The organism is Achromobacter arsenitoxydans SY8, from assembly GCF_000236785.1.
Lineage (GTDB): Bacteria > Pseudomonadota > Gammaproteobacteria > Burkholderiales > Burkholderiaceae_B > Achromobacter > Achromobacter arsenitoxydans.
In genome coordinates this window covers 114,070-171,539 of sequence record NZ_AGUF01000087.1, presented here as the reverse complement: position 1 = coordinate 171,539, position 57,470 = coordinate 114,070, and the positions used below count along the sequence as shown (strand labels likewise).

Annotated in this window: 49 protein-coding genes (2 of these 49 only partly in view); 15 read left to right on the top strand and 34 right to left on the bottom strand. The window is 66.7% G+C overall.

Annotated elements, in window-relative coordinates:
* Positions 1-206, top strand: the end of a protein-coding gene (locus KYC_RS26815; protein WP_008168460.1) for a class I adenylate-forming enzyme family protein. It extends 1,288 nt beyond the left edge of the window; the window shows 206 of its 1,494 coding nt (coding positions 1,289-1,494); the start codon falls outside the window, past its left edge; the stop codon is at positions 204-206.
* A gap of 34 nt (positions 207-240) precedes the next feature.
* Here KYC_RS26815 and KYC_RS26810 read toward each other — a convergent pair whose 3' ends face one another.
* Positions 241-1,128 carry a LysR family transcriptional regulator gene (locus KYC_RS26810; RefSeq protein WP_167310282.1) on the bottom strand — a complete coding sequence of 296 codons (888 nt, stop codon included), beginning with the start codon at positions 1,126-1,128 and terminating at the stop codon, positions 241-243.
* 197 nt (positions 1,129-1,325) lie between these two features.
* Between KYC_RS26810 and KYC_RS26805 the strand changes: the two genes are divergently transcribed.
* Genes KYC_RS26805 through KYC_RS26795 form a run of 3 tightly spaced genes read left to right on the top strand, consistent with a single transcriptional unit; the run spans position 1,326 to position 3,085 of the window.
* Complete coding sequence (locus KYC_RS26805; protein WP_008168456.1) at positions 1,326-1,805, top strand: carboxymuconolactone decarboxylase family protein; 480 nt, start codon at positions 1,326-1,328, stop codon at positions 1,803-1,805.
* A gap of 9 nt (positions 1,806-1,814) precedes the next feature.
* Complete coding sequence (locus KYC_RS26800) at positions 1,815-2,570, top strand: SDR family oxidoreductase (RefSeq protein WP_008168454.1); 756 nt, start codon at positions 1,815-1,817, stop codon at positions 2,568-2,570.
* 20 nt (positions 2,571-2,590) lie between these two features.
* Entirely contained in the window at positions 2,591-3,085 is a 495-nt protein-coding gene (locus KYC_RS26795) for an Ohr family peroxiredoxin (RefSeq protein WP_008168452.1), read from the top strand.
* Positions 3,086-3,091: 6 nt separating this feature from the next.
* On the opposite strand, the gene KYC_RS26790 is transcribed toward KYC_RS26795, so the two are convergent.
* From KYC_RS26790 to KYC_RS26770, 5 genes are all read right to left on the bottom strand, one after another.
* Positions 3,092-4,087 (bottom strand): LysR family transcriptional regulator, encoded by a 996-nt coding sequence (locus tag KYC_RS26790; RefSeq protein ID WP_043519348.1) that lies wholly within the window; start codon positions 4,085-4,087, stop codon positions 3,092-3,094.
* A gap of 144 nt (positions 4,088-4,231) precedes the next feature.
* Complete coding sequence (locus KYC_RS26785) at positions 4,232-4,666, bottom strand: cupin domain-containing protein (RefSeq protein ID WP_008168449.1); 435 nt, start codon at positions 4,664-4,666, stop codon at positions 4,232-4,234.
* Between the two features lie 122 nt (positions 4,667-4,788).
* The gene (locus KYC_RS26780; protein WP_008168448.1) at positions 4,789-5,667 is read right to left on the bottom strand and encodes an RNA polymerase sigma-70 factor; all 879 of its coding nucleotides are present in this window, start codon (positions 5,665-5,667) and stop codon (positions 4,789-4,791) included.
* A gap of 119 nt (positions 5,668-5,786) precedes the next feature.
* Positions 5,787-6,788 carry a bestrophin family protein gene (locus tag KYC_RS26775; protein ID WP_008168447.1) on the bottom strand — a complete coding sequence of 334 codons (1,002 nt, stop codon included), beginning with the start codon at positions 6,786-6,788 and terminating at the stop codon, positions 5,787-5,789.
* A 144-nt stretch (positions 6,789-6,932) separates the two neighbouring features.
* On the bottom strand, positions 6,933-7,973 hold the full coding sequence (locus KYC_RS26770; protein WP_043519347.1) for a LacI family DNA-binding transcriptional regulator: 1,041 nt from the start codon (positions 7,971-7,973) through the stop codon (positions 6,933-6,935).
* 203 nt (positions 7,974-8,176) lie between these two features.
* Here KYC_RS26770 and KYC_RS26765 point away from each other — a divergent pair, with 203 nt between their 5' ends.
* Complete coding sequence (locus KYC_RS26765; protein WP_008168445.1) at positions 8,177-9,148, top strand: Bug family tripartite tricarboxylate transporter substrate binding protein; 972 nt, start codon at positions 8,177-8,179, stop codon at positions 9,146-9,148.
* Positions 9,149-9,194: 46 nt separating this feature from the next.
* Complete coding sequence (gudD, locus tag KYC_RS26760) at positions 9,195-10,544, top strand: glucarate dehydratase (RefSeq protein ID WP_008168444.1); 1,350 nt, start codon at positions 9,195-9,197, stop codon at positions 10,542-10,544.
* A 48-nt stretch (positions 10,545-10,592) separates the two neighbouring features.
* On the opposite strand, the gene KYC_RS26755 is transcribed toward gudD, so the two are convergent.
* The 15 genes from KYC_RS26755 to KYC_RS26685 form a co-directional block, all read right to left on the bottom strand.
* Entirely contained in the window at positions 10,593-11,486 is an 894-nt protein-coding gene (locus tag KYC_RS26755; protein ID WP_008168443.1) for a GntR family transcriptional regulator, read from the bottom strand.
* A 7-nt stretch (positions 11,487-11,493) separates the two neighbouring features.
* Positions 11,494-12,546, bottom strand: a complete 1,053-nt coding sequence (pdxA, locus tag KYC_RS26750) for a 4-hydroxythreonine-4-phosphate dehydrogenase PdxA (RefSeq protein ID WP_008168441.1) — start codon at positions 12,544-12,546, stop codon at positions 11,494-11,496.
* Positions 12,543-13,760 carry a D-threonate kinase gene (gene dtnK, locus KYC_RS26745; RefSeq protein WP_008168438.1) on the bottom strand — a complete coding sequence of 406 codons (1,218 nt, stop codon included), beginning with the start codon at positions 13,758-13,760 and terminating at the stop codon, positions 12,543-12,545. The genes pdxA and dtnK overlap by 4 nt, the downstream gene beginning before the upstream one ends.
* On the bottom strand, positions 13,757-14,782 hold the full coding sequence (locus KYC_RS26740) for a 2-keto-3-deoxygluconate permease (RefSeq protein WP_043519344.1): 1,026 nt from the start codon (positions 14,780-14,782) through the stop codon (positions 13,757-13,759). The genes dtnK and KYC_RS26740 overlap by 4 nt, the downstream gene beginning before the upstream one ends.
* A gap of 154 nt (positions 14,783-14,936) precedes the next feature.
* The gene (locus KYC_RS26735; RefSeq protein ID WP_420796130.1) at positions 14,937-17,054 is read right to left on the bottom strand and encodes a TonB-dependent siderophore receptor; all 2,118 of its coding nucleotides are present in this window, start codon (positions 17,052-17,054) and stop codon (positions 14,937-14,939) included.
* A gap of 281 nt (positions 17,055-17,335) precedes the next feature.
* Positions 17,336-19,045: a long-chain-fatty-acid--CoA ligase gene (locus KYC_RS26730; RefSeq protein ID WP_008168433.1), complete on the bottom strand. Its 1,710-nt coding sequence runs from the start codon at positions 19,043-19,045 to the stop codon at positions 17,336-17,338.
* 49 nt (positions 19,046-19,094) lie between these two features.
* Positions 19,095-19,685 carry a chalcone isomerase family protein gene (locus tag KYC_RS26725; protein ID WP_008168431.1) on the bottom strand — a complete coding sequence of 197 codons (591 nt, stop codon included), beginning with the start codon at positions 19,683-19,685 and terminating at the stop codon, positions 19,095-19,097.
* Positions 19,649-20,194, bottom strand: coding sequence for a DUF4442 domain-containing protein (locus KYC_RS26720; protein WP_008168429.1), 546 nt, complete (start codon positions 20,192-20,194; stop codon positions 19,649-19,651). The genes KYC_RS26725 and KYC_RS26720 overlap by 37 nt, the downstream gene beginning before the upstream one ends.
* A 17-nt stretch (positions 20,195-20,211) precedes the next feature.
* On the bottom strand, positions 20,212-21,411 hold the full coding sequence (locus KYC_RS26715) for an acetyl-CoA C-acyltransferase (RefSeq protein WP_008168425.1): 1,200 nt from the start codon (positions 21,409-21,411) through the stop codon (positions 20,212-20,214).
* Between the two features lie 9 nt (positions 21,412-21,420).
* Positions 21,421-23,811 (bottom strand): 3-hydroxyacyl-CoA dehydrogenase/enoyl-CoA hydratase family protein, encoded by a 2,391-nt coding sequence (locus KYC_RS26710; protein WP_008168423.1) that lies wholly within the window; start codon positions 23,809-23,811, stop codon positions 21,421-21,423.
* 55 nt (positions 23,812-23,866) lie between these two features.
* Complete coding sequence (locus tag KYC_RS26705; RefSeq protein WP_043519342.1) at positions 23,867-25,189, bottom strand: OmpP1/FadL family transporter; 1,323 nt, start codon at positions 25,187-25,189, stop codon at positions 23,867-23,869.
* A 60-nt stretch (positions 25,190-25,249) separates the two neighbouring features.
* Positions 25,250-27,217, bottom strand: coding sequence for a 3-hydroxyacyl-CoA dehydrogenase NAD-binding domain-containing protein (locus tag KYC_RS26700; protein ID WP_043519341.1), 1,968 nt, complete (start codon positions 27,215-27,217; stop codon positions 25,250-25,252).
* Complete coding sequence (locus tag KYC_RS26695) at positions 27,214-28,506, bottom strand: acetyl-CoA C-acetyltransferase (protein WP_008168417.1); 1,293 nt, start codon at positions 28,504-28,506, stop codon at positions 27,214-27,216. Before KYC_RS26695 ends, KYC_RS26700 begins: the two co-directional genes overlap by 4 nt.
* A 12-nt stretch (positions 28,507-28,518) precedes the next feature.
* Positions 28,519-30,867, bottom strand: a complete 2,349-nt coding sequence (locus KYC_RS26690; protein WP_008168415.1) for an acyl-CoA dehydrogenase — start codon at positions 30,865-30,867, stop codon at positions 28,519-28,521.
* Positions 30,868-30,917: 50 nt separating this feature from the next.
* Positions 30,918-31,589 (bottom strand): TetR/AcrR family transcriptional regulator, encoded by a 672-nt coding sequence (locus tag KYC_RS26685; RefSeq protein WP_008168412.1) that lies wholly within the window; start codon positions 31,587-31,589, stop codon positions 30,918-30,920.
* Between the two features lie 376 nt (positions 31,590-31,965).
* Here KYC_RS26685 and KYC_RS26680 point away from each other — a divergent pair, with 376 nt between their 5' ends.
* The 3 genes from KYC_RS26680 (at position 31,966) to KYC_RS26670 (ending at position 35,895) form a co-directional block, all read left to right on the top strand.
* Positions 31,966-33,570 (top strand): glucosamine inositolphosphorylceramide transferase family protein, encoded by a 1,605-nt coding sequence (locus KYC_RS26680; protein WP_008168411.1) that lies wholly within the window; start codon positions 31,966-31,968, stop codon positions 33,568-33,570.
* Between the two features lie 562 nt (positions 33,571-34,132).
* Positions 34,133-34,882, top strand: coding sequence for a response regulator transcription factor (locus KYC_RS26675; protein ID WP_008168409.1), 750 nt, complete (start codon positions 34,133-34,135; stop codon positions 34,880-34,882).
* 350 nt (positions 34,883-35,232) lie between these two features.
* Positions 35,233-35,895 carry a response regulator transcription factor gene (locus KYC_RS26670; protein ID WP_043519339.1) on the top strand — a complete coding sequence of 221 codons (663 nt, stop codon included), beginning with the start codon at positions 35,233-35,235 and terminating at the stop codon, positions 35,893-35,895.
* 97 nt (positions 35,896-35,992) lie between these two features.
* Here KYC_RS26670 and KYC_RS26665 read toward each other — a convergent pair whose 3' ends face one another.
* The 13 genes from KYC_RS26665 to KYC_RS26605 are packed head-to-tail and all read right to left on the bottom strand — an operon-like array spanning position 35,993 to position 49,257.
* Complete coding sequence (locus tag KYC_RS26665; protein WP_008168402.1) at positions 35,993-37,267, bottom strand: glycosyltransferase WbuB; 1,275 nt, start codon at positions 37,265-37,267, stop codon at positions 35,993-35,995.
* Positions 37,264-37,824 (bottom strand): putative colanic acid biosynthesis acetyltransferase, encoded by a 561-nt coding sequence (locus KYC_RS26660; RefSeq protein WP_008168400.1) that lies wholly within the window; start codon positions 37,822-37,824, stop codon positions 37,264-37,266. The genes KYC_RS26665 and KYC_RS26660 overlap by 4 nt, the downstream gene beginning before the upstream one ends.
* Positions 37,821-38,708, bottom strand: coding sequence for a glycosyltransferase family 2 protein (locus KYC_RS26655; RefSeq protein ID WP_008168398.1), 888 nt, complete (start codon positions 38,706-38,708; stop codon positions 37,821-37,823). Before KYC_RS26655 ends, KYC_RS26660 begins: the two co-directional genes overlap by 4 nt.
* A gap of 13 nt (positions 38,709-38,721) precedes the next feature.
* The gene (locus KYC_RS26650; protein ID WP_008168397.1) at positions 38,722-39,852 is read right to left on the bottom strand and encodes a glycosyltransferase; all 1,131 of its coding nucleotides are present in this window, start codon (positions 39,850-39,852) and stop codon (positions 38,722-38,724) included.
* On the bottom strand, positions 39,845-41,137 hold the full coding sequence (locus KYC_RS26645) for an O-antigen ligase family protein (RefSeq protein WP_008168394.1): 1,293 nt from the start codon (positions 41,135-41,137) through the stop codon (positions 39,845-39,847). Before KYC_RS26645 ends, KYC_RS26650 begins: the two co-directional genes overlap by 8 nt.
* A 26-nt stretch (positions 41,138-41,163) precedes the next feature.
* Positions 41,164-42,066, bottom strand: a complete 903-nt coding sequence (locus KYC_RS26640) for a glycosyltransferase family 2 protein (RefSeq protein ID WP_008168391.1) — start codon at positions 42,064-42,066, stop codon at positions 41,164-41,166.
* A 20-nt stretch (positions 42,067-42,086) separates the two neighbouring features.
* Positions 42,087-43,403 carry a lipopolysaccharide biosynthesis protein gene (locus tag KYC_RS26635; protein ID WP_008168388.1) on the bottom strand — a complete coding sequence of 439 codons (1,317 nt, stop codon included), beginning with the start codon at positions 43,401-43,403 and terminating at the stop codon, positions 42,087-42,089.
* Between the two features lie 32 nt (positions 43,404-43,435).
* Positions 43,436-44,389 carry a GDP-L-fucose synthase family protein gene (locus KYC_RS26630; protein ID WP_008168386.1) on the bottom strand — a complete coding sequence of 318 codons (954 nt, stop codon included), beginning with the start codon at positions 44,387-44,389 and terminating at the stop codon, positions 43,436-43,438.
* Positions 44,390-44,395: 6 nt separating this feature from the next.
* On the bottom strand, positions 44,396-45,505 hold the full coding sequence (gmd, locus tag KYC_RS26625; protein WP_008168383.1) for a GDP-mannose 4,6-dehydratase: 1,110 nt from the start codon (positions 45,503-45,505) through the stop codon (positions 44,396-44,398).
* A gap of 10 nt (positions 45,506-45,515) precedes the next feature.
* Positions 45,516-45,920: a VanZ family protein gene (locus KYC_RS26620; protein ID WP_008168381.1), complete on the bottom strand. Its 405-nt coding sequence runs from the start codon at positions 45,918-45,920 to the stop codon at positions 45,516-45,518.
* Entirely contained in the window at positions 45,913-47,343 is a 1,431-nt protein-coding gene (locus KYC_RS26615; RefSeq protein ID WP_008168379.1) for a mannose-1-phosphate guanylyltransferase/mannose-6-phosphate isomerase, read from the bottom strand. The genes KYC_RS26620 and KYC_RS26615 overlap by 8 nt, the downstream gene beginning before the upstream one ends.
* Before the next feature lie 5 nt (positions 47,344-47,348).
* Positions 47,349-47,858, bottom strand: coding sequence for a GDP-mannose mannosyl hydrolase (locus KYC_RS26610; RefSeq protein WP_043519337.1), 510 nt, complete (start codon positions 47,856-47,858; stop codon positions 47,349-47,351).
* Positions 47,848-49,257, bottom strand: a complete 1,410-nt coding sequence (locus KYC_RS26605) for an undecaprenyl-phosphate glucose phosphotransferase (RefSeq protein ID WP_008168375.1) — start codon at positions 49,255-49,257, stop codon at positions 47,848-47,850. The genes KYC_RS26610 and KYC_RS26605 overlap by 11 nt, the downstream gene beginning before the upstream one ends.
* 242 nt (positions 49,258-49,499) lie before the next feature.
* Here KYC_RS26605 and KYC_RS26600 point away from each other — a divergent pair, with 242 nt between their 5' ends.
* The 6 genes from KYC_RS26600 to epsC form a co-directional block, all read left to right on the top strand.
* Positions 49,500-50,636: a polysaccharide biosynthesis/export family protein gene (locus KYC_RS26600; RefSeq protein WP_008168373.1), complete on the top strand. Its 1,137-nt coding sequence runs from the start codon at positions 49,500-49,502 to the stop codon at positions 50,634-50,636.
* Positions 50,637-50,701: 65 nt separating this feature from the next.
* Entirely contained in the window at positions 50,702-52,963 is a 2,262-nt protein-coding gene (locus tag KYC_RS26595) for a GNVR domain-containing protein (protein ID WP_008168370.1), read from the top strand.
* Positions 52,964-52,984: 21 nt separating this feature from the next.
* Positions 52,985-54,388 (top strand): phosphomannomutase/phosphoglucomutase, encoded by a 1,404-nt coding sequence (locus tag KYC_RS26590; RefSeq protein WP_008168368.1) that lies wholly within the window; start codon positions 52,985-52,987, stop codon positions 54,386-54,388.
* Between the two features lie 13 nt (positions 54,389-54,401).
* Entirely contained in the window at positions 54,402-56,069 is a 1,668-nt protein-coding gene (gene pgi, locus KYC_RS26585; protein ID WP_043519335.1) for a glucose-6-phosphate isomerase, read from the top strand.
* Positions 56,070-56,081: 12 nt separating this feature from the next.
* A complete protein-coding gene (galE, locus tag KYC_RS26580) occupies positions 56,082-57,134 on the top strand; it encodes a UDP-glucose 4-epimerase GalE (RefSeq protein ID WP_008168364.1) in 1,053 nt (350 codons plus the stop codon).
* A gap of 182 nt (positions 57,135-57,316) precedes the next feature.
* A protein-coding gene (gene epsC, locus KYC_RS26575) for a serine O-acetyltransferase EpsC (RefSeq protein WP_008168363.1) crosses the window boundary here: on the top strand, positions 57,317-57,470 show its 5' end (the start). Its footprint extends 794 nt past the window's final position; 154 of the gene's 948 nt are visible here — the first part of the coding sequence; its start codon is at positions 57,317-57,319; its stop codon lies off the right edge, out of view.

Here is a 57,470-nt window from a genome sequence, read left to right as displayed (position 1 = left end):
GCGAGACGCCGGTGATCTTCGTTCAGCGCAACGGCGACGCCGGCGCGGCTGCGCCGGACATCCGCGCCGAGGTGCTGGCGCGGCTGGGCCGGATCTATGTGCCGCGCGAGGTCCGTTGGATCGACCGCCTGCCGGAGAACGCGGTGGGCAAGGTCGACCGCAAGGCGCTGGCGCGGCTGGCGGCGGCTGGCGAAACCGTGCAGTGAAGGGCAGGCGGGGGGCGCCAGCCGGGCGCGCGTGTCAGACTGCCAGCAGGTGCCTTTGCAGGGCATCCAGGAAAACCTTGGCCCGTGCGGGCGTGACGCGGTTGTCCGACAGGGCGTAGAGGGTGGCCGGCGGAAGCTTCCAATCGGGCAGAATCTGCTCCAGGGCCAGCGCCCGCAGGGTCTGCGGCAGCGCTTGATGACTGGGCATCCAGGCGATGCCGAGACCCGCAGTGGCAAGCTGCACGCCCAGGGCGGAACTGTTGGTGCCGATGTGCGCGGGGCCGTCCACGTAGAGCAGGCTGTCGCCTGTGCCCAGCGCCCAGTTGTGCAGGTCGCCCGTGATGATGCGTTCGTGCAGGCCCAGATCTTCGGGGCAGGTCGGACGGCCGAACCGGTCCAGGTAGCTGCTGGCGGCCACCAGGATCCATTGCACCTGCGCCACGTGCTTCTGGATCAGGGCGGAATCTTCCAGTTCCCCAGTCCGCAGCATGATGTCGAACTGGTGGCCGTTGCGCGCAATGTCGCCCGTGCCCAGTTCGACTTCGAATGAAATCTGCGGGTATTCCTGGCGCAGCTCCTTGAGCACTGCGGGCAGGACCGCGGTCAGTCCCGGCAGCACCGATACCCGCAATGTGCCCGCCAGGTGGTTCAGGCTGGATTGGATGACCTCGTGCGCGGCCAGGGCGCATTCGACGTGCGACGCGCAGGCGTCGAAATACTGCTGGCCGATCGCCGTCAGGCTGATCTTGCGGGTGGTCCGATTGAGCAGCTTATAGCCCAGCGCCAGCTCAAGCTGGGAAAGGCGCCGGGACAGGGTGGCGACCGGAATGCCCAGATCAGCGGCGGTGGCGGACAGCTTGCCGCGCTTGGCCACTTCGACGAAGTAGTGGATGTCCTGCATCGAAATATCGTTTCTGTTCATGATGTATTCCGGGCGCGAGCCGTGGGTGCAGCGTATTTTGTATCGGTTGGCGCCGGGCGATTGTTGCCATTGCGGCAACACCATGGTCCCTGGTCCGGGTCTACTGCCGCCGCGCGCGCCGGCCTACGATTTGGGCGTCGTTCAAGCATGCGCAGCACCCGATTCGTCGGGCAGCGCCAACCCACCCAGGAGCCACCATGAGCCAACGTATTAACGCTTTTGCCCAATCGCCCGAACTGTTCAAGAAGTTTGTCGAATTCGGCATGCTCGCGAAGTCCGGCACGATCGAAAAGTCGATCCTGAACCTCGTCGACATCCGCGCGTCCCAGATCAACGGCTGCGGCTTCTGCCTGGACATGCATATCAAGCAGGCCAAGATCGCGGGCGAACGCGAATTGCGCCTGCATCATCTGGCGATCTGGCGCGAATCCAATGAGTTCTCGTCGCGCGAGCGCGCCTGCCTGGCATGGACCGAAGCGCTGACCACGCTGGGCGTCCATGGCGTGCCCACCGAGGTGTACGAGCGCGTGCGCGGCGAACTGTCGGAGAAGGAAATTTCGGACCTGAGCTTCGCGATCATGGCCATCAATGGCTGGAACCGCCTGAACGTCGGCTTCCAGACCGTGCCCGGCTCCGCGGACAAGGCCTATGGCCTGGACAAGGCCCAATTCAACTAAGGAACGATCATGAAAATCCTCGTCATCGGCGGCACGGGCCTGATCGGCTCCAAGCTCGTCAAACTGCTTACCGAGCGCGGCCATGAGGCCATTGCCGCATCCCCCGCCACCGGCGTGAACACGATTACGGGTGAAGGCCTGGACGCCGCGCTGGCCGGCGTGGACATCGTGGTCGACGTCGCCAATTCGCCGTCTTTCGAAGACAAGGCCGTCCTGGAGTTTTTCCAGACCTCGGGGCGAAACCTGCTGGCCGCCGAGGCCCGCGCCGGCGTGCGCCACCACGTCGCGCTGTCGGTGGTAGGTACACGCCGCCTGGCCGAAAGCGGATACTTCCGCGGCAAGATCGCGCAGGAAGACCTGATTGAAGCGGGCGGCATTCCTTACACCATCGTCCATAGCACGCAGTTTTTCGAGTTTCTGGGCGGCATCGTGCAGTCGGGCGCGCAGGGCGACGGGGTGCGGCTGCCGGCCGCCTATGTCCAGCCCATCGCGTCGGACGACGTGGCCCTGGCCATGGCCGACGCCACGCTGGGCGCGCCGGTCAACGGCATCGTGGAAATCGCGGGCCCGGAAAAGGTCCGGCTTGCCGAACTGGTCCAACGCTACATGGGTAAAATCGGCGACACCCGCGCCGTGCAGGCTGACGCCGGCGCGCGCTATTTCGGCGCGCTGCTGGACGACGACACGCTGGTGCCAGGATCCGGTCCGCGCCTGGGCAAGATCGACTTCGAAACCTGGTACAGCCGTTCGGGCGCAAGAAAGTAGCGGCGCGCACAAGGACCTTCATGAGCAAATTGCGGCCTCCTCCCCAAACCCTCCTGGACAAGTACCGGGGCGGGGATTTCCACCCCCTGTACACGACCAGCGTCACGGTGCGCGGCGGGGAGGCTGCGCACGGACGCGCGTCCGGCATCGCCATCTCGGACGACGGCGAACTGCTCGTGGAACTGCGGCTGCCGGTCGAACTGGGCGGCACGGGCGGCGGCACCAACCCGGAACAGTTGTTTGCCGCCGGCTATGCGGCGTGCTTTCACGGCGCGCTGAGCATGCTGGCCGGGCGCGCCGGCCTGTCGATCCCCGAAGCCTCCGTCACGGCCACCGTGTCGTTCGGCCGCGACCCCGTGGACGGCCTGTTTTCCCTGAAGGCGGACATCAACATCCACCTGCCCGGCCTGGACAAGGCCGTGGCCGAGGAACTGGTGCGCAACACAGAGCGCCTGTGTCCCTATTCCAAGATGGCCCAGGGCGGCATCGAAAGCGTGGTGGCGCTGACCCAGTAGGGGGTCTCAGTCCTGCCGCGCCAGCAGGCTGTCCAGTATCTGCAGGTCCTGCGCGCGGATGCCTTCGGTCATGTAGTCGATGAAGGCGCGCATGCGCGTCGGCAGGTGCTGGCGGCTGAGAAAGCACAGGTAATGACCGCGGTCGTCGGGCGCGTGCTGCGGCAGGCAGGCGACCAGCGTGCCCGCGCGAAGGTGGTCGCAGACCTGATAGGCGGCCATCTGAGCAAGACCGTGGCCGTCCAGCACTGCCTGCAGCACCAGATCGGCATCATTGAACGTCAGCATCGCGGGCGGAGCCACCTTGCGCAGGCGTCCCTCTACCTTGAATTCCCATTCGTACACGCGCCCGGACGCCAGCAGGAAGTTCACGCAGCGGTGGTCCGGGATCTCGTCGACCGTGCCCGGCAGGCCGTGCCTGGCGGCATAGGCGGGCGAGGCGCACAGCATCATCTGCATGGGAATGATTTTCTTGGCGATCACCTGGCTGTCTTCCATGCGGCCATTGCGGAACGACACGTCGACGCGATCCGTCGTGAAGTCGGTGGGGCCGTCGTCCAGCAGCAGCTCTACCGAGACGCCCGGATTGGCCTCGCGGAATCCCTGGATCAGGGGCGCGACCACCTTGCGGCCGAAGCCCACCGTGGAGCACACGCGCAATTGCCCGGAAGGCGGGCCTTCGCGCAGTTCGCGCATGTCGTCCAGGGCCTGGATGATTTTTTCCACGCCCGGATGGCATTGTTCGTAGAAGCGCTGGCCCTCGGGCGTCAGCGAAGTGCTGCGCGTGGTGCGCACGAACAGCCGGGTGCCAAGTTGGTCTTCCAGTTTCTGCACGCTGCGGCTGACGGCCGAACGGCCGATCCCCAGGCGGTCGCCTGCCTTGGCGAAGTTGCCTTCGGCGGCGACGGCGATGAATGCCATGACGCCGGCGTAGCTGGTGGCAAAGCTGTCGGCCAGGGAGTCTGGCCCGTTCGGAGACGGGGTGGCTGGATAGGGTGTCGACATGGTGGCGGCGCCGCAAGTTGGTTGATCCTACCGCTAAGACGGCGCGCCGGGCAATCTTGTGACATTGAACGCAAAAAAAACCGGCCTTCCCCGTAGGAAGGCCGGCATCGGTCCGTAGCGGCGGGCCGGGGGGTAATCTGTCCCTTATTTGATGGGAATCAGCGCGGGCGCACCCTGTTTCTTGATCAGCACAACCAGGAACTTGGCCGGTTGCGTCTGGCTGGCGTTGCGGCCCACGGTATGGATGTCGTCCGGGCCTTCATAGTAGGTCTGGCCGGGCGTCAGCGTGACCTCCTTGCCGCCCTTGACCTGCATGACGATGCTGCCTTCCAGCACATAGACGAAGCCGTAGGCGTCGTGGCGGTGGACGGGGTCGGCTCCACCGGGGGGATAGTCGACGATGAGCATCAGGGCGTCCTTGCCGGGAATGTCCGGCAGGTCCTTGGTCATCAATTCCGTGACGATGGGCTCGGCCGGCGTAGCGACGCCCGGGGCGTGATGGGACGCGGCCCAGGCAGGCTGGCTGAGCAGCGCCGCGGCGGCGATGAAGGGCAATCCGAACTTCGTGGTCTTCGACATGGCCTGTCCTTGGCAGATTGGAGACAGGTCCATCGTAGGAGCAGGGGAGGCGCGCCGGTAGATCCGCACAGGGGATCACCGTGTTGCCCGCCAGGCACCAAACGGCGGGGCGGATGCCGGCTTCAGCCTGGCGCCAGCGCGGCCGCGATGCGCGCCAACTTGTCCGGGTTGCGCTGCACCAGCACCCGGGTCAGGCGCTTGCCGTCGGTTTCGTAGGACTGCACGGATTCGAGCACCCCATCAATGAAACGCAGCAGGGTCCATTGCCCGTTCACCTGCACCACCTCGACGCGCAGCGAATCGCGGAAGCGGCGCTTGCCGGCGTAGAACAGCTGGGCCAGGCGCTTGCCTCCCACCAGGCTGGCGAAGGCGGAGACCTTGTCGCCGCCGTCGCCGATGAGCTCGGCGTCATCGCTCAAGAGCGCGTGCAGGCCGTTGAAATCGCTGCGCTGCATCGCGTCGGCGAAGGCCAGCAGCAGGCGCCGCAGCGTTGCGCGGGGCACGGCCTGGCGCGGCGTTCCCTGGCGCAGTTGCCGCTTGGCGCGCATCACCAGCTGGCGGCACGCGGCCTGGGTCTTTTCAAGCGTGAAAGCGATGTCCTCGTAGTCGGCGTCGAAGACCTCGCGCATCAGGAAGGCCGCGCGGGCGTCGGGCGACAGGCTCTCAAGCATGAACAGGAACGCCACCGAGACATCGTCGGCCATCTCGTGGATCTGTTCCGGCGTGGACGGCGCGGCCATCAGCATCGGTTCGGGCAGCCAGACGCCCACGTAGCCGGCCCGTTCGGCCTTGGCGGCGCGCAGCCGGTCGATGGCCAGGCGCGTGGTGGCGGTGACCAGCCAGGCCTCGGCGTTCTGGATCGCGGCGCGGTCGGCGCCGTGCCAGCGCAGCCAGGCTTCCTGCACCACGTCTTCGGCCTCGGCGACCGCGCCCAGCATGCGATAGGCGATCGCGTAGAGACGAGGACGATGCTGGTCGAACACGAGGACGGAGTCGGTCATGGGAAGGGCCAACGCCGGGAGGAAGGGGGCGCAAGGGCAGGGTATTTTGCCGCAGCGGCATGACGTCGACAAGCGCGGCGCGGCCAGTCCCCCGTGCGAGCGATCCATGGCCTGCCGGCCTACAGCGCAATGACCTGGACGGGCAGGTCCGGCAGGTCGGCGCGGCCCTGCGCCTGCCTAAGCTCCCGTTCTATCAATGCGCTCAGGCGGCTGATCGGCACATCGTTGGCGCTGCCCTCGAAAGGGTTCTCGGTGCTTTCGCCCACCTGCTCCAGCGAGGTGTAGATCCAGGAGATGATCACGCTGAACGGCACGGCCAGCCAGACCATGTGGTGCTGCATGAAGCCGCCGACGCCCTGACCGATCTGGTCGAACTGCGCCGTCAGGCCAAACGGCAGGGCCACGCAGAATGACCGCACGAAAAGGGTGTTGATGATGGCGTACTGGCGCGGATACGGAAAGTTCTTGATGCGCTCGGCCTGCCCCTGCAGATCCAGCAGGTCGCGGATGCGGCTGTTGAGTTCGGCATACTCCGCCGCGCTGATGGCGCCGTCATCGAGCAGGTCCCGGGCTGCGCGTCCCTGCATGGCCAGGATCTTCGTAGCCTTGCCGTCGGCCTGCATCAGCGCCGGCAGTTCGTGTGGCGGCAGATAGCGGCACAGCGCGGATTCCAGGGACTCGCCGCGTTCGGGGATCACGTAGCGCTTCTGGTATTCCGCATTCGGCCGGCTGGTGGCGTTTTCCCAGACGCGGGCCTCGCGCAGCTGGTAGCGCAGCGCCGTCAGCCAGGCCAGGTGCAGGTTCACCAGCGCGGCGCTGCGGGCGGCGTCGCCGACATAGGTTCTGCTGATCATGCCCCAATAGCGGCTGGCGCTGACGATGCTCATCCATATCTTCTGCGCTTCGACCGTGCGCGCGTAGGTCTGCACGTTCTTGAAGCCGACCACGAAGGTGGTGGCGGTGCCTAGCAGCGACACGACCGACAGGGGCAGCGTCAGCCATTTCATGCCCGCAACCTGGTACAGCAGCACGGGGAAGAGGCTGAGCGCAATGAGGCCGTAGATGTTTCTGCGGGTCCATACGATGAATTCGCGCAGGCGATAGGATTTGCCCAGATGCATGGTGTCCGTCCTCCGCCGTCAGGCGACTGGCCATTACGCGGCGCGTTTACCTGCGGCGCACGCTGTCAGGACAAATCGTAAAGACGCCGCTTTCTAGGCGGTAGGCCTGCGCGAGGATGCACGGTGTTGTGCGTGCGGCAACAATCACGCGCTTTCGCGCGTCACGATGCGAAAGCCGATCTCTACTACCGGCTGCGCCGGCCGTTGGCCGTTGGCGCGCAGGGCGATCATGTCGGCGGCCTGCGCGCCGATGGCCGCGCCATCCACGTGCACCGATGTGATCGAAGGCGACATGGAGGCGGCGATGTCCATGTCGCCGAAGCCCATCACCGCCAGTTGCCGCGGCACGTCCAGGCCCTGCGCGGCGGCCTCGGTGAGGACGCCGGCCGCCATCAGGTCCGAGCTGCAGAATACGGCGTCGATGCCCTGGCCCGAGCGCTGCAAGGCGCGCAGGCCTTCGCGTCCCTGCGCGTGCGTGGTCGGCGCCGGCATGTAGTGCACCAGCGGTTCGGGCAGGCCTGCCTGGACGGCGGCGCGCACCAGGCTTTCGGCCCGCAGGCGGGCGCGGTGGTCATCGCCGCTGAGCACGGCCTGCCGGGTCTTGCCTGCCGCCTGGAGGTATTGGCTGACCGCTGCGCCGATCGCGTCGTGCGACAGGCTGAGCAGCATGTCGACGGGCGCGTCGGTCGTGTCCCAGGTCTCGACGATGGGGATGCCGGACGCCTTGAGCAACTGGCGGCCCTGCGGCGAGTGCATGACGCCGGTCACCACGATGCCGTCGGGGCGGCGTCCGATGATGGCGCGCAGCAGCGCGTCTTCGCGCGGGGAGTCGTAGCCGCTCTGGCCGACCATGAGCTGAAAGCCCTTGGCTTCGAGCGAACGCGTCAGTTCGGTGATCATGCCGCCGAACAGCGAGCCGGCGATCGAGGGCACCAGCACCATCACCAGATTGCTGCGCGACAGGCGCAGGCTGCCGGCCATCAGGTTGGGCACATAGCCCAGCGCCCGGATGGCGGCGGTGACCTTGTCCAGCGTGGCCGGCGATACCTGCTGCGGGGTATTGATGGCGCGCGACACCGTGATCATGGAGACGCCGGCCGCCTGGGCCACCTCGCGCACGGTGACGCTGGCCCGTTCGGTAGAGCGGGCAGGGGAGTCGGAAGACGGGAGGGAAGACGCGCGCATCGGTAATAAAACAGGTTGTACAGGCAGGGGGCAATTATCAAGCCTAACCTCTGGCCCCGGTTTTGAGTGGGGACGCAGATGAGGGTTTCTCCGGATAGCGCCTGTGCCGAACCTCGAAATACGCTAGAAAAACTGAAATGTTAACGTTAACAATAAAAATGGTAACGTTAACGTCAAAAATAGAACCTAAACCGGAGACAGTAATGACGAGCAATGCGCGCAAGTGGATTCTGGGATTGAGCCTGATGGCGGCGGCTGGCGTGGCGAACGCCTGGCCGGACAAGGCCGTCACCGTCGTGGTGCCGTTCCCGCCGGGCGGGGCCACCGATTCGGTCGCGCGTGCGCTGGCCAACAAGCTGGGCGAGCAGCTCAAGCAGTCCTTTGTCGTGGAGAACAAGGCAGGCGCCACCGGCACGATCGGCGCATCCCAGGTTGCCCGCGCCGCGCCGGACGGCTACACCCTGATGGTCACGTCCCTGGCCCCGCTGGTGGTGGCGCCCCATTTGATGAAGGGCATCACCTATGACCCGGCCAAGGATTTCACGTACCTGACGGTGGCCGTGCAGACGCCCAACGTCCTGGTGGTCAGTCCGCAGTTGGCGTCCAAGGTCAACAACGTCCAGGATGTGCTGGCCCTGCTGAAGTCCAAGCCTGGCGCAATCAGCTTCGCGACGTCGGGCGCGGGCTCATCCGATCACCTGACCGCCGAGCTGTTCTGGCAGAAGACCGGCACCAAGGGTTTGCACGTGCCCTATAAGGGCGGCGCGCCGGCCATCTCGGACCTGCTGGGCAACCAGGTGGACATGTCCTTCCAGAACGTGAACGCCGTGCTGCCGCACATCAAGTCCGGCAAGCTCAAGGCCATCGCCGTCACGGGCTCCAAGCGCTCGCCGGTCTTGCCCGACGTGCCCACGTTCGCCGAGGCCTCGGTGCCCGGCGTGGACGTCTACGCCTGGCAGGCTGTCGTGGCGCCGAAGAACCTGCCGGCGGACGTGCGCGATAAGCTGTCCGCATCCCTGACCGCCGCGCTCAAGGATCCGGCCCTCAGCAAGCCCTTTACCGACATCGGTCTGGAGATCGTCGCCAATTCCCCCGACGCCTTCACCAAGTTCCAGCAGCAGGAAAGCGCGCGCTGGAAGCAGGTTATCGAGACCGGCGGCATTTCCGTGCAGTGACGCAACGCGCCCGGCCGTCCCGGCCGGGCTATTTCAAGAAGCAAACATGACTCTTCACGCTACCCAAGCCTCCCGCCAGACGCCCACCATCACGGCGATGCGCGTCGTGCCCGTCGCGGGGCAGGACTCCATGCTGCTCAACCTGAGCGGCGCGCATGCCCCTTACTTCACCCGCAACCTGGTCATCCTGACCGACAGCGCGGGCAACACCGGGGTGGGCGAAGTCCCCGGCGGCGAAAAGATCCGCGGCACGCTGGAGGATGCACGCGACCTCATCGTGGGCACCTCCATCGGCAACTACCAGCACACGCTCAACCAGATGCGGCAGGCGTTCGCCAGCCTCGACAGCGCGGGGCGCGGCGCTCAGACCTTCGACCTGCGGGTGGCCATCCACGCCGTCACCGCGGCCGAATCGGCGCTGCTGGACCTGCTGGGCCAGCACCTGGGCGTGCCCGTCGCCGCGCTGCTGGGCGAAGGCGTGCAGCGCACCTCCGTGCAGATGCTGGGGTATCTGTTCTACGTGGGCGATTCCGCGCAGACGCCGCTGCCTTACGCCAGCGCGCCCGAGGCCGACGGCTGGCTGCGCGTGCGGCATGAAAAAGCGCTGACGCCCGAGGCGATCGTCAGGCTGGCCGAGGCAGCGTACGACCGCTACGGTTTCCAGGATTTCAAGCTCAAGGGCGGCGTGTTGCGCGGCGAAGAAGAGGTCGAGGCCATCCGCGCGCTGCATGAACGCTTCCCCGAGGCCCGCATTACGCTGGACCCGAACGGCGGCTGGCTGCTGAAGGACGCCGTGCGACTGTGCCGCGACCTGCACGGCGTGATGGCCTATGCCGAGGACCCCTGCGGCGCCGAGGGCGTGTTCTCCGGACGCGAGGTCATGGCCGAATTCCGCCGCGCCACCGGCCTGCCCACCGCCACCAACATGGTCGCCACGGATTGGCGCGAAATGGCGCACGCGCTGTCGCTGCAATCGGTCGACATCCCGCTGGCCGATCCGCATTTCTGGACCCTGCAGGGATCGGTGCGCGTGGCCCAGACTTGCCAGGCGTTCGGCCTGACCTGGGGCTCGCATTCGAACAACCATTTCGATGTGTCGCTGGCGATGTTCACGCATGTGGGCGCCGCCGCGCCGGGCAAGGTCACGGCGATCGACACGCACTGGATCTGGCAGGACGGGCAGCACCTGACGCGCAATCCGCTGCAGATCCGCAACGGCTACATCGACCTGCCGCAGACCGGCGGACTGGGCATCGAGCTGGACATGGATGCCGTGGAAAAGGCCCACCAGCTGTACCTGCAGCACGGCCTGGGCGCGCGCGACGACGCTACGGCCATGCAGTATCTGGTTCCGGGCTGGAAGTTCGACAACAAGCGGCCCTGCCTGGTGCGTTGAAGACGGCGTTCAGGGGCGGCGATTCGCGGCCCCGAACGTCTTGGCGCGTCAGGACTGCGCGCGCAGCCTGGCCAGTTCGGCGGAGAGCTCGGCCACCAGCGCCTGGGCGCGGCCCAGGGGATCGTGCGCGTCGGGCGTGGTATCGGTCTTGGCGAGGGGGGCTTCGTGCAGCCGCGGCTGCACGCTTTCGTGGCCCATGCTGACGTCCACGTCAAACACGAGTTGTTCCGCGCGGTGCCAGGTCGTGAACCATTCCAGCGGCTTGCCGTGCTGGTCCATGCCCTGGCCCTGCAGCATCAGCAGCGGGGTGCCGGGCGCCGCGTCCAGCAGTCCGGCGAGTTTGTCGTCGGCGGCCACGGCCCGGATCTGGTTGCGGCCCGCGCCGGGACGCAGGCCGAACTGGCGGGTCAGCACCCCATGCAGCGACGCGTCGACCAGGTGCTCGGCGCGCAGGCCGGGCACGGCATCGGCGGGCAGCCAGGTGCGCACATAGGCCAGCGGCGCGTCGGCGACGTGGCGCAGGCGTTCCAGCATCAGCAGGCGGGTCGTGCCGAAGAACTCGGCCACGTCGGCGGGCGGTTTGCCCGGGCCCAGGGCCAGCACCCGCGTCTGCAGGGCCACGCCGGATTGGGCGAACTGTTCGTACAGGCCGGTGGACCGCTGCACCAGCCGGCGGTGTTCCTGGGGCGCCGCCACGGTGGCGGGGCGACCGGTTTCCCGCTGGATCAGCCCTTCGGCGGCCAGGGCCGCCAGGGCCTGGCGCACCACGCTGCGCGCCACGCCGAAGCGTTCGCACAGGGCGGCCTCGCTGGGCAGCACGGCGCCGGCCGCGAGCTTGTTCGTGCGGATGTATCCGCGCAGCAGGGCCGCGACCTGGGCGTGCAGCGGGATATCGCCGGAGCGATCAAGAACGGGCAATGCGTCGTGCGTGGCGGGCGCCATGGGAATATCAACCTCCGGTTTGTGCCCGCGCAGTTTCCCATACATGCGTCCAGCCCGGGGCCAGATGCGCGGCGCGCTCGGCGGCCAGGATCAGGCTGTCTTCGCGGGCGATGCCCTTGCCTGCGATGTCGAAGGCGGTGCCGTGGTCCACGGACACGCGCACGACCGGCAGGCCGACGGTGATGTTTACGCCGTCGTCGCCGTACACGGACTTGAAAGGCGCGTGGCCCTGGTCGTGGTAACAGGCGATCACGAACTTCCATTTGCCGCGGACGGCTTGCGGGAACAGCGCATCGGCCGGGATGGGGCCGGCGGCCAGGATGCCTGCGGCGTTGGCTTCGGCCACGGCGGGCGCCAGGATGTCGGCGTCTTCGCTGCCGAAAATGCCGTTTTCGCCGGCATGCGGGTTCAGGCCCGCGACGGCCACGGGCTCGTCGCCGCGGCCCAGCGCCGTGGCGAACGATCCGGCCAGGCGCAGCACGGCGCGCATGCGGGCCGGGGTCACGTCGTCGATGGCCTGGCGCAGCGACACGTGCGTCGTGGCGTGGAAGATGTACAGGTCGCCGGCGGACAGCACCAGCGAGAAGGTCTTGACGCCGAACTCATGGGCCAGCAGTTCGGTGTGGCCGGGCCACTTGTGGCCGGCGGCGTGCATGGCAGCCTTGTTCAGCGGCGCGGTGACGATGCCGTCGACCTCGCCGGCGCGCGCCAGGGCGCAGGCCGTGGTGACGAAGCGCACCGAGCCGTCGCCGGCGTCCGCGCTGATTTCGCCCAGCTTGACGTGGGCCAGCGACGGGCCGGCCTGCAGGACTTCGATCGTGCCGGGGGTGTTGGTCGTGTCAGCCGGGCGCTCGATTTTGCGCACGATGGCGGGGTCGCCGCCCAGGTTGCGCACGGCGTTGGCCATGACGTCTACGTCGCCGACCACCAGCAGGCGCGCCTTCTGGCGCAGTTCGTCATGGCCCATGAGCATCTTGGCCGTGATTTCGGGCCCGATGCCCGCTACGTCGCCCAGGGTCACGGCCAGCAGGGGCAGGTTCGCGGAAGGGGTTTGTGTCATCGCTTGAATCTCCTGTCGCGGATCGCGCGCACCGCGCGAACCAATACATCTTCGGTGCCAAAGCCGCCGGCCTTGGTCACCACGGGCAGGCCCACGGCCGTGCCTCCGGTCAGCGTGCCCAGGGGCACGCCGCCCATTACTTCGTCCACCAGCGCAATGCCGTTGGCCTGCAGCGCCACCAGTACGCTGCGTGCGCCGTCGCCGCCGGTGGCGACAACGCCGGCCGCGCGCGAGGCGCGGATCAATTGCGCGGCCAGGCTGCCCAGACGGTCGGCGACCGTCTCGGAATCCAGGCCCGCGCGTTGCCCTTCAGGGGCCAGCAGCAGGATGGTGCCGGCTTCGGCGGGCGCCTGCGCATGCGCCTGCAGCAGGGGCTGGCTCCAGGCTTGCCACTGCGCATCGTCGGCCAGCTGGTCGAGCGAGGGCGTCCAGGTGTCGGCGCCCGCGGCCTGCAGGGCGGCGGCTTGCGCGCGCGCCGCGCTGTGCTGCGAGGTCACCACGACCACGACGGGCGCGGTCTGGTCCGCGCCGGCCCAGACGCGGGCCAGCGGCACGGCCAGGCCGCCCGCGCCCACGGGCAGGGCGCGCTCGCCCAGCAGTCCGATGGCGCGCGCCAGCCGTTCCAGGTCGGCGTCGGTGGCGGCGTCGACGACCACTGTGTTGCCGGCCTGCGCGATGCGCGCCGCCAGCGTTTCAGGGGTATCGCCGTCCAGGGGCGCGACGTGGGCGCAGCCCAGCAGGGTCGGGATATGGCTTTCGGTCACCGGCGTGACCGGGTCCGTCGCCGCCGAGGTTTCCGTGACGGGCTTGCCGTTGACGTAGAGAATGCCTTGCTCGACGGTGCGGCCCGTAGCCGGGAAGGCGGGGCAGATCACCGCGATGGCGTCTTCGCCCCAGGCGTCGCGCGCCGCGTCGATCTCGGCCTTGAACGCGCCCCGCAAGGTGGAGTCCACCTTCTTGTACAGGCGCGAGACGCCGGCGTCCCGCAGTTGCCGCACGTTTCGGCGGATCACGTCGGCCGCGTCGGCGGCGTTCAGCGCGCGGCTGTTGGTCGTGACCGACAGCACTTCGACGCCCTCTGTGGCCGGTCCCGACAGCGCTTCGTCGGCGCCGCCGATGGACAGGTGCGTGCTCCAGCCGGCGCGCACGAACTGCACGGCGGTGTCGCCGGACCCGGTCAGGTCATCCGCGACGATGGCGATGACGGGCGTCAAAGCGCCTCTCCGCGCGCTTGCGTCAGGGGCGGGGCCACGCTGGCGTCGGCGTCCTCGGACTTGAGTTCACCCGCACGCTTGAGGAAGTAAGAGGCCAGCATCGGGGCCAGGATCGAGCTGATCAGCACGCAAGCCGCGACCTGAGCGGTGGCGGTGGACACGTATTGCTGGAAGTTGGGGTCGGCCGCCGCAACCACGGCGGGGGTGGCGATGGCGTTGCCGGCGGTGGTGCCGGCCGCGAAGCCCAGGCCGCTCTTGCCGCCGCGGCGCAGGATCATGCGGTAGCCCAGGTAGACCAGGCCGCCCGTGATGGGGCTGATGATCAGGCCCAGGATCAGGCCGCTGATGCCGCCGCCGACCACGGCGCCCAGGTTGATGCCGGTGCCCAGCGCGAACGCGAAGAACGGGATGACGATGTTGGGCACGGGCTTGAGCACGTCGCGCCACTTGGGGTCCAGGTTGCCCACGACCACGCCCAGCAGGAAAGGCACCAGGGCGGCCACCAGCGCGATCATCGGAATGTCGGCCAGGCCGGACGCGCCCAGGAACAGCAGGCTGAAGAAGGGGCCGTCGTTGACGGCGCTGGCCACGTAGGCGCCGCGGTCGCGGGCGTCGCCGTACTGGCCGGTGTAGGCCAGCCACAGGCCGCCGTTGCTGTTGTCGAAGGCCGCAAGCAGCGCCAGGATGGAAACGCCCCACAGCCCGTCCAGGCCGACGTAGCTGCCCAGGATGATGATGAGGGTGGCGGGCACCAGGGTCTTCATCAGCAGGATCGTGCCTGCGGTGGCCAGGATGGGGCCGCCGGTGCGCGCGTTGACGTGCGTGCCGGTCGCGAAAATGAGCAGCGCGATGAGGGGCAGCGCGCTGTTCTTGAACAGGGCCGTGGTGAAGCCGCCGATGGCCAGCGCATCGGGGGCGAAGGTGCCGATCAGGGAACCCAGGATCAGCGGCACCAGCATCAATCCACCGGGGATTTTCTGCATCGTGCCAAAAAAGGGCGAGCGGGTAGTTTCGGTCGACACTTCGGGGTCTCCAGGACGATTTTTCTAAAGTTGCAGACGTTCTAGGCGCGCGTCTGTCGGGGGTTGGAAAAATCGTAGTGTACACCTGTACGTACAGCATGTACGTACAGGTGTTCGCCATCTGGAGTCCCACATTCGGGGACGGATTGAGCGATCAGAAGCGGTAGGCGCCGCTCAGCATTACGGTGCGGCGCGCGCCGTAGAAGCAGTCGCCGCGATCCAGGCAGACCACCTCGTACGTCCGGTCCGCAATGTTGTTGACGTTCAGCGCGTAGCGCCACGGGCCGCTGGAATAGCTGAGCATGGCGTCGAACAGGGTCACCGACGGCGTCTCGGGCGCGCCGCCGTCGCGGAACTTGGACAGGTAGCGCACGCCCGCGCCCACGGCGAATCCCGGCTGGTTGGCGATGGCGAAGCGGTACTTGCCCCACAGGGACGCCATGTGCTTGGGGATGCCTTCAAGCTGCGGGTCGATGTCGGTATAGATGTAGTTGGCGATCACGTCCAGTTCCTTCGTGACGCGCCCGCGCATCTCCAGTTCCACGCCGCGCGTGCGCGTCTTGCCCGCCTGGATCTGGTTGTTGGGATTCTCGGGGTCGTTGGTCTGGCGGTTGTGCTCGCGCAGATCGTAGGCCGCCGCCGTGAACTCCATGTCGGCGTCCTTGGGCATGTACTTCAGGCCCGCTTCCCACTGCTTGCCGCGCATCGGCTTCCAGCGCTGGTTGTAGAAGTCGGCGCCGGCGATCGGGGTGAACGACTCGCTGTAGCTGACGTAGGGAGACAGGCCGTTGTCGGCCGCATACATCAGGCCGAAGCGCTTGGTGGTGGCTTGATCGGTTTCCTTGTCCTGCCCGTCCGTCGTGCTCTCGGCGCGGTCGCGGCGGATGCCGGCCAGGAAGATCCAGTTTTTGTCGAACTTGATCTGGTCCTGCGCGTAGAAGCCGATCTGTTGCTGCTTCTGCTTCGGGGTGTCGGACAGCGTGTAGTCCGGCGCGTTGCCGTAGGCCGGGTGGTACAGGTTCAGCGGCGACCCAAGCCCGCTGTCCGTGCGGCTGGTCTCGCGGTAGCGCGAATAATCCATGCCCACGATGACGGTGTGTTCCGTGCGGCCCCAGTTCAGCTTGCCTTCCAGGTTCTGGTCGGCCAGCAGGGTGCGCATGCGCGGCTTGTTGATGTAGTAGAAGCGGTCGGTGGTGGTCTGTTCGGGATCAATGTAGGAGTCGCCGCGCCGCGCGCCGTAGACGTTCGGATAGAGCGACTGGTAATCGACGCGGCTGATGGTGTTGCGGAAGTTCTGGCGGAATTTCCACGTGTCGTTGAACTTGTGTTCGAACAGCCAGCCTACGTTGAACTGCTCGGTGTCGTAGGCGTCGAAGCCGGGCTCGCTGACGAAGCGGCGCGTGGGAATGCGGCCGTTCGGATTGTGCTCCACGGTTCCGCTCCAGGGCAGGAACGACTGCGTGGTGCCGGACCTGTCCTTCTGCCACGACGCCTGCAGGGTGAGCGAGGTCGCCGCGCTGGGCTGCCAGGTAAGCGAGGGCGCCAGGAACAGGCGGTCATCCTGCGCATACTGCATCTGGGTGTCGCTGTCGCGTCCCACCGCCACCACGCGGTACAGCCACTGGCCGTCCTCGGTCAGCGGGCCGGTGAAGTCGGCCTGGATCTCGCGGCGGTTGAAGTTGCCCAGCAGCACGCCGATTTCGCCCTGCTGTTCAGCCTGCGGGCGCTTGCTGACCAGGTTGACGATGCCGCCGGTGCTGCCCTGGCCGTAAAGCATCGACGACGGCCCGCGCAGCACTTCCACGCGTTCCAGGCCGTACACCTCGGTGCGCGGGTTGTTGTAGTTGAAGAACTGGCGCAGGCCGTCCAGGTACTGCACGGGTTCCACGCCGCGAACGCGCACGTAGTCGCCGCGGTTGTCCACGCCGTACGCGTTTGGACGCACACCGGCGGCGTAATTCATGGTGTCCTGCACGTTCTGCGCGCCCTGGTCGATGATCTGCTCGCGCGGGATCACCGTGATCGCCTGCGGCGTTTCGGACAGAGGGGTATCAGTCTTGGTGCCGGTGGCGCTGCGACGGGCGACATAGCCGTCGACCGGGCCGGTGGCGGTTTCGCCGGTGCCCAGGACTTGGACGGCGGGCAGGGTGGCGGGTTGTTCGGGCTGCGCGTGCGCGGCGCCCGCACCCAGGCAGGCAGCCAGCGCGGCGGCGGCGGGCAATCGGGGGCGGCGGCTCGCGCGCGGCGCGGCCTGGGTCGGGTGGCGTTTCAAGAGATCTCCCTACTGGCTTTGGGCAGGGCCAGCCAGTTACATATAGAAATAGCAACGATAATTATTATTAATTGCGTTGATATCGGTAGCCAATAGCGCGGAGGGAGCCAAGATGTAAAAAAGCCCTGCACACCGGCGCGGTGGCAGGGCGGAATGGAGAATATTTAGTGTTTTCAGGGGCTTGGCTAGACAGGGCCTGCCGCATCGCGGGTGGCGGCTGTTGGCGCGGCGCGACACTCGCCAAGTGCGGATCCGGGCGGTCGGTCGAGCCGCGGATCGCGTCAGTTCTTGGCTGATGCCGGGACGGCTGGCTGCGATTCGGATGCCCCAGGCGCCTCCGGCCGAAGTTCTCGCCGCAGGATCTTGCCTACGTTGGTGCGCGGCAGGTCGTCGCGGAACTCGACGTAGCGCGGCACCTTGTAGCCCGTCAGCTGGGTGCGGCAGTGCGCGATCAGGGTTTCGGCGTCCAGGGCGGGGTCTTTGCGGATCACATAGAGTTTGACCGCCTCGCCCGAGCGCTCGTCGGGCACGCCCACGGCGGCGACTTCCCGGACGCCGGGATGCAGGGCGGCCACGTCCTCGACCTCGTTTGGATAGACGTTGAAGCCGGACACGAGAATCATGTCCTTCTTGCGGTCCACCAGGTACACGTAGCCGGTGTCGTCGACGTAGCCGATGTCGCCGGTGCGCAGGAAGCCGTCCGGGTACATGACCAGCGCCGTTTCGTCGGGGCGGTTCCAGTAACCCCGCGTCACTTGCGGGCCGCGCACGCAGATCTCGCCGCTTTCGCCGATGTCCAGTTCGCGTCCCTCGTCGTTGCGGATCGAGAGCTCGGTGGACGGTACGGGCAGCCCGATGGAGCCGGTGAAGACCTTGGTGTTCAGGTGATTGATGGTGACGGCGGGCGAGGTTTCGGTCAGGCCGTAGGCCTGCGCGATGGAGATCCCGGTCACGGCGCGCCAGCGGTCTGCGACCGAGCGCTGCACCGCCATGCCGCCGCCCATGGTCAGGCGCAGGCGCGAGAAATCCAGGCGGGCGAAGTCGGGGTGGTTGAGCAGCGCGTTAAAGAGCGTGTTCACGCCCGTGAAGGCGGACATCGGCACCTTGCCCATTTCCTTGATCAGGGTAGGGATGTCGCGGGGATTGATGATGAGCAGGTTGCTGGCGCCCAGCTTCATGAAGGTCAGGCAGTTCGCCGTGAGCGCGAAGATGTGATACAGCGGCAATGCCGTCACGATGCATTCCTCGCCATCCTTGACCAGGGGCCTGACCCAGGCGTAGGCCTGGCTCACGTTGGCCACCAGGTTGCCGTGCGACAGCATGGCGGCCTTGGCCACGCCGGTCGTGCCGCCTGTGTATTGCAGGAAGGCAAGATCGTCGGGCGTGAGTGCGACGTCGGTGAATGCCGCGTCGCGTCCCGCGCGCAGCGCGTCGCCCAGCCGCAGCGCGCCGGGCAGGGACCAGGCCGGCACCATGCGCTTGACGCGGCGGACCACGAAGTCGACGAGCCGGCCCTTGACCGGCCCCAGCATTTCCCCGATGGACGTGACCAGCACATGTTCGATCCCCGTGCCGGGCAGGGCCTTTTGCACGGTGGCCGCGAAGTTGTCGGCCACCACGATGGCGCGCGCGCCGGAATCAGCCAATTGGTGCTCGAGTTCGCGGGCGGTATAGAGCGGGTTGCAGTTGACGACGATGCATCCGGCGCGCAGGGCGCCGAACAGGCAGATGGGGTACTGCAGCAGATTGGGCATCATCAGGGCGACGCGGTCGCCGCGGCCCAGGCCGTTCGCGTGCAGCCACGCAGCGAATGCGCGCGTCAGCGCGTCCAGCTCCGCGTAGCTGATCGACTTGCCCATGCTGATGTAGGCGGTCTTTTCGGGAAAGCGGCGGCAGCTTTCCCGGACGATGGACACCAGGGTTGTCGCGCCGTCGGTCTCGATGTCGGCGGGCACGCCGTCGGGGTAGCTCTTGAGCCAGATTCGTTCCATGTCGTGCGGTTCCGTTCAGGGCGCCAGGGCCGGTTGACGCCAATAGGCCCTAGTTGCCCAGGAGGGCTTTTTTCAGGGAGGCCTGCGCCGGGCTGTCGCCCAGCCAGACGCGCAGCAGGGCGCGTGCGAACGCGGGGTCGTCGATGCGGCCGAGCCGCTTGCCGTTGCGGGCGATGGCGACTCCCTGGGCATCGAAGTCCAGGTCGATGACATCGCCTTCGCGCGCCGCGCCGATTTCGGCCATCAGACCGGACAGGCGCTGCGCGGGTTCCTTCAGTGCGGCAAGGTCCTGCGCAGATGTATTGTCGCGCAATCCGTCCTGCAGGGCCCCGTCCAGGCTTTTGCTGTCGACATCGCGCAGCAGCTGCAGGCGCATGCGGCGCGGTTGCGTGCTGTTGATCAGCGCCGCCGCGTCGCCAGTCTTTTCGGTCGCGTACAGCGCCGCCACGTAGACCTTCACGACGAACCGGGTGCGCAGGCCGGCGCCGTTGAGCACCAGGGCATGTCCGCCTTCGGCAAGACGCTCGGGCACGCGCACGCCACCGACCTCGGCATCGGCGGAATGGGCGGGCGCGCCCGCCAGACCGGCCGCAAGTATCAAGCTCAGGGCGGCGGCGCGCCCTCCGGGGATGCAACGCATTTGTCTCCTCCAGTGTTCTTCTGCTTGTAGAACTTTTTGTCTGCGATGTAGATCGTGCGTTCGACGACGGCGTAGACGACGTCGTCCTTGTCCTTCAGTTCGACCGTATAGGTGCGGGTCGTTTCGTGGTCTTGGGCCAGAAGGCGGCGGATCTCGGCGATTTCGCCGGGCGGCAGCCGGAAGTCCACGTACAGCGTGGTGTAGGCGGGCTTGCGGAAGCGGATGGACGCCGCCTTGTCCCATACGATGTGGTCCGCGCCCAGCGCGGACATCAGCATCGTCGGGTGGGCGCCGTCCGTCACGGCGAACAGCGAACCGCCATACATGGACCCCACAATATTGCGGGTGCGCCGCAGCAGGGGCAGCTTGATGCGGATGTGCTGGAAATCCGGCGACACGTGCATCACCCGCCCGCCGGTGGCGCGAAAGGCCGGATGCAGGTTGAATCCCACCCGCATCAGGCGCGCGCGCCATTGCGGCGACAGGCTTTTGAACCAGTATGGCTTCACGCTGGGCGCCGTTCCTGCTACATGGCCTCGAACAGGCCGGCGGCGCCCATGCCCGTGCCGATGCACATCGTGACCAGCCCGTACTTGCCGCCGGTGCGGCGCAGCCCGTGAGTGATCGTCGCGGTGCGGATTGCGCCAGTGGCGCCCAGCGGGTGGCCCAACGCGATCGCGCCGCCCAGCGGGTTGATCTTGGCGGGATCCAGTTTGAGTTCGCGGATCACGGCCAGCGACTGCGCCGCGAAGGCTTCGTTGAGCTCGATCCAGTCCAGCGCGTCCTGGGTGATGCCGGCGCGGTCCAGCACCTTGGGAATGGCGGCGATGGGGCCGATGCCCATGACTTCGGGCGGCACGCCGGCGACGGCGAAGCTCACGAAGCGCGCGAGCGGGCTCAGGTTGAACTCGCGCAGGATGCGGTCGGACACCAGGATCACGGCGGCGGCGCCGTCGGACATCTGCGAACTGTTGCCCGCGGTGACGCTGCCGCGCGCCGAGAACACCGGCTTCAGGCGCGCCAGCGCCTCTGCGCTGCTGTCGGGGCGCGGGCCTTCGTCCACCTCGACCAGGCGGCGCACGACGCGCAGCGCGCCGCTGGCGCCGTCGGGCAGGTGCGACACCACTTCGTAGGGCGTGGTCTCGGCGCGGAAATGGCCCGCGGCGATCGCGGCGCACGCTTTCTGGTGGGAAGCCAGCGCAAAGGCGTCCTGGTCTTCGCGCGACACCTTCCAGCGCTCGGCGACTTTTTCGCCCGTCAGGCCCATGCCGAAGGCCATGCCGATGTTCTCTTCGTGGGCGAAGATGGCGGGGTTCAGCGAGACCTTGTTGCCCATGATCTGCGGCATGGCGCTCATGGATTCGGTGCCCGCGCCGATCATGATGTCGGCCTCGCCCGTGCGGATGCGGGCGGCGGCGTCGGCCACCGCCTGCAGGCCCGACGCGCAGAAGCGGTTGACGGTCACGCCCGCCACGCTTTGCGGCAGGCCCGCCAGCAGCAGGCCGATGCGCGCCACGTTCATGCCCTGTTCGGCCTCCGGCATGGCGCAGCCGGCGATCACGTCGTCGATGCGCGCCGGGTCCAGCCCCGGCGCCTGCGCCAGCGCGCCATTCAGCGCGGCGGCAAGCATGTCGTCGGGGCGGGTGGTGATGTAGGCGCCGTTGCGCTTGCCCACCGGCAAGCGCGTGGCGGCGACGATGTAAGCGTCTTGGATCTGCTTGGTCATGGTCGTTCCTTAGTTCCGCAGGGGCTTGCCGGTGTCAAGAGTGTGGCGGATGCGCGCCTGGGTTTCCGGCGTGCGCAGCAGCGCCACGAACTCCTTGCGCTCCACGGCAAGCAGCCACTCCTCGTCCACCTTCGTCCCGGTTTCCACCTCGCCGCCACACAGCGCGACGGCGGCGCTGCGCGCGACGCGGTAGTCGTGCGCGCTGATCATGCCGCCTTCGCGCATGTTGACCAGCACCATCTCGAAGTTGGCGACGCCGTTGCGGCCCGCGACGGGGATGTCCTGCAGCCGAGGCGGCGGCGTGTAGCCGGCCTGGGCCGCGGCGCGGGCCTGGCCGATGGCGACAAACAGCAATTCGTCGGGGTGGAACAGCACGATGTCCTGCTCGCGTCCGAAGCCCGCGTCGATGGCTTCCAGGCCGCTCTTGGCCACCTGGGCCATCGCGATGGTCTGGAACACGGGCTGCAGATAGGGGAAGACCTCGGCCGGCGTGGCGGTTTTGGCCGCCAGGGCTGCGGCGCGTGCGGCGAATTCCTTGCTGCCGCCGCCCGCCGGGATCAGGCCGACGCCGGCCTCGACCAGGCCGATATAGCTTTCCAGCGCCAGCACGCGGTGCGAGGCGTGCATCAGGAACTCGCACCCGCCGCCCAGCGCCATGCCCTGCACCGCCGCGACGGTGGGGATGTGTGCGTACTTGAAAGACTGCGAGGCGCGCTGGAATTTTTCCACCGTGGCCTCCAGCATTTCCCATTGGCCGGCGGCGCAGGCTTCGACCACCTGCTGCAGGTTGGCGCCCACGGCGAAGGGCGCGGCATGCCAGATGACAAGGCCGTCGAACTCGCGCTCGGCCTTGGCCACCGCCTGCAGCACGCCTTCCAGCACTTCGGCGCCCAGCGTGTGGTTCTTCGACGTGACGGAAAGAATGGCGATGCCGGCGTCCACGCGCGGCAGGTTCCAAAGGCGCACGCCCTCGTTCTCCCAGATCGTCACGCCGCGGTCGTCAGGCGCTTCGCCCACGACGCGCTCGGGGAACAACTGGCGGGCGTACACCGGCAGCGTGGAGCGCGGGTGCAGCTTGCCGGTGCGCGCGGAATAAGAGCCTTCCGGCGCGTGCACGCCCTGGCGGGCGGGCTCCAGGGCCCACGCGGGCAGGGGAGCGCTGCTCATGGCGCGGCCGGCAGCGATGTCTTCGGCCACGGCGGCTGCAATGGCCTGCCAGCCGGCGGCCTGCCAGGTTTCGAAGGGGCCCTGGGACCAGCCGAAGCCCCAGCGCATGGCCAGGTCCAGGTCGCGGGCGTTATCGGCCACGTGCTCAAGCTGAACGGCGCTGTAGTGGAAGATGTCGCGGAACAGGCTCCAGAGGAACTGCGCCTGCGGGTGCTCGCTGGCGCGCAGGGCGGCGAAGCGTTTGGCCGGATCGCGCTCCTTGAGCAGCGCGGCGACCTCGTCGGCCAGCTTGCCGGCGCTGGGCACGTAGTCTTGCGCCTTCAGGTCCAGCACCTGGATCTCGCGGCCTTGCTTGCGGTAGACGCCCGCGCCGGTCTTCTGGCCCAGCGCGCCCTTGGATATCAGCGCCGACAGCCACCCGGGCAGCGCGAAGTACTGGTGCCACGGATCGTCGGGCAGGTTCTTTTCCATGGTGCCCACGACGTGGGCCAGCGTGTCCAGCCCGACCACGTCGGCGGTGCGGTACGTGGCGCTTTTGGGCCGGCCGATCTTGGGGCCGGTCAGCGCGTCGACCTCGTCAAAGGACAGGCCCAGGCGCGCGGTGTGGTGCATGGCCGCCAGGATGGAGAACACGCCGATGCGGTTGGCCACGAAATTGGGCGTGTCCAGCGCGCGGATCACGCCTTTGCCCAGGGCCGAGGTCAGCCAGGTTTCCAGCTGGTCCAGCACGGACGCCTGCGTGTGCGGCGTGGCGATGATTTCCACCAGGCGCATGTAGCGCGGCGGATTGAAGAAATGGATGCCGCAGAAGCGGTCGCGCAAGCCGGCGGGCAGCGCGTTGGCCAGCGCGTCGATGGACAGGCCGGACGTGTTGGAGGCGATGATGGCGCCGGGCGCGACGTGGGGCGCGATGCGCTCGTACAGCGCGGTCTTCCAGTCCATGCGCTCGGCGATCGCTTCGATGATCAGGTCGCAGCCGCGCAGGCGCTCCAGATGGTCATCGTAGTTCGCGGGCGTGATGAGCGCGATGCGGGATGCGCCAGCCAGCGGCGCGGGCTCCAGCTTCCTGAGGCCAGCCAGCGCTTTCTTGACGGTGCCGTTGCGGTCGCCTTCGGGGGCGGCCAGATCGAACAGCGTGACGGGCACGCCGGCATTGGCCAGGTGGGCGGCGATCTGCGCGCCCATGACGCCGGCGCCCAGCACGGCGACGTGTTTGACGACGAACTTGCTCAAGGAAGTCTCCTGAAAAATCGGGCGGCCGGCGCGGCGGCCGGCCGCCCGTTCATGCCTAGAAGCGGGACGACACTTGCAGGCCGAAGATGTGGCCGCTGCTGTCGTAGGTGCCCGCCACGCGGCCCTTGGTCAGCTGGTTGCCGGACGTCGTGTCGATGTCCGTCTTGCGCAGGTAGAGATAGGTGTAGCCGACGTCGATCGTGGTGTCCTTGGTGGCGGCCCACTGCACGCCGGTCGAGAACCAGTAGCGATCGTTATCGGGCAGGGATGTCGGGCGGTCGGCGGCATCGTGCACCGGCGACTGGTCGAACGCCAGGCCGAACTTCCATTTCCAGGCGGGGGCGAACTTGTAGTTGGCGCCGACCGCGACGCGCCAGGAATCGCGGAAGTTCAGCGGCAGGTCGTCGTCGCGAGCGCCTGCGCCCGAGTTGCGGATCTTCAGGTCGGGGATGCTGCTCCAGCCCGTCCACGACACGTCGCCCAGCAGCTCCCATCTTTCGTTGAGCTGATGCGCGGCGCTGAGAATCAGCGTATCGGGAAGGTCGACCTTGGCCTTGGCGTCGAACGACACCGACTGGCCCGTGGGGCGGATGTTGTCGATGTCGGTGTCGCCCTTGGCCGTGTGCTTGATCTTCGAGCGGTACGACAGGCCGATGCGGGTGTCTTCCGTCGGCTGCAGCATGAAGCCCACGTTCCAGCCCCAGGCGTCGCCCTTGAGGTTCAGGTCCGCGTCGCCGTTCGTGGCGACGGGCATGCCGGCGATGGGCACGACGGTCTTTTTCTTGTAGTTGGCGTCGATGTGCTGCCAGTTCAGGCCAAAGCCCATCGAGAACTTCTCGTTGACCTTGTAGGCGACGGTCGGGTTGACGTTAATGGTCTTGATCTCGAACTTGTTCGAGTGGTATTGGCCGACCCAGCCGTCGTCGTACTCGGTCATCAAGCCGAATGGGGCGCCCACGCCCAGGCCGACATACCACTGCTCGTTCAATTGCCAGGAGGCGTAGATGTTGGGGACGACGCCCAGGTGGCCGGCGTCGCCGCCGTTGCCGCCGGTAGGCACCGACCCGTTCAGTCCCGATCCGGGGATGCCGGGAACGCTGGGATTGCGGCTGTTGCCGTTGTCGGAAAACTTGAACGACGGCTTGATCAGGTTTACCCCGCCGGAGAAGTTGAGGCCCGGCAGATAGGTCAAGCCTGCCGGGTTGAAATACATGATGCTGGCATTCTCCGGGTTTGCCGCCGAGCCTGCATAAGCGTTGCCCAGCCCGCTGGCGTTCTGCTCTAAGAGCTGAAAACCGGCGGCGTAGGACGTTGCGGATGCGCCCAGGCCGACCAGGATGGCCGACAAGGTGCTCAGGGACAATGGACGTCTGCGCATGGTACTGCCTCCTCGAATTGGATGTGTGTCTCTCTCTTCCACTGCCGGTCTGGTCCCGGTCTAATCGGCGCGAGCCGCTGTACTGCGGTGCTGCAAGGTGCTGCCGTCTTCGTAATGCAGGGGCCCGCCCGTAAATGGCGCGAACCCCGTTCCAAAAATCACGCCTGCGTCGGCCAGGTCGGCGTCGGCCACGACGCCGGCGGCGACGCGCTGCCGCGTGGCGTCGATGAGCGGCTGGATCAGGCGCTGCGCCAGGCCGGCCGGCGCCGCGGCGTCTTTCGCGCCGCGCTGCCTGACCGGTTTGCCGTCGCGCCAGGTGTAAAAGCCCTTGCCGCTTTTCTTGCCCAGTTCGTTGCGCGCCAGGCGGTCCGCCAGGCAGCGCGGCGGCTCGGCGCCGCCGGCAAGCGCTTGGCCCGCGGCGCGGGCGATGTCCAGGCCCACGGTGTCCGCCAGTTCCAGCGGACCCATCGGCATGCCGAAGGCCACCATGGCGGCGTCCACGGTGTCGGGCGATACGCCTTCGTCCACGCTGCGCATGGCCTGCAGCATGTAGGGCGCCAGCACCGCGTTCACCAGGAAGCCGGGCGCGCTCTTGACGGGCAGCGCCAGCTTGTCTATCTGGCCGACGAAGGCGCAGGCGCGGGCCAGGGAGGCATCCGGGTCGCTTTCGCCGTGCACGACCTCGACCAGCGGCATCTTGGCGACCGGGTTGAAGAAGTGGATGCCCACCAGGCGTTCGGGACGCGCCAGGCCGGTGCGCAGGGTTTCCAGCGACAGGCTGGACGTGTTGGTGGCCAGCAGGGCGTCGGGCTTCATGCGCGGTTCCAGGGACTGGTACAGCGCGCGCTTGGCCTCGGGCTGTTCGCTGATGGCCTCGATGACGACGTCGGCCAGCGGCACGCCGCCGCCGGACGGATCGGGAACCAGCCGGTCGAACGCGGCGCGCGCCAGCCGGGAATCCTTCAGGCGGCGCGAGAACAGGTCGGCGGCGCGCTTGACCGCGGGGGCGATGCGCGCCATGTCCTGGTCCTGGAGCGTGACGGTCATGCCTTTGAGCGCGCACCAGGCGGCGATGTCGCCGCCCATCACGCCGGCGCCCACCACGTGCACGTGGCGGGCGGGCGCGACGCCGACCTGCTTGCCGTTGGCCTTCAGGCGCTCTTGCAGGCGGAACACCCGGAGCAGGTTGCGGGCCGTGCCGGAAGCGATGATGCGGTCGATGAGCCCGGGCGCCTTCAGGGCGTTGCCGCCATGCTTTTCCCAGATTTCGACGATGGCGGGCGCGGCCGGGTAATGGCCCAGCGGATCCTTTGCGGCGATCTGCTTGCGCGCGCGGTTGGCCACGATGGCCTTGAATGGCCAGCGGTTCAGCCAGCCGCCCAGCCCGCGCGCCCGGCGCGGCGGCTTGCGCGACAGTACGGTCTGGCGCGCCGCCGCCAGCAGCAGGCGCGGGGGCACGCGCGCGTCGGCCAGGCCCAACGACGCCGCGCGGCGGGCGTCGGCGCTGCGGCCGGTCAGCATCATGTCCAGCGCTGCGGGCGCGCCGATGGTTTGCGGCAGGCGCAGCATGCCGCCCCAGCCCGGGAAAATGCCCAGCATGACCTCGGGCAGCGCAAGCGAGGCGCCGGGCTGGTCGGCTACCAGACGGTAGCGGCAGGCAAGCGCCAGTTCCAGGCCGCCGCCCAGGCAATGGCCCTGGATTAGCGCCAGGGTGGGATAGCGCACCGCGGCCAGGCGGTTCATGAGGTTCCAGCCCCGAGCCACCAGCGCGCGGCCTTGTTCGGGCGTGTCCAGCCCGGCGAATTCGTTGACGTCCGCGCCCACGATGAAGCCTGTGGTTTTGCCCGACTGGATGATCAGGCCCTTGGGCGGATCGGCGTCCAGGGCGTCCAGCACTACCGAGAATTCGGCCATGGTGTCGGCCGACAGCGCGTTGACGGCGCTGCCCGCGCGGTCGAACGTCAGCCAGGCTACGCCGTCGGGGTCGCGGTCCAGGCGCCAGTGGGAAAGCGTATCCATTGTCGTCATGGGCGGTCCTCGTCCAGGGTTTCGACCAGCATTGCGCCGCCTTGGCCGCCGCCGATGCAGATGGCGGCCATGCCGCGCCTTGCGCCGCGGCGCTTTAGCGCTTCAAGCAGGTGTAGCACGATGCGCGCGCCCGATGCGCCCACGGGATGGCCGATTGCGATGGCGCCGCCGTCGACGTTGAGCTTGCCGGCGTCGAGCTCGCCCCATGCGGGCGTGCCGAAGTTCTGCTGGCAATAGGCCTCGTCCCGCCAAGCGGCCAGGCATCCTAGCACCTGCGCGGCGAACGCCTCGTTGATCTCCCACAAGTCCAGATCATTCAGGCCCAGGCCGTGGCGCTGCAGGATAGGGGTGGCGGCATGCACCGGACCCAGGCCCATCAGCGCGGGGTCCAGCCCGGCCCACTGCGAGTCGACGATGCGTCCCAGCGGCCGCAGGTTCCATTTGCGCACGGCCTCTTCAGAGGCCAGCACCAGCATGGCTGCGCCGTCGGTCACCTGGGAACTGTTGCCCGCGGTGATGTTGCCCCAGGGCTTGTCGAAGACCGGCCGGAGCTTGGCGAGCTTGTCGGGCGTGGAGTCCTCGCGCACACCGTCATCGTCGGCGTGCAGTGTGCCCTGCGTGTCGATCAGCGGCGTGATCTCGGGCATGCCGGCGGCCCGGGCCGCCAGCGCGCGCTGGTGGCTGCGGGCGGCGTAGGCGTCCATCGCGGCGCGGTCGATGCCGAAGAGCGTGGCGACGTTCTCCGCCGTCTGGCCCATCGACAGGCCCACGACAGGGTCCGTCAGCCCCTTGAGCAGCCCGATGACGGGCGCCAGGTTCCTGAGCCGCAAGCCGCGCAGGGCGGCAAGCTTCGCGCCCAGGCCGCGCGCCGCGTACCAGCGCGACAGCCAGCGCACCATGTCGTCGGAGAACAGCACCGGCGCGCGCGAAAGCGCGTCTGTTCCGCCGGCCAGCACCAGATGCGAGCGTCCCGACTGGATGTTGGCGATGCCGGAGTCCAGGGCCTGCATGCCGGACGCGCAGTTGCGCATCACGGTCCAGCCCGGCACGCGGTCGCCGCAGCCCAGGCGCAGCGAGATCACGCGGCCGATGTTCACTTCGTCAGGCGAAGGCGCGGCGCAGCCCACGATGACCTCGTCCAGGTCCGTGGGCGCATAGGGTTGGCGCAGCAGCAGGGCGCGGCCGGCCTGCACGGCAAGGTCGCCGGCGGAGAAGGGGCCCGGGCCCGTGCGCGCCTTCAGGAAGGGCGTGCGCGAGCCATCGACGACGTAAACCGGTTTGAATGCCATCCGTTCCCTCCCTCAGGCGACCTTGCGTTCGGCCGTGGGCCGGTCCGCGCCCGCGGCGCCGAGGTCAAAGGGGAAATCATCCACTTTCACCACGGTATCGCGCAAGCGGTTGCGGCGCTTGACCACGGCATATTCTTCCGCGGTGATGCCGCCGATTGCGACCGCCGCATCGGCGATATCGCGCACATTGGCCTGTGGATTGCCTTCAAGCGCGCCGCGCTTTTCGAGGTCGCGGATCTTCGCTTCGATCGGTTCGGCGTCCAGCGTGGCGGCCAGCGCCTGTTCGATCGCGCCGACGGGTTCGTCCGCCGTGTCGGGCAGGTGGCAGCCTGCGGTCAGGCGGTCGCGCGTGGCGTTGGGGCTGATGAGCAGGCGGGCGACCTCCTGGCCAAGCTGGTCCGACGGCAGCGTCTGGCTGTGCCCCCACGGGAAGATGATGCGGCGCAGGCTCCACGCGACGAAGCGGTTGGGGAAGTTTTCGAGCACGCCGTCAAAGGCTTCCTGCGCCTTGAACAGCGCGTCCTGGATGGACCAGTGCGCAAGCGGCGCGTCGGCCGCCTGCCGGCCTTCGTCCTCGAAGCGCTTGAGCGTGGCGCTGATCAGGTACATCTGCGACAGCACGTCGCCCAGGCGCGCGGACAGGCGTTCGCGGCGCTTCAGGCTGCCGCCCAGCACCAGCATGGACGAGTCGGCCAGCAGCGCGAAGGCCGAGGAATAGCGGCTGAGCAACTGGTAGTAGCGCTTCATGGACGGCGCCACGTCGGCATCCACGGCGACAAAGCGCGCGCCGGTCAGGGCCGTGCCCAGCGCGCGCAGTTTGTTGCCGGCGACAAAGCGCACATGGCCCCAGAACGCGCGGTCGAAGTCGTCCAGGCCCTGCTTGCGGTCCGCGGACTGCGCGGCCTGCATTTCGGCCAGCACGTAGGGGTGGCAGCGGATCGCGCCCTGGCCGAAGATGATCAGGCTGCGGGTCAGGATGTTGGCGCCTTCCACGGTAATGCCGATGGGGATCTGCTGATAGGCGCGGCCCAGGAAGTTGGACGGGCCCAGGCAGATGCCCTTGCCGCCGATCACGTCCATGCCGTCGTTGACCACCTGGCGCGCACGCTCGGTGACGTGGTATTTGACGATGGCCGACACGACCGAGGGCTTTTCGCCCAGGTCCACGGCGCCTGCCGTCATGGTCCGCGCCGCGTCCATCATGTAGGTATGGCCGCCGATGCGGGCCAGCGCCTCTTCGACGCCTTCGAACTTGCCGACGGGCATGCGGAACTGGCTGCGCACGCGGGCATAGCCGCCCACGGCGCGCGCCGTCAGCTTGGCCATGCCGGTGTTGGACGACGGCAGCGAGATCGACCGGCCCGCGGCCAGGCATTCCATCAGCATGCGCCAGCCCTGGCCAGCCATGGCGGGACCGCCGATGATGAAATCCAGCGGCATGAAGACATCGGTGCCGCGCGTGGGCCCGTTCATGAACATGGCGTTGAGCGGGAAGTGGCGGCGGCCCGTGTCCACGCCGGGATGGTCGTGCGGGACCAGCGCGCAGGTGATGCCCAGGTCTTTCTTGCCGCCCAGCAGGCCGTCGGGATCGTACAGGCGGAACGCCAGCCCCAGCAGCGTGCAAACAGGCGCCAGCGTGATGTAGCGCTTGTCCCAGGTCACGCGCATGCCGATCACTTCGCGGCCCTGCCATTCGCCCTTGCATACGATGCCGCTGTCGGGGATGGCGGCGGCGTCGGAGCCGGCCCAGGGGCTGGTCAGCGCGAAGGCGGGCACTTCTTCGCCACGCGCCAGGCGCGGCAGGTAGTGATTCTTCTGTTCCTCGGTGCCGTAGTGCAGCAGCAGTTCCGCGGGGCCCAGCGAATTGGGCACCATCACCGAAACCGCCAGCGCCGAGGACCGCGTGGACAGCTTGGTCACGATCTCGGAGTGGGCATAGGCGGAGAACGCCAGGCCGCCGTATTGCTTCGGGATGATCATGCCGAGGAAGCCTTCGGCCTTCAGGTAATTCCAGACCTCGGCGGGCAGGTCGAAGCGCTCTTGCGTGACGCTCCAGTCATTGACCATGCGGCAGGCGGTCTCGGCCTGGTTGTCCAGGAAGCGCTGCTCTTCGTCGGTCAGGCGCGGCCGCGGATAGGCCAGCAGGCGCTTCCAGTCGGGCCGGCCGCCGAACAGCTCTCCTTCCCACCAGACGGTGCCGGCCTCCAGCGCATCGCGTTCGGTGTCCGACATCTGCGGCAGCACCTTGCGATACAGGTTGAAGATGGGCGAGGACAGCAGCGCCAGCCGAAGCGGCCGCAGCGCCAGCACGGCGGCGGCCAGGAGCGCAATGACAACCAGCGCGACGATGACTGCGTTCATTTCTTTGTCTCCGTGAATGTTCTGTTCTGGTTGCCGGCGCCGCGGGGCGGTCAGGTGGCGGGCAGATGTGGCAGGGGAGATCGCAGGCCGCCGAGCAGGAAGCTCATCAGGCGCGGCAGCAGCAGGCCGGGATCGTTCGGATGTTCGGTTTCGTCGGCGGTCAGCCCCGTGACGGACCTGAGCAGGTCGGTGCCCATGATGGCGTACGAGGTTGCGCCCAGCATGAACTGGAAGCGCCAGATGATCTCTGCGCGGGGCACATCGGGCAGCGCGGCGAACAGCGCGTTCCGATAGCGGTTGAGCACGTCCGCGTATTCCTCCGCGAACAGCGCGCGGATGAAGTCGGAGGGGTCGGTCATGGTGCGTTCCAGCAGCGGCAGAAACGTGCTGCCGGCCTGCGCGGGATCGGCGGCCAGGCGCAGCAGGGTGCCGAAGAAGGCGTCCACGATCTGCGACGGTTTCAGGGGCTTGCCCGCGGATTGCGCCTCGAGTTCGTCCAAAAGCCGCAGGCGCTCGCGATTCAGCACTTCCAGGCGGCGTTTTAGCACCGCCTGCACGAGTGACTCTTTGGAGCCGAAGTGGTAGTTCACCGACGCAAGGTTCACGCCCGCCGCGCCGGTGATCTGGCGCATGGAGGTGGCTTCGTGGCCTTGCTGTGCGAACAGGGCTTCCGCGGTGTCCAGGATGGTTTCCCTGGTGGACGTGGATTTGATTTCTTGCATAAGGTTGAATTCAAACGTTTGTTTTAAAACATTATGCGTTAGGGATGGAGGAGAAGCGAGCCTCGGCTATCCCCAATAGGGTTTACCCCTAATCGCGAGTCGAGGATGCGCTCGAGCTCTCGCGGTGCAGCGCCGCTCGGCCAGACGGATGACGCCGGACCGGGCGGATGGATGAGCGGGTTCCGTGCGCAGAGGGTGGAGGCTTGGCCGTTCGTCCTCGGACACCGGCCCTAGGATGAATGTGCTCTGGAACGCGGCCAGAAAACCACGCAGTATCAGCGCGAGGACGTGAATGCATTGCCCCGGATGTGTGCCTGGCGAGGCCTTCGCCGTCACGGTGCGGCAGGCCAATTGCCCTGAGACAGGAGCACGAGAAATGAAGACCTACAAGGTAGGACTGCTGGTTGACGGGTATGAGCAACCCGGCTGGATGCATGAGATGGTTGAGTGGCTCGTCCATAGCCAGGATTTCGAGCTTGCGGCGTTGCTGGTGATGGCCGGAGAGGGACTGGGGAAGGCGCCCCGGTTCGGCGTGAAGGCGTTGTTCGGCACGCTGTCCCGCCTGGAATCCAAGCTGTTGCCGCAGAAGCAGCGCGTGATGCTGGCGTGCGGCGACATGCGCCAGACCCTGCCGCCGGACGGCGCGGCCGTGGTGCCGCTTACGCCGGGAACCCTGGACGCGCAGGAGCAGCGCGAGGTGGAGGCCCTGGGCCTGGATCTCGTGATCACGCTTGGCGCGTCGCTGGCCACGCGCCCGCAGATGGCCACGTGGGCGAACCTTGGCGTATGGCAGTTGAGCTATTCGGATATTGCGGTGGCCACCAGCCGTTATGCGGGCTTCTGGGAGGTCTTCCAGCGCGAGGATCACACCACCGTAAAACTCTGGCGCGTCGGCGCGAATGAGGATGAGGATGAGCTGCTGGACCAGCGCAGTTTCAACACCGAAGTGTTCTGGCTGAAGAATCAGGCGCGCGCTTTCAGTTTGGGAAATTTCATGGTGTATGACGCCTTGCAGGCGCTGGCCCGCGCGCAACAAGGCGTTGCGCCGCCCGCCATGCAGATCATGAGCGGTCCGCGCCGCGCCGATCCGGCGGAGTGGGATAGCGTTGCATATATTTCGCGTCAGGCCTGGTTAATGTCGGATCTGGTTGTGCGGCGCGTCATGAAACGCAATGTGCGCTGGCGGATTGGTATGTTTCCGTCCGCACGGCAGCAGGCGGTGGTTTCCGAGGCGATGGTATTGCAACCGCCGAAGGGCAGATTTTTCGCCGATCCGTTTGTTTATACCCACGACAAGAAACCGTATATATTTTTCGAGGATTACGATTTTACTTCGCGCAAGGGCACGATCTCGGTCGCGACTTACTCTGACGGGGCTTTCCGGCTGCTGGGCACCGCGCTGAACCTGCCGTACCACCTTTCTTTTCCGTATATATTCGAGCACGAAGGTGTGACTTACATGGTGCCTGAAACATGCGGAAATCGCAGTATCGAGCTGTGGAAATGCACTGAATTTCCGCTGAAATGGGAGCTCGATGTTAATCTGATGACGAATATATCTGCGGTCGACACCATTATTTTCAAACACGGGGAATACTGGTGGCTATTAACTAATATCGACCGAACCGACGGCCAGAGTCATTGCGACGAGCTGTTCGCGTTTTTCTCGGATTCGCCGCGCTCGACATCCTGGACGCCGCATGCCTGCAACCCGATCGTGCGCAACCCGATGCGGGCCCGCAACGCGGGAATCGTTGTGTCGCCTGGCGGAGACGTGATCCGCTGCGCGCAGTACCAGGGCTTCTGTCACTACGGCAAGGGCGTGTCGCTGAACCGGATTGATGAGCTCACGCCTTCCACCTACGTCGAAACCGACGGCGAAATCCACTATGCAAACTTCCTGAGAAAACGCCATGCTTCAATGCACCATTGGCATCATCAGGGGGGGCATACGGTTTTCGACTTCGCCTATATGGAGTAAATTCGCTCGCCGGCGTAAAAATAAAAAATGTTACCTCTATTTCGAATACAGGGACTGTTCACGGGCTTAATGTGTCCGCAGATACAAGTAGACAGCTTTCTCATGAAATCCGGCTGTTTCGTGCCGCGTTCGGCGGATGTCCGAACGCGGCTTTTTTTCGTCTGTAACATGGGTCCGCGCCCCTGTCCGGGGAGCCTTGCGCGGGGCCTGTCATAGGGGGAACTGGCTGGGGCGCCCCTTGCCGCTGGTGAAAACCCTAGCGGTAAAAAGGACGAGAGGGTAGTCTCATCCATATTTACGATCGTGATTAAGGCTAACGAATGATTTCTGATTTTATCGGATTATATCGCCCTGAAACGTCTTGATTTTGACAAATCCGAACCATAAGATGGGTCCATGCCATCCGTTATGTTGGCTACCAAAGTCGCCCAGCCCAAACGTCCCGGTTCAGCTTCATTAGATATTCCGGGATATGCGGTCCACTCCCGCGGGGCTGGATAAAAAATAGTCTTCAGCACAGCGAAGATCCCTTCTAGGCCCGTCGAAAAACCGGGAGGACACCATGGCCAAGATGGTCCTGATTGAAGCCCATCCGCTCTTGCGGTTGGGTTTGTGGCAGATTCTTAGCAAGTTGGATGATGTGTGGGAAATCGAGGGGATGGGCCTTGCGGACGTGTCCAAGGCCGACGGCGTCCATGCAGGCGCCGATCTCCTGATTTATGGATTGCCTGTGGACACCGATGAGGCCTGGAGCGCCTTGCACGAGATTCAACGCGTGCTGACGCCCAAGCGGATTCTGCTCTTGACGGACGTCATGCCTTTGCCCATGCCGGTGCAGGGCCTGCCTGGCGCAAGCGTCTACGGTTGCCTGATGAAGACGGCTTCGGTCGAAATCCTCGAAGCGGCGATTCGTCTGGTCATGGCCGGCGGACAATGCTTCCCCAGCGAACAGGCCCTCCAGGCGCCTGCTTCGACGGTGTGCGCCCTGCCGGCACGGGACGCGGAAGATTCCGGCTCCAAGGGCGCCATGCCCGTCAGCGCGGGCGCGCAACTGCTCCAGATCACGCCGCGCCAGTACGAAGTGCTGGTGCTGTTGGCAAGGGGATATCCGATCAAGACGGTCAGCCGCATGCTGAACATTTCCGTGGCGACGGCCAAGACGCACGCGTGCACGCTCTACCAGCGTCTGCATGTCAAGAACAAGGGCGAGGCCGTATACGCGGCGCTGCAGCGCGGCGCGACCTTGGAATGGCATGAGCCGAATGGCAGGGAAGTGGACGCCGGGCAGCTCTATGGACGCAAGGTCGGGTAGCGGGATTGTGCTGCCCGGCAGCCTGGAACGCCTTGTTCCGACGCTGCCGGGGCCGCGCATAGCCAATACGGCTAAGGCATAGAAAGCAGGTCCGAGCGCAGGCTGACAGACCGCTTTCCTCCACCAATCATCCTCCTGAACGAGATTCAGCGGACGTAGCCGCTGATAGCATGGGTTGTGTCCGCAAGCATGGATTGATAGGGCGAATCACTTAACATCGCCACCGCAATCCGATGCTGCGGAAGGACTTCCCTGGGCCTGGCGATGCGCGTGATTCGGTGCTTCGCGTCGCGTTGCGCCTGCGCCATGGGAACCGTTAGTGGGCCATGCGTCACAAGGTTCTTCCCGGGATGACAACCGTACTGATCGAAGACTACGCTCTGCTTCGTGTCGCAATTCAGCATGTGCTGGAACGTGTGCGGAACGCCGACGATATCCTGGCCATCTCGCCAGCCCACCTGCTCAACATGTCCAGCTCCATCAACCGTCCAGTAGAACTGCTGGTGGTCGGGTGTAGCGGCGCGGCCGAGCAGGATATCGGGCTCTTATCGCAGGCGATGGCGTTTTTCATGCCCAGGCTGGTGCTGGTGCTGTATTCATCCGTGGACCAGAGCGTGATGGCCGCCTGCGCCCGCGCGGGGGTGGCGGGCTATCTGCCCAAGGCCTCCAGTCCGGACGCGTTGGCGGCCGCAGTCAGCCTGGTGGTGGCGGGGGGCGAATGCTATCCGCAACCCGCCGGGAGGCCGCCCAGCGTCGCGCATGCAACCGTGCAGGAGCTGCGCGAACTTACACAGCGGCAGGAAGAAATCCTGCAGTTGCTGGTGCAGGGCAAGACCATGCGAGAGATCGGGCAGCAGGTGGGCATATCCGTGGCCACCGTGAAGAGCCACGCGCGCACGCTCTACTGGAAGCTGAACGCGCGCAACCAGGCCGAAGCGGCCTACATCGCGGTGCAGATGGGGCTGGTCAGGGGCGGCAACGGACCGACGCAGGGCAAGGGCGAAACCAGCTGACTGCTGGCGCGCAACGAGGCAGGGCCTGTGCGGGTGGCGATACCGCCCGCACAGGCCCTGGTTCATTTGGGAAACGCGGCGGCGGGGCCGCCGCGGATCAGACGTCGCCTTCGCTGGCGCGCGGATCGGCCGGCGCGGTCCTGCCCTTGCGGGCCGCGACGACCGCCGCGAATTCGCGCTCCGCGGCGCCCAGCACCGCGTCGATGTGCAGGTGGGCCAGCGCGTATTGGCGCGCGGCCGCGCCCAGCGTTTCGCGGATCTGCGAGTTGTAGCTCAGCTTGCGCACGGCCTCCGCCATGGCCACGGCGTCTTCGGGCGGGGTCAGCAGGCCGCAATGCGCCACCACGCTGGCCAGTTCCGTGCCGCGCGCCGCGCCGCACACCACCGGCCGTCCGCTGGCCAGCATGCCGGTCAGCTTGGACGGCATGACCAGGTCCGCCGCGCCGGCGCGCTGCGGCAACAAATGGATATCCGCGGTGTTGAGCAGGGCGCCCAGGCGCTCAGCCGGCTGCAGGTCCAGGAAGATGACCCGGGTGAGGCCTTTGCATTTTTCTTCGAGCGCCGCGCGTTCGGGCCCCTGACCGCAGAACAGGAACCACAGTCGGTCCTCGCGGTTCAGCCGGCGCGCCACGTCCGCCAGCGTCTGCAGGCCCTGCTTGCCGCCCATGTTGCCGGAGTAGAGCGCGACGATGGCGTTGTCGGGGATGCCGAGCTGGGCGCGGTAATCCCCGCCTTCCGCCAGCGGCGTGATCGCGTTGATGTCGATCCAGTTCGGCAGCAGCACGGCCCGGCCCGGATCGACGCCTTTGGCCAGCGCCAGTTCCAGCATCCGGTTCGAAATGGTGGACACGCGGTCGAAGCGCCGCATCAGCCAGCGCTCGGCGCGCTTGACGATGGCGCGCAGGCGGGCGCCCTTGAGCAGGCCCAGTTCGAAGGCGGCGTCCACTTCGTAGTCCTGGATGTGCAGCCAGGCGCGGGCGCCGCAAAGCCGGGCTGCGAGCCAGGCGCCGGGCGCGCAGAACAGCGCGGGTTCCACCACCAGGATGATGTCTGGCCGGCGCATCGCCGCGCGCAGCAGCGACGGCAGGCTGGACAGGGCGAAGCTGGCCAGGTGGACCAGGCGCTTGGCCCCGCCGGGCTTGTCCGGCACCCAGAGCGGCGCGCGCCGGACCGTTACGCCGCGGCGCTCTTCGCTGGCGTAGCGGCCGGCGCGGTAGCCGTCATGGACGCGCCATTGCGGATAGTAGGGCGGCGCCGTGACGACGCTGACCTCGTGGCCGCGCGCCGCCAGCCATTCGGCCAGCTCGGCGCTGTATTTGCCGGTGCCTGTCAGTTCGGGCGCGTAGTTGATGCCATAGATGAGTATTTTCATGTTGGCGCGGCGGTGCGGGGCCGGATGGGGCGGCAGGGATTGCCGTGGCACACCATGGCGGACGGCATGTTGCGGAACACCGAACTGCGCGCGCCGATCACGGCCTCGCGCCCGATGGTCACGCCCGGGCCGACGAACACGTCGGTCGCCACCCAGGCGCCTTCCTCGACGCGCACCGCGCGCTCGCGCAGCGGGAAATCGGGCTGGCCGGCGTCGTGGTCCGCCGCGCACAGGTAGCTGCGCTGGGACACCACGGCGTGGGCGCCGATATGGATGGGCCCAAGGCTGTAGACCACCGCGTCGTCGCCGATCCAGGCGTAGTCGCCGATCTCCACCTTCCACGGATAGGTCACGGTGGCGGTGGGCCGGATCAGCACCTTGCGACCCACGCGCGCGCCGAAGCAGCGCAGCAGCCACCGCCGGAAGCCATAGGCCACCTGGGGCGACCAGCGGAACAGCGTCCCTTGCACCATCCACCACAGTTGCACCGTCAGCGCCGAGCGGCCGCGCTGTCCCGGCGCAAGCGCAAACTGGTCCAGGCGTTGCAATGCGCTCATTTGGCGGCTCCCGCGACCGCGTCGCGCTGCGAAGCGGCAGCGCTTTCCCGCCTGGCCTTAAGGATCTCCTCGGTCTTGATGCGGATCTGCCAGTAGTACATGGCGCGCGCCACGGCGTAGTCGTAGCCGGCCTTGCCGTCCAGGAAGCCCAGGCGGAAAACATAGGAATGCAGGAACGAGATCGGCGCCTTGAACGGCATGGCCTGGAAGATGCGCTTGAGCAGCGCGCGGCCGCCCACGTTGGCTTCACGCGGATCGTTCATCAGTCCCTTGGTGCGCAGGTTCGCTTCCCAGTCCGAGTAGCGGTTGTGCTTGTCGAAGTAGTGGTAAAGCGAGTCGTGGTCGTTGTGGACCATGCGCTGGCGCAGGGCGAAGGTCTCGCCTTCGACCTGGGGCTGGTAGTGGCCTTCCACTTCCCACATGTTGGCGACGTCCAGATCGTCGTAGTCCAGGAAGCGGGAGCGGTCGCGCGCCAGCAGCGCCAGCTTGTAGACCCGGTGCCCATGTTCCAGCTTCTTGCCGCAGAACACATAGTCGAAGGGCACGAAGGCGCCGCCGGCGCCCGCGGCGAACCGCGGCAGCGCTTCGCGGATCTCGGCCGCCAGGCCGGGCGTCATTTCCTCGTCGGCGTCGACGTAAAGCACCACCGGGTGCGTGAACGGCAATTGCTCCAGGCACCATTGCTTTTTCTTGGGGTACTTGCCGTCCCAATTGAAATTCGACACGCGTGCGCCCAGCGCCGTGGCCATCGCGCAGGTCGCGTCCGTGCTGTTGGAATCGACCACGAAGACTTCGTCAAAGTCCACCAGCGCTTTCAGGCACTTCGCGATGTTGCGTTCCTCGTTCTTCGTCATCACCACGACGGATACCGGTATCTTCTGCATGATGCTGTCCTGTTCAGGGCGTGCCGCGCTGCATGAGGGGCTGGAATAGATTGATGACGTTGCGGCAGTGCCGCTCCAGGGAGAACTCGTCCGCGCGCTCGGGGCCCTGGGACGCCAGCTTTTCGCGTATTTCGCCGTCGTAGGCCAGGCGGCGCACCGCCTCGGCAAGCGCGGCGGCGTCGCCGACCGGCACCAGCAGCCCGTAGCGGCCCTCATCCAGGATTTCGGCCGGGCCGTGAGGGCAATCTGTCGAGATCACGGGCACGCCCAGGCACAGCGCTTCCACCAGCACGTTGCCGAAGCTCTCGCGCACGGATGTGAGCGCGAAGGCGCCGGCCCCGGCGATCATCGGGAACGGGTTGTCGATGTGGCCGGCCAGCGTCACCGGGCTGCGCGACGCCTTGTCGTCGATCCGCTTCTGCAGGGCCGCGTGTTCCGAGCCTTCGCCCAGGATCGTGAAGCTGATGCGCGGATCGTCCAGCAGGGCGGCGGCGTCGATCAGCGTGGCGTAGTCTTTGACGGCCTCCAGCCGGCCGACGGCCACGACCTGGTAGGGCGAGTCGTCGCTGGCGGCGCCCTGGGACTGGGCCCCCTGGCGGCGCACGTTGTCCAGCGGCACCCCGTTGTAGATGGTGTGCACCTTGCCGCGCAGCGGCGGAAACATGCTGACCAGGTCTTCCTTCACCCCGCGGGACACGCCCACCACGGCATCGTGCCGCCGGTAGGTCTGGCTGACCAGCCAGCACTTCAGGCGCCGCATCTTCGACGCGCCGTAATGGATGGCCGGGCTGCTGTGTTCGAACGCCACCGTGCTGAACTTGCCGCGCAGGATCTTTTTGGCCAGCACGACGAGCATGTTGCACAGCAGCCCGTGCGAACAAACAATGGACGGCTTGTCGCGCCGGATCTGGGACAGGAGCTGAAAAAAGGCGAAAGGCAGCATGAGCCGCAGCTTGGTCGGGGATTCGATGACGGGAAGCGCGCGCGTGACCTTCGGGTTCGCGATGGGATACTCGCGGTTGCGCGAACGCAGCAGGAACAGGGCGGAGTCCACTCCCTGTTCCGGCAAGGCATCCACGATGAAGGCAACGCATCTTCCGACACCGCCGTGCAGGTCGGGCGCGACAAACAGGACATCAGGCATGGGGGATCACTCGCGGTGGCGCCCGGCGCACGGCGGCCGGGCGAGGGCTGGGAACGGGCGGTTCGTTACGAGGTACGGGCATGATCTGCGCATTGCGGATCAACGACAGGCAGTAGCACAGCAGAAATCCGGTGAAGGCGGTCTTGGGCGCATACGCCAGGCCGCCGGACATCGAGTCGATAAAGATGTAGATCGGCGCGGTGGCCAGGAGAAATCGTCGATGCATCTCCAGGCCGGGATGGGCGTAGCGCCTGAACAGCGAGAACAGCAAAATGAGCAGTGGCGGCAGCATGATGAGCGTCGTGCCCACCACGCCGAACTTCATCAGGTAGAAGGCCCAGGAATTGTGCGCGAAAGTGCTCAGTTCAAAGCCGTTCTCGCCCATCACCCAACTCCGGAACCCGGCACCCTTGCCGAAGACCGGGCTCTCGGCGAAGAAGTCCATCTGGCCTTCCATTTCCTGGACGCGGGCGCCGTAGCTGGAATCCTCGTCCAGCCGCTCGACACTGAAGATGCGGTTGGTCAGGACGTCCAGGTAGCCGATGCTGGCGAAGATCAGCACGCCGGCGACGGCGGCTGGCGCGAAGATCAGGACGGCGCGGCGCCGGATGTCGGCGCTGCCGGCGAGCATCACGGCGATCAGCACGGAAATCGCCAACTGCAGGTACTGGCTGCGATTCAGCGAAAACACCAGCGCCATCACCATATACAGCGTCAGCGCGTAGGCTTTGGGGCCCGATACGTTCAGCGTGCGCCGGAAATACAGCAGCGACACCACGCCCATCGGAATGGCCCAGACCCCCAGTCGCACGTTGCGCAGCGGATTGGCGACGCTGAAGCCCTGCGCCTGTTCCAGCAGCATCAGGGTAGCGACCGCCAGGCAGGCCGCCACGATGTACTTTTGCAGCACGGCATAGGCGCGAGGGCTGTCGATGTCCTTGTAGCAAAGGAATGGCGTGCACAGGAAGTAGAAGACGATGCGCAGGTCGCGCGCCACGTCGCCGGTCTCGATGCCCGGGTGATGCATGGACACCATCAGCAGGTAGATCACCGACACGGCCTGGATGCCCAGCAGCATGCCGAGCGCCCCGCGCGGCAGCGCGTAGGCGCCCGGGTCGGCCAGCCGGAGCGCCTTGACGCCTACCATGGCCACGAACAGCAGGTCGAATGGCGACAGCTTGAAGCTGCCCACCCCGAAGATGAACCTGTCGTCGTTCAGCGCCAGCGCGGTGAACACGAACAGGCCCAGCAGGTGCAGGGTGGAGAGTCGGCGGCGCGGTTTCATTGCAGCTCCATTTCAGTGGGGCGGGCCTAGTGCGCGGCCCAGTCGTCGCGTCTGAAGATCTTCGTGGTCAGCTTTTCGAGCAGGTAGGACAGGTCCCCCTGCCGCGCATGGGCCGCCACCTTCGACGCACGGCAGGACAGTTCGAACAGGCGTCCCAGCCCCGGCTCGGTGCGCCGGATGCGGCTGACGATTTGCTCGCGTTCCTCCAGCAGCACATCCTGCATCAGCGCGGTCTTGGTCTCGTCGTGGGCGGTGTAGACGCCCAGGGCGTCGGGAACGATCAGGTTCTTGCCCTCGCGCAGCAGGCGGCTCCACAGCTCCAGGTCCATGCAGTAGCGCATGCTCTCCTGCAGCAGGCCGTACTTGCGCAGGAGGTCCCGGCGGAAGATGGCGGACTGGTTCGGAATGGACGCCTTGACCACCGTCAGCGTGCCGCGGTTGACGGGGGTGTAGTGGATCTTGCGGAAGATGCGGTTGTCGGCGTCCGCCACGAAGAGGTTGCCGCTGACAATCGGCGCCCGGCCGCGCGCCGCCGCCGCGCCCAGCTTGCGCAGCGCCCCGGGGAAGTACAGATCGTCGGAGTTCTGCCAGCCCACGTAGTCGCCCGTGGCGCGTTCGAAGCCCTTGTTGATGGCGTGCGACTGGCCGCGGTCTGGCGTGCTTTCCCAGTAGGTCAGGTAGCGTTCGTACTTCTTGATGATGTCCACGCTGCCGTCGGTGGAACCGCCGTCGATGATGATGTATTCCAGCCGCGGATAGCCCTGGTTCAGCACGGAAAGAATGGTGCGCTCCAGGAACTTCGCCTGGTTGAACGAGGGGGTCACGATCGTCACCTTGGGCAACAGGCCGCTGGCGATGGGCGCTGGCGGGCGGAGCTCGCGGACGAAGTCGATGAGCTGGCGTGAATACTCGTTGTGGCGCTTGCGCATGTAGGACCTCAGCATGTTGGTTAACGGGTGGCCGCAGGCATGGCGCCCGGAAAGTCGGGGCGGGATTGACGAATGGCGAGAGCCACGCCGGCCAGCGTGATCGCCGCATAGGCCATGCGGCCCCAAGCCGCGGCGTGTTCCCCCGCCACGTGTACCAGTCCCGCCATGACGCAGAGCATCGCCAGGCCGCCCAGTCCATTAAGGATCGCGACGGCGCGGGAATTGCCCAGCCCGAGCAGGGAGAAATGCGCCGCGGCGTTCAGGGACAGCAGGCCCGACGCCACGATGAGCAACTGGAAGGTTCCCAGGTGGCCGCTGGCGACGTTGTCGCCCAGCAGCAGGTTCAGCAGCGGCCGGCTGACCGCCAGCACGGCCAGCGTGGCCCCGGTGGACAGCGCAAGGTTCCACAGCATCATGCGGCGGATCTCGCGTTCAGCCGCTCCGGGATACGGCGGCGACACCGACAGACGCGTGACGCGCGGCATCGCCTTCTGGAAGATGGCGACCGACGCGGTATGGATGATCTGGCCCACCTGGACGCCCACGGTATAAATGGCCAGCGCCGCGGGCCCCATCAGGCTGCCGACCAGCACCCGGTCCACGGAGCCGAAAGCCAGCGCGCTCAGGCTGTTCAGCCACGACCAGCGCGAGAAGCGGAAGGCTTCCATCATGGCGCCGCGGTCGCGCACGGGGCGAACCAGCACGCGGCCGTAGGCGCGGGCGAACACGCGCATCTTCACGCTGCCCGCCAGCAGCAGCCCCAGCGCCTGCGCCAGCCCCGTCCAGGTCGGAGACGCGGTCAGCCAGGCGGCCGTGCAGGCCAGCGCCATCGTGCCCGTGCGGCTGAAGACTTCGCACAGCGCAGTGGCGCGGAAATCCTCGCGCCCCTTCAGACAGCCGGAGAACAGCTGGTCATACTGCTGCGTCAGGTAGATGGCGAGCGCCGGCATGGCCAGCATGGTCACCGCGACCCCGCCGAACGTGGCCTCCGGCCAGCCCAGGCCGACTACGCCCCACAGCAATACCGCCGCGAGCGTTACGACGGCCAGCGCGCAGCCGATGAGCGACATGCTGACGCCGGCCGCGCGGTAGGCGCCGCCCGGCTCGTGCGTGCTTTCGGACACCAGCTTGGTGGCGGTGACGGCCGCGCCCAGATTGGCCGCGTTGCCGAAGCCGGCCAGGGCGATGATCATCGAGTACTGGCCAAAGCCCACCGTCCCGAGCTGGCGGAACAGGATGGGCAGCGCCACCAGCGCCGCGACGGGACCGATGCCGTACTCCACCAGCCCCCAGAACGAGGCATTGCCGGCGATGTGTCTCTTTACGAATCCAAGCATCGGTAACCCTGTCTGTCATGGCGGCGCGGCCGTCAGGCCACCGGCAGCGCCTGCTGTGTGCGTTCGCGCAGGAAATGTCCGTAGGCCAGCGTGATGCCGTCGGTCAGAGAGATCTCCGGCCTCCAGCCCAGCGCCTGCACGCGGGAAGAATCCATCAGCTTGCGCGGCGTACCGTCCGGCTTGGACGTGTCGTAGACGATGTTGCCGCGGTAGCCCACCACCCGCGCCACCAGCTGCGCCAGGTCGGCGATGGAGATGTCCTTGCCAGCGCCGATGTTGTAGATGCCCTCGGCGTCCGGATGCTCCATCAGCATGACGCAGCCCTGCGCCAAGTCGTCCACGTACAGGAACTCGCGCAGCGGGGCGCCGGTGCCCCAGATCGTCACGCTTTCCTGGCCGGCCTCGCGGCCTTCGTGGAACTTGCGGATCAGGGCTGGCAGCACGTGGCTGCTGTGCAGGTCGTAGTTGTCGTGCGGACCGTACAGATTGGTCGGCATGGCGCAGATGAAGCGCGCGCCGAACTCCCGCTGGTACGCCTCGCAGAGCTTCAGGCCGGCGATCTTGGCGATGGCGTAGGGCTCGTTGGTGGCTTCTAGCGGGCCGGTCAGCAGCGCGTCCTCGCGGATGGGCTGCGGCGCCTCGCGCGGGTAGATGCATGACGAACCCAGAAACAGCAGCTTGCGCACCCCGGCCGCATACGCGGCACGGATCACGTTGCACTGGATCATCAGGTTCTTGTACAGGAAGTCCACCGGATGGGTGTTGTTGGCCAGGATGCCGCCCACCTTGGCGGCGGCCAGGTACACCACGTCGACCGGCGTGGTCGAAAAGAAGCGGTGCACCTGGTTCTGGTTTTCCAGGTCCAGTTCCGTCCGGCTGCGGGTCAGCACGTTGTTGTAGCCGCGCCGGTGCAGTTCGCGGGTAATGGCCGCGCCCACCATGCCCCGGTGGCCGGCCACGAACACGCGTTGGTCCAGGTTCGTCATGTCGGACTACTCCTTGTAGGCGTAGATTTCGTAGCCGTTCTGTTCGACCAGAGCGTCGCGCCGCGCGTCCTTCAGGTCGCTTTCGACCATTTCCTTGACCAGCTGCGCGAACGTGGTGCGCGGCGACCAGCCCAGCTTCTCGCGCGCCTTGGTGGGATCGCCCAGCAGGGTTTCCACTTCGGTCGGGCGGAAGTAGCGCGGATCCACGCGGACGATGACCTGGCCCGCCTTGACGTCGTGAACCGGCGAGAACAGCACGGTGGCCGTCTCTTCCAGGCCCTCGCCTTCCCAGGCGAGCAGGATGCCCAGTTCGCGCGCGGCGGTGTTGATGAACTCGCGCACGCTGTATTGCATGCCGGTCGCGATGACGTAGTCTTCCGGCGTGTCCTGCTGCAGCATCAGCCACTGCATTTCGACGTAGTCCCGGGCGTGGCCCCAGTCGCGCAGGGCGGACAGGTTGCCCAGGTAAAGGCATTCCTGCAGGCCCAGCACGATGCGCGCCAGGCCGCGGGTGATCTTGCGCGTGACGAAGGTTTCGCCGCGTTTGGGCGATTCGTGGTTGAACAGGATGCCGTTGCACGCGTACATGCCGTAGGCTTCGCGGTAGTTCACGCTGATCCAGTAGGCGTACAGCTTGGCGGCGGCATAGGGGCTGCGCGGATAGAAGGGCGTCGTTTCCTTCTGGGGCGTTTCCTGCACCAGGCCGTAGAGCTCGGAGGTGGACGCCTGGTAGAAGCGGCTCTTGTTCTCCAGCTTCAGGATCCGGATCGCCTCCAGCAGGCGCAGGGTGCCCAGGCCGTCGGCGTTGGCGGTGTACTCCGGCTCTTCGAACGAGACCCCCACATGGCTCTGCGCGGCCAGGTTGTAGATCTCGTCGGGCTGGACCGACTGGACGATGCGGATCAGGCTGCACGAGTCGGTCATGTCGCCGTGGTGCAGCACGAAATTGCGGGGCTGGTCGTGCGGATCCTGGTAAAGATGGTCGATCCGCGCGGTGTTGAACAGCGAAGCGCGCCGCTTGATGCCGTGGACCTCATAGCCCTTGGCCAGCAGAAGCTCCGCCAGATAGGCCCCGTCTTGGCCAGTAACGCCGGTAATCAGTGCCCGTTTTGGCATGGTTGTGTCCTTAAGACTTAGTGACTGCACGAAAGGAGCCGATGGCTGCGGTACCAATGTGCAATGAGATTACTGTTGCACCAGCCGCTGAGATATCGGCCAAAAGGTCTAAGAGTTCAGCCTGTCGGTAGGGAAAAAAGGACTGGATTGATTCATCCAGCGCACCCATGGCGACAGCCCCCAGCATGGCCACCAGGGCCGGACGCCGGTTGACTGATATGTAGATCAGCCCGGTAAGAAAGGCGTAGGCGGCCAGGTGCAGCCGCTTGTCGCCGAAGGCGTCCGACATGTCCGCCGCCAGCCCGGGCAGGTTCCCTACCGTCACCAGCACGGCAAAGAACAACACAACCACGGGCAGGCAGACGCGGGCGACGCCGGGGCGCCAGAACGGTTCAGAAATTGCCTTTTCAGACACGGCCGTACATGTCTTGGAAGCGCACAATGTCGTCTTCACCGAGGTAGGCCCCCGACTGCACCTCGATGATCTCCAGCGGGATCTTCCCCGGGTTTTCCAGGCTGTGGATCTCGCCCAGCGGGATGTAGGTCGACTGGTTCTCGGTCAGCAGGTACTGCTTGTCGCCGTTGTAGATCCGCGCCGTGCCCGACACCACGATCCAGTGTTCGGCGCGGTGATGGTGCATCTGCGAAGACAGGCGGGCGCCGGGTTTGACGGTGATCCGCTTGACCTGGTAGCGGGGGCCTTGGCCCACCGAGTCGTACGAGCCCCAGGGCCGCTGGACCTCGCGGTGGTGGTTGAGCTCCGACCGGTGCTGGGTCTTGAAGATCTCGACCAGCCGCTTGACGTCCTGCGAGCGCGACTTGTGCGCCACCAGTACGGCATCGGCCGTTTCGATGACGACGATGTCGTCCAGGCCCACCGAAGCCACCAGGCGGCTGGTCGAGTGGATGAGGCAGTTGCGCGAATCCTCCACCATGACGTCGCCGGTGGTGGAATTGCCTTCCACCGTCTTCTGGGCGATGCCCCACACGGCATCCCACGCGCCGACGTCGCTCCACGACGCGGCCAGCGGGATGACCACGGCGCTGTCGGTGCGCTCCATGATGGCGTAGTCCATGGAGTCGCTGGGGCAAGCCTCGAACGACGGGCCGTCCAGGTGGAACAGCCCGCTCTCGCCGTGCCCCGTGGCTACCGCGGCCTGCGCCTGCTCCAGGATTTTGGGCGCCAGCCGCGCCAATTCGGACAGGAAAACCGAGGCCTGGAACGCGAACATGCCGCTGTTCCAGTAGTAGCCGCCATCGTCGATGAAGCGCTGGGCGACCTCGGGAGACGGCTTTTCGACAAACCGGCGCACGCGGCGCGCGGGCGCCATGGCGCCGGGCTCGTCCGCCTGGATATAGCCGTAGCCGCTGAGCGGGGCGGTCGGCTTGATGCCGAACGTCACCAGCGCGCCCTGGCGGGCGGCATCGTAGGCCTGGGCGAATGCGGCGCTCAACACCTCGCCGTCTTCCAGCACGTGGTCCGACGGCATGATGAGCATGATGGGGTCTTCGCCGTCCTGCATGGCCCGCAGGGTGGCGGCGGCGATCGCCGGCGCCGTGTTGCGCGCAAACGGCTCCAGGATCACCTCTACGTCCTTGATGCCCAGCTCCTGCGCCTGTTCCGCGGCAATGTAGCGGTGCGCGTCGTTGCACACGAGCATGGGCCGGTCCTTGGCGCCGGCCGACCCGAGCCGCAGCAGGGTGTTCTGCAGCAGGCTGCGGTCATCGGTCAAACGGATGAACTGCTTCGGCAGCAGCTCGCGCGACAGCGGCCACAGGCGCGAGCCTGATCCACCGCAAAGAATGACTGCCCGGTACGGGGGAGGGGGGTTGGTCATGGCTCTCACTCCTTGAAGTAGGCCTGGGTGTACGGATGCACGCCGGGGTCGGCGGCGATCACTTCCCCGGGGAGCCAGCGGTAGCCGTTGTGCTGGACCAGGGGAAGGCTTGCGGTATCCAACGAAAGCTCGGCCTCGAAGGCGAGGACGACGTAATGGGTGGAGCGACCGGCTTCACCCGCGAAATTGGTGCCATAGAAGTGCTCGTACACGCCGCGCGACGTCCAGGCCAGCTCTGGCAGGGACGGACCCAGCTCGTCGTGCACGATGCGGCGCAGCGCGTCGCGCAGCGGCTCGTTCTTGCGGATGCGTCCGCCGGGGACGAACCACGCGCCCTGGGCGGGCGGATTGGCGCGAAGCCCGGTCAAGTAGTTGCCGGCGCCGTCGCGCAGCAGCAGGTCGATCGACACCAGGGGCAGCATCTCGACTGCCTGGCGGAAGTCCGACCGGGCCAGCACGCCGCCGCGTTGCGGGGGCGTTTCCCGCACAGGCCATCCCAACGGCTTAGTAGACATTTCGGCCCGTCCATCCGGATACCGCCGTGCGGGCGATGATCAGCAGGTCCATCCTGAACGTCCAGTGCTGGATGTAGTAGATGTCGTGCTCGACGCGGTCGCTCATCTTGCGCAGCGTGTCGGTCTGCCCGCGAAAGCCATTGACCTGCGCCCAGCCGGTGATGCCCGGCTTGACGCGATGGCGCATCATGTAGCGCTGCACCAGGTCCTTGTACATTTCGTTGTGCTCCAGCGCGTGCGGACGCGGGCCGACGACCGACATGTCGCCCAGCAGCACGTTCAGGAACTGGGGCAGCTCGTCCAGGCTGGTGCGCCGCAGGAAGCCGCCGATGCGTGTGACGCGGCGGTCGTCGCGGGTGGCCTGCGTGACCACGCCATGCTCCTGGTGCACGGTCATGGTGCGGAACTTGTAGACATGGAACACCTTGCCGTCCACGCCCAGCCGGGGCTGGGTGAAGAAGACGGGGCCGCGCGACGTGACCTTGACCAGCAGGGCGACCGTCAGCATCACCGGAGACAAGCCCAGCAGCGCGCAGAATGCGAAGCTGCGGTCGAAGGCTTCCTTGGCCCAGCCGCGCACGCCGGCGGCCGGCAGGCTGTTGAGCTGGATGGCGGGAAGACCCAGGAACTCGCCGATGCGGTGTCCCAGCAGCTGGATGGACATCACATCGGGTATCCAGCGAATGTCCACCAGGTCGTTGCGCAGGTGATACAGCACCTCGCGCAGTTCCTGGCCCGCCTCCATCGGCAGCACGATCCAGATCTCGCGGACGTTGTTCTCGCGGACGAAGTCGTGCAGGTTGTCCAGGTCATGCAGGCGGCGGACCTGCGGCGGCAGGATCTCATGCGGTTCGGCGTAGATCCCCGATATCTCGTAGCCGGCCTCGCGGTACTTCTCGACCCGGCGCCACATGTCGTGGCCCAGCGCGCCAAAGCCCACCAGCAACACGCGCTTCTTGTTCAGGCCGCGGTCGCGCGCCGCGCCCAGCACGGCGTAGACGGCGATGCGTACGCCGGCCAGCGCCAACGCCGTAATGCCAAACCAGGTAGCCGCCCATAAGCGGGATATCGCGCCGGTCTGGTGCATGAGAAAACTGACGAAGATGCCCAGCGCGAAAACCGTGGCCCACGCGGCCAGGCTGCGGACCACCAGGTCCGTCAGCAAACGGCCGCGCCACGACACGTACAGGCGGAACGCCGGGAAGATGGCGATGACGCCCAGGCCGCACAGATAGATCAGGAACAGATGGATCTGCGGAGGATCCGTCAGCGCCTCATCCGAGAATTTCAAGCCGGTGGCAGTCAGGCCGCAGGTGATGACGATCGCGGCGTCGAGCAAGCGATAGATATAGCTTGTCCCGCTGAATCTTGCCGACGTGTCCGTTTGGGACGGGTCCATCGCGCACTCCTGTTCGGGGGGGAGCGCCTTGCGCCAAGCAAAAACTGTGCAGTGCCGCAAAGCATGTGGCTACCGACAAAATCTTATTGAGAGCGCTGCATACCCGAAACCTCCAAACGATGTAGGAGAAGGCTTAGGGCATCCGTCGAATGTGCGGGCCTAGGAAAAGAGAGTGGAATGTCGCAACCCGTTACGCATCGGGCTCCTTTCCAAGCAACGAAGTCATTCACAGTGGATTCGCCATGACTACATTTTTCGGAACGTTGAGCCGAGCCATAGCCGCTACCGCGCTCGTGTCCTCGCTGGGCGCTTGCGCCTTATCCCCCGGCATGACCTTCAACGCCAATCAGCTTGCGGATCCGCTGGACCCGAACTCCAAGGCGGTGATCAAGGAAATCACGCCATCCCTCGTGCGTGAAGAGCAGCGCGCGCGCGAAGCGCTGCTGGACAACGAGGGCATTGGTCATCTGATCGGCAAGCCCGGGCCCTACCTCATCGGGCCTGGGGACATTCTCTCGATCGTCGTGTGGGATCACCCCGAGCTCGTGCTTCCGACGCAAACCTACGCAATTGGTTCTGGGGCAACGGAACTAGCTATTGGGGATACCGCCTCGGGCATTCCGGGCTATACGGTGTCATCCACTGGATATATCCAATTTCCGTATACGGGACTGCTGAAAGTGGCGGGGTTGACGGAACTTCAGGCGCGCAATCTCATAGTCAATAGTTCGGGCAAGTACATACAGGACCCGCAGATCACCGTACGCGTTCTGGGATTTCGCAGCAAGCGCATTTTCGTCGATGGCGAGGTGACGACGCCGGGCACGGTTGCGATCAACGACGTCCCCATGACCCTGTTGGAAGCGCTCAACAGGGCCGGAGGCATTCTGCCTACCGGCGACCGCAGCTCGGTCTACGTGATCCGCGAGGGGCGGCGTACTCGCGTGAACCTTCCCGCGCTGATCGAGCGCGGCCAGGACTTGAACCAGGTGATGCTCAGGGCAGGGGACATCGTGAGAGTCACGCCGCGGGACGACAGCAAGGTGTTCGTGATGGGCGAGGTCTTCCTGCCCAGCGCGCCGGTGATGCGTGACGGGCGCATGTCGTTGACCGAGGCGTTGGGTTTGGCAGGGGGGCCGAACCAGTTGACGTCGGATCCGTCGCAGATCTTTGTTGTGCGTGGCACAGAGGACGCGTCGCCGCTTGTGTATCACCTGAACGCGGGATCTCCGCAAGCCCTTGCCGTAGGAGCCAAATTCGAGTTGCAACCCAAAGACGTCGTGTTCGTGGATTCGGCAGCCCTGGTGCGGTGGAACCGCTTCATCAGCAACCTGTTCCCGAGCGCGCAAACCGTACAGACCGTCAAGTCCATCGATTAGTCCGCCTCAAAACCACGCCTTTGGGGGCGCCGCGTCCGCGGCGGCGCCCTCTCCTGGAGAGCTGCATGTCGTTGCCCATCGAATCGTTCGAGCCGTCAGTCCCGGCCCGTCAGCAGGAAACCCCCCTGTCGTCCCACGTGGACGCCATTTTTTCCAACCGTTGGATGATCATCGCGATCACCATGGTCGCCTTGCTTGGGGCCCTGGCCTATGTGATGGTGACCCCCTCTGTCTATTCGGCCGACATCATCGTGCAGGTCGAGGAGGAAATGCCTAACGGGCAGGCGCGCAGCCTGTTGGGCGACGTGTCGTCGATGTTTGACACCAAGGCGGAAACTTCGGGCGAAATGGAAGTGCTGCGCTCGCGCATGGTCGTCGGCCCGGCCGTCGACAAGTTCCTGCTGTACATCCACGCCAAGCCGCGCTATTTCCCGGTGGTGGGCGAATGGCTGGCGCAGCGCTACGAGAGCCTGCCATACCCGTCCGGCTTGCCGCGCGGGGGCTACGCGTGGGGCGGCGAAACCATCGCGATCTCGCAGCTGGATGTGCCCAACGAATGGCTGGGCAAGCCTTTCCGCGTGACCACGCTGGGAGAAGGCCGCTTCTCGTTGAGCGACAAACTCACCGGCGCCAGCTTCACCGGCACCGTCGGCAAGCCCGAGCGCTTCCTGCTGCCCGGCGGCGGCGCCATGGACGTGCACATCGACGCGCTGTCGGGACGCCCGGGCACCGAATTCACGGTGTCGCGCAGCTCGCGCCTGGCCGCCATCGAGAACGTGCAATCGCACATGGGCATCTTCGAGCGCGGCCGCGCATCGGGCGTCATTGGCGTCACGCTGGAGGGCAACGATCCCGCGCTGACCACCGCCGTCCTGAACCAGATCGGCCAGGAGTACGTGCAGCAGAACGTGAACCGCAAGTCGGCCCAGGCCGAGAAGTCGCTGAACTTTCTTGAGCAGCAGCTGCCCCAGCTCAAGAGCGAGCTGGACGCCGCGGAAACCAAGTACAACGCGCTGCGCAACAAGCGCGGCACGATCGACCTGAGCGAAGAGGCCAAGCTCATCCTTGCGCAGTCGGTGGACGCGCAGACGCGGGTGATGGAACTGCGCTCCAAGCGCCAGGAACTGATCACGCGCTTTGCGCCCACGCACCCGAGCATCGTGGGCATCGACCGGCAGATCTCTTCGCTGACGGGCGACGTGAACCGCATCGGCAACAACATCAAGCAACTGCCCGACTTGGAACAGGACGTGGTGCGCCTGGTGCGCGACGTGCGCGTCAACACCGAGCTCTACACCGCGCTGCTCAACAACACCCAGCAGCTCAAGCTGATCCGCGCCGGCAAGGTGGGCAACGTGCGCATCCTGGATGCGGCCGTGCAGCCCGACAAGCCGGTCCGTCCGAAGGGCGCGATCATCATCGGCGTGGCTACCGCGATCGGCCTGATCTTCGGCATCCTGTGCGCGTTCGTGCGCAACGCCCTGTTCGGCGGCCTGTCCGAACCCGAGGACGTCGAACGCCACACCGGGCTGCCCGTGCTGGCCGCCATTCCCTACAGCGACATGCAGGACAAGCTGTGGCGCCGCAGCCGGCGTAAGAACGCCACCGTGCCGGCGCTGCTGGCCCAAAGCCAGGGCAACTCGCCACCCATTGAAAGCCTGCGGTCGTTCCGCAACGTGCTGCAGGCGTCGCTGCACAAGTCGGCGAACAACATGGTGATGTTCACCGGCCCGGTGGCGGGCGTGGGCAAGTCCTTCCTGTCGGCCAACTTCGCCTTCATCCAGGGCGGCGTGGGCAAGCGCGTGCTGCTGATCGACGCGGATTTCCGTAAGGGTCAGCTCAACCGCTATTTCGGCGTGCCCAAGGAAGATGGCCTGTTCGAAGTGCTGTCGGGCACGATCCCGCTGAGCCGTGTGCGCAAGCACAGCGTGTCCGAGGGCGTGGACTTCATCGCGACCGGCGCGGTCACCTTCGATCCTTCCGAACTGCTGGCTTCGCCCGTATTCGGCGAAACGCTGCGCGAACTGGCGACGCAATACGACATGGTGATCCTGGACACGGCGCCCGTGCTGTCGTCTCCGGATGCGGCCGTGGTCGGCACGCACGCTGCGGCGGTGATGGTGGTGGTGCGCTCCGGCATGAACACGGTGGGCGAGATCCGGGAGACGGCCAAGCGCCTGATCCAGGCCGGCGCCCCGGTGGACGGCGTGCTTTTCAATGGTCTCAAGCTTCTTCCGGAACGCTTCGGCTTCCGGTCCAAGTACGGTGGTTACCGATACTCCCGTGCGGCGTACTACGGCGATTTCAAACAGAACGGCCCCAAGTAAACGCCACACGGAGAAACTGGCATGCACGGAACTTTTGGCTGGGACACGCCGCAAATTCTGGATGCGGTTTTCAAGGCTTACGACATACGCGGGACCGTGCCGGATGAGATAGACGCAAGGTTTGCCCACAGCCTGGGGATGGCGGTGGGCACCAAGGCCCGCGAGCAGGGCGCGCGGTCCATCGTAGTGGGGCGGGATGGCAGGCTGAGCAGCGTGGAGCTTGCCGCCGCGCTGCAGGCCGGCCTGCGTTCTGCCGGCGTGCACGTGATCGACATCGGCATGGCGACCACGCCGATGGTGTATTTCACGACGCGGCTGATGGACACCGGCGCCGGCATCGCGGTGACGGGCAGCCACAACCCGCCCGCGCACAACGGCTTCAAGATCGTGCTGGAAGGCGGGGCGCTGTATGGCGAGGGCATCACGGCGCTGCGCGATGCGATGCGCCTGCCGATCGAGTCGGCGGACACCGCCGGGGGGCGCACGCAGATGCAGGTGGTGCCGTGCTACGCGGCGCGCCTGGTGGGCGATATCCGCATGGCGCGGCCCATGAAGATCGCCATCGACTGCGGCAGCGGCGTGGCGGGGGCGGTGGCTCCCGGCCTGTTCCGCGCGCTGGGCTGCGAAGTGACCGAACTGTTTTGCGAGGTGGACGGGGCGTTCCCGGGCCATCACCCCGATCCGGCGGATCCGCACAACCTGCAGGACCTGATCTATTGCCTGCGCTACTCGGATTGCGAGGTCGGTCTGGCCTTCGACGGCGACGGCGACCGGCTGGGCGTGGTGACGAAGTCCGGGCAGATCATCTGGCCGGACCGCCAGTTGATTCTCTTCGCCCGCGACGTGCTGGCGCGCAATCCGGGCGCCGAGATCATCTACGACGTCAAATGCAGCCGCCACGTGCCGCGGGCCATCACCGAGGCCGGCGGCAAGGCCACGATGTGGAAGACAGGGCATTCCCTGATAAAGGCCAAGATGCGCGAATCGGGAGCGCTGCTTGCTGGAGAGATGAGCGGGCACATTTTCTTCAAGGAACGCTGGTACGGCTTTGACGACGGCATTTACGCCGCCGCCCGCCTGCTGGAGATCCTGTCGTCGGCGCCGGACCCGTCTGCCTTGCTGGAAAGCTTGCCGCAGTCCTGCGCCACCCCGGAATTAAAGCTGGAGACCAGCGAAGGCGAAAACGTCGAACTGGTGAACGCGCTGCGCGAGCAAGGGGAATTCCCTGGCGCGCTGTCGATCACCGATCTCGACGGGATACGGGTGGACTATGCCGACGGCTTCGGCCTGGCGCGTCCGTCCAACACCACGCCAACGGTGGTACTCCGGTTCGAAGGAGACAGCGTGGCCGCATTGGCCCGTATCGAGGAGGACTTCCGCAAGGCGTTCAAGCGCGTTGCACCTCACATTCGTTTACCGTTCTAAGGAGCATCACGCGATGGGAAAGGCTCAACATGCGATTGAGGCGTTAAGGGCGAACTCCGGACTGGCGGACAGCCCCGAGTGGGTGGCTTTCGCGCAGTCCGCGCAGAGCGCCGAACTGGACGCCAGCGCGCTGAAGGTGATCGAAGCGGCAGGGTTGTGCGTGGACCTGACGATGCAGCGCCAGTCGTCGGGACTGGACGCCGCGGCCGCGGCGCTGCTGCAGGCGCGCGGGCTGGATGAGGCGCGCCGCGCCTTGTTCTCGGGTGAACAGGTCAACTGGACGGAAGGCAAGCCCGCGTGGCACACCGCGCTGCGCGCCGGACGCACGCGCGAACAGCCGGACGGGCAGGACGCGGACTCGGTCTGCGAGTATTCGCGCATGACCGACTTCGTGCGGCGCGTGGACCAGTCCGCGGACTTCTCCACCGTTCTGCACATCGGCATCGGAGGCAGCGATTGGGGGCCGCGGCTGGCGGTCCAGGCCTTCGGCGGCCCGCTGCAACGCCGGCAGATCCGCTTCGTGTCCAACATTGACGGCCATGCCTTCCACGACGCCGTGGCGGGGCTGGATCCGCGGCGCACCCTGGTGGTGGTGTCGTCCAAATCGTTCACCACTGCCGAAACGCTGCACAATGCGCGCACCGCCATCGCCTGGCTCAAGCAGGGCGGCGTGGCCGACGTGTCCGAGCACCTGGCCGCCGTGACCTCCAATGCGCCGGCCGCCCGCGCGCTGGGCGTGCCGTCCAGCCAGATCTTCAAGATGTGCGACTGGGTGGGCGGCCGCTATTCGGTCTGGTCCGTCGCCGGGCTGTCGATCGCGCTGACGGTGGGCGCCGACGTGCTGATCGGCATGCGGGCGGGCGCGGAAGCCATGGACCAGCACTTCCAGCAGGCGCCGTTCGCGTCGAACGCGCCGATCCAGCTGGCGCTGGCCGGTCTGGTCAACTGCAGCGTGCTGGGCTACAACTCGCTGAACGTCGCGGCCTACAGCGCGCGGCTGCTGCACCTGGTCACGTACCTGCAGCAGCTGGAAATGGAATCGCTGGGCAAGCGGGTCGCGGGCGACGGCGCGGCGGTCGGCGTGCCGACGGCCCCCATCATCTGGGGCATGCCGGGCACCGATGGCCAGCACACCTTTTTCCAGTGGCTGCACCAGAGCGAAGAGGGCGCGCCGGTCGACTTCATCGCCAGCCTGCAGGGCCATGCCGACAGCCCGGACGCGCACCGCATGCTGCTGGCCAACTGCCTGGCGCAGCGCCAGGCCCTGCTGCGCGGCAAGTGCCTGGAGCAGGCGCTGCAGGACGTGGCGCACGTCGATGACCAGGAACGCGCGCTGAGCCTGGCGCAGCACATGGTGCATCCGGGCGGACGGCCGTCCACGCTGATCGTCCTGCGCCAGCTCGATCCGCGCGGCCTGGGCGCGCTGCTGGCGCTGTACGAGCACAAGGTGTTCGTGCAGAGCGTGGTCTGGGGCATCAACCCGTTCGACCAATGGGGCGTGGAGCTGGGCAAGCGGCTGGCCAACGGCATCGAGCGCGAGCTCGCCGTGCCGGTGTCCGCCGGCGTGGTCGACTGGGGGCACGACGCCTCCACGTCGTACTGGATCGACCGCTACCGCAGCCACGCGCAAGCGCCGCGTCCCCGCCACGCGTGGGTGCCGGGCATGGCGGCCCATCTCTGACGGAGCGTCGACATGGCGGATACGCAGGTGCTGGTGACGGGCGGCGCGGGCTACATCGGTACGCACACGCTGGTGGATATGCTGGCCTGCGGCCTGCGGCCGCTGGTGCTGGACAACTTCAGCAACGGCAGCCGCGAGGCGGTGCGCCGGGTGGAGCGGCTTTGCGGCGTCCCGATAGCGCTGGTCGAAGGGGACATCCGCACGCCCGGCCTGGTCGCGTCGGTGCTGGCCGGAGCGCGGGCGGCGGGCGCGCCGGTGAGCGCGGTGCTGCATCTGGCGGGCTGCAAGGCGGTGGGCGAATCGGTGGCGGACCCGCTCAAGTATTACGACAACAACGTCAACGGGTCGCTGGTCCTGCTGCACGCCATGCGCGAGGCCGGGGTTTCCCGGCTGGTGTTCAGTTCGTCCGCCACCGTCTACGGCGAACCGCGCTACCTGCCGTTCACCGAAGCCCATCCCCTGGCGCCCACCAACCCATACGGCCGCACCAAGCTCATGGTCGAGGAAATGCTGCGCGACGTCTGCGCCGCGGACCCCGGCTTCAGCGCCGTCACGCTGCGCTATTTCAATCCGATCGGCGCGCATCCCAGCGGGCAGATCGGCGAAAGCCCGCGCGACCTGCCCAACAATCTCTTTCCGTTCATCACGCAGGTGGCGGTGGGGCGCCAGCCTTACCTGCGGGTGTTCGGGGACGACTACGGGACCGTCGACGGCACAGGCGTGCGCGACTACCTGCACGTCATGGACCTGGCGCGCGGGCACGTGCAGGCGCTGAGCTATTCCGAGGGCCATCCGGGCTTTGTCGCGGTCAACCTGGGCACCGGGCAGGGCACGAGCGTGCTGGAACTGGTGCATGCCTTCGAACGCGTCAATGGCTGCAAGATTCCGCTGCGCACGCTGCCCCGGCGGGCGGGCGACGTCGAGCGCATGTGGGCCGATCCGGCGCTGGCGGCGTCCCTGCTGGGCTGGCGCAGCACGCACGATGTGGCGTCGATGTGCGCGGACGGCTGGCGCTGGCAGCAGGGCAATCCGCAGGGCTATGAGGCGGAGTCCGTCGCCGCATAACCCCAACGGCATATCGGATGACTTCCGGGGGATGGGGACTAGCGGTTACAGTTGACGGAATTATTGCGAAGCAGCATTACCCCGGCGGTCCGGCCGGGGGCGACGCATCGTCAGCGAGGCACTTCCATGTTTGTCATCCCTATGCATGCCGGATTCGTCGGCGCCCAGACGGAGCCGCGGCAATGAACGGCCCCATCCATATCCCCACTGCCCACTGGAACCTGGACAGCATCGTGTCCGGCCTGCGCGGCGCGCGCGTGGCCTGGCGCGGCCCGCGCGGCCGCCTGCGCGACGACGCCGGCCTGCGCGAATTCCCCTCGCAGGAAAGCCTGCGCC

Coding starts and splice junctions, on each gene's coding strand:
- KYC_RS26810 (WP_167310282.1), bottom strand. CDS start 1,128: ATGAACAGAAACGATATTTCGATGCAGGACATCCACTACTTCGTCGAA.
- KYC_RS26805 (WP_008168456.1), top strand. CDS start 1,326: ATGAGCCAACGTATTAACGCTTTTGCCCAATCGCCCGAACTGTTCAAG.
- KYC_RS26800 (WP_008168454.1), top strand. CDS start 1,815: ATGAAAATCCTCGTCATCGGCGGCACGGGCCTGATCGGCTCCAAGCTC.
- KYC_RS26795 (WP_008168452.1), top strand. CDS start 2,591: ATGAGCAAATTGCGGCCTCCTCCCCAAACCCTCCTGGACAAGTACCGG.
- KYC_RS26790 (WP_043519348.1), bottom strand. CDS start 4,087: ATGTCGACACCCTATCCAGCCACCCCGTCTCCGAACGGGCCAGACTCC.
- KYC_RS26785 (WP_008168449.1), bottom strand. CDS start 4,666: ATGTCGAAGACCACGAAGTTCGGATTGCCCTTCATCGCCGCCGCGGCG.
- KYC_RS26780 (WP_008168448.1), bottom strand. CDS start 5,667: ATGACCGACTCCGTCCTCGTGTTCGACCAGCATCGTCCTCGTCTCTAC.
- KYC_RS26775 (WP_008168447.1), bottom strand. CDS start 6,788: ATGCATCTGGGCAAATCCTATCGCCTGCGCGAATTCATCGTATGGACC.
- KYC_RS26770 (WP_043519347.1), bottom strand. CDS start 7,973: ATGCGCGCGTCTTCCCTCCCGTCTTCCGACTCCCCTGCCCGCTCTACC.
- KYC_RS26765 (WP_008168445.1), top strand. CDS start 8,177: ATGACGAGCAATGCGCGCAAGTGGATTCTGGGATTGAGCCTGATGGCG.
- gudD (WP_008168444.1), top strand. CDS start 9,195: ATGACTCTTCACGCTACCCAAGCCTCCCGCCAGACGCCCACCATCACG.
- KYC_RS26755 (WP_008168443.1), bottom strand. CDS start 11,486: ATGGCGCCCGCCACGCACGACGCATTGCCCGTTCTTGATCGCTCCGGC.
- pdxA (WP_008168441.1), bottom strand. CDS start 12,546: ATGACACAAACCCCTTCCGCGAACCTGCCCCTGCTGGCCGTGACCCTG.
- KYC_RS26730 (WP_008168433.1), bottom strand. CDS start 19,045: ATGGAACGAATCTGGCTCAAGAGCTACCCCGACGGCGTGCCCGCCGAC.
- KYC_RS26725 (WP_008168431.1), bottom strand. CDS start 19,685: ATGCGTTGCATCCCCGGAGGGCGCGCCGCCGCCCTGAGCTTGATACTT.
- KYC_RS26715 (WP_008168425.1), bottom strand. CDS start 21,411: ATGACCAAGCAGATCCAAGACGCTTACATCGTCGCCGCCACGCGCTTG.
- KYC_RS26705 (WP_043519342.1), bottom strand. CDS start 25,189: ATGCGCAGACGTCCATTGTCCCTGAGCACCTTGTCGGCCATCCTGGTC.
- KYC_RS26700 (WP_043519341.1), bottom strand. CDS start 27,217: ATGACGACAATGGATACGCTTTCCCACTGGCGCCTGGACCGCGACCCC.
- KYC_RS26695 (WP_008168417.1), bottom strand. CDS start 28,506: ATGGCATTCAAACCGGTTTACGTCGTCGATGGCTCGCGCACGCCCTTC.
- KYC_RS26690 (WP_008168415.1), bottom strand. CDS start 30,867: ATGAACGCAGTCATCGTCGCGCTGGTTGTCATTGCGCTCCTGGCCGCC.
- KYC_RS26685 (WP_008168412.1), bottom strand. CDS start 31,589: ATGCAAGAAATCAAATCCACGTCCACCAGGGAAACCATCCTGGACACC.
- KYC_RS26680 (WP_008168411.1), top strand. CDS start 31,966: ATGAAGACCTACAAGGTAGGACTGCTGGTTGACGGGTATGAGCAACCC.
- KYC_RS26675 (WP_008168409.1), top strand. CDS start 34,133: ATGGCCAAGATGGTCCTGATTGAAGCCCATCCGCTCTTGCGGTTGGGT.
- KYC_RS26670 (WP_043519339.1), top strand. CDS start 35,233: ATGACAACCGTACTGATCGAAGACTACGCTCTGCTTCGTGTCGCAATT.
- KYC_RS26665 (WP_008168402.1), bottom strand. CDS start 37,267: ATGAAAATACTCATCTATGGCATCAACTACGCGCCCGAACTGACAGGC.
- KYC_RS26660 (WP_008168400.1), bottom strand. CDS start 37,824: ATGAGCGCATTGCAACGCCTGGACCAGTTTGCGCTTGCGCCGGGACAG.
- KYC_RS26655 (WP_008168398.1), bottom strand. CDS start 38,708: ATGCAGAAGATACCGGTATCCGTCGTGGTGATGACGAAGAACGAGGAA.
- KYC_RS26650 (WP_008168397.1), bottom strand. CDS start 39,852: ATGCCTGATGTCCTGTTTGTCGCGCCCGACCTGCACGGCGGTGTCGGA.
- KYC_RS26645 (WP_008168394.1), bottom strand. CDS start 41,137: ATGAAACCGCGCCGCCGACTCTCCACCCTGCACCTGCTGGGCCTGTTC.
- KYC_RS26640 (WP_008168391.1), bottom strand. CDS start 42,066: ATGCGCAAGCGCCACAACGAGTATTCACGCCAGCTCATCGACTTCGTC.
- KYC_RS26635 (WP_008168388.1), bottom strand. CDS start 43,403: ATGCTTGGATTCGTAAAGAGACACATCGCCGGCAATGCCTCGTTCTGG.
- KYC_RS26630 (WP_008168386.1), bottom strand. CDS start 44,389: ATGACGAACCTGGACCAACGCGTGTTCGTGGCCGGCCACCGGGGCATG.
- gmd (WP_008168383.1), bottom strand. CDS start 45,505: ATGCCAAAACGGGCACTGATTACCGGCGTTACTGGCCAAGACGGGGCC.
- KYC_RS26615 (WP_008168379.1), bottom strand. CDS start 47,343: ATGACCAACCCCCCTCCCCCGTACCGGGCAGTCATTCTTTGCGGTGGA.
- KYC_RS26610 (WP_043519337.1), bottom strand. CDS start 47,858: ATGTCTACTAAGCCGTTGGGATGGCCTGTGCGGGAAACGCCCCCGCAA.
- KYC_RS26605 (WP_008168375.1), bottom strand. CDS start 49,257: ATGGACCCGTCCCAAACGGACACGTCGGCAAGATTCAGCGGGACAAGC.
- KYC_RS26600 (WP_008168373.1), top strand. CDS start 49,500: ATGACTACATTTTTCGGAACGTTGAGCCGAGCCATAGCCGCTACCGCG.
- KYC_RS26595 (WP_008168370.1), top strand. CDS start 50,702: ATGTCGTTGCCCATCGAATCGTTCGAGCCGTCAGTCCCGGCCCGTCAG.
- KYC_RS26590 (WP_008168368.1), top strand. CDS start 52,985: ATGCACGGAACTTTTGGCTGGGACACGCCGCAAATTCTGGATGCGGTT.
- pgi (WP_043519335.1), top strand. CDS start 54,402: ATGGGAAAGGCTCAACATGCGATTGAGGCGTTAAGGGCGAACTCCGGA.
- galE (WP_008168364.1), top strand. CDS start 56,082: ATGGCGGATACGCAGGTGCTGGTGACGGGCGGCGCGGGCTACATCGGT.